Source organism: Methylobacterium sp. D54C, from assembly GCF_053345595.1.
Genome location: NZ_JBKFAK010000014.1, coordinates 1 through 56,335 on the forward strand (window position 1 = coordinate 1; position 56,335 = coordinate 56,335).

Here is a 56,335-nt window from a genome sequence, read left to right on the forward strand (position 1 = left end):
CGTCCCCGGACCCGCACGGTCAGCCACCGGGCGGGCCCCCGAAGGACGGCCCGGGATCGCTCCCGGGCCGCCGCGGACAGGTGCGGTCAGGAAGCACAAAATAGGAACATTGTCAAGGCAAACTGAGGCGCGCGCCGCCCTCGACGACGCCTCACCGTCATCGCGAGCGCAGCGAAGCGACCCAGGGCGGCGCAACATCGGCAGGCGTCGCGCTGCTGGATTGCTTCGCTCCGCTCGCAAGGACGTCGGTGCCGAAGACTCATCGGCCGCGGGCACCGTCACGTGGGCCGAACCCTGCCGGCGTTCCGTCGCGCTTCCGGGTCGGTGCACCACGCACGGCCGTCATCGATGTCACATCGGCCCGGAATGCCGAGCGCCAGCGGACGCAGATCCGCTCGCTAAGTTATTCTCAGAGCTTGAGGGACGCAGGATCGTGACATATGAGCCATCCGAATCGGGATTGCTAGATATTTGCCGACGAAGTCTCTACAGGGATCGGACAAACGATCGACGAATATCAGATATATTGCTTGTCATCGAGAAAATAAATCAATTATTGCGGAATTACTCGATCGAAAATGGGGGCGATGTGATCTATCTGTCGTCGACGTCTTGTCTTCAGGTCACGTTTCGGGGCATCCGGCTCCGCGCAACGGACGGGTCCTCCGGAGGCCGCGCGCCGGCTCCTCTCCGAGCGGCCTGATGCGCCGGGTCTTCTCGACGGCCGGGACACATCCCCGGACGCGCTTCAAGCTCTGGCAGGAGGTCGTCGCCGAACGGATCGGGCCGATCGAGCAGCGGCGGCGCGCCGACGGGCCGTTCGCGGGCGAGATCGAGATCGGCGCCGTCGGCCCGCTGACCTTCAGCCGGATCACCCAGAGCGCCCTCACGACCACGATCACCGCCGATACGGTCCGGCGCCGGCCTGACGGGCTGATCCGCGTGAACTTCCGTCTCGCCGGCGCGTCCACCGTCCAGCAGCACGGCCGCGAGGCGGTGCAGGGGACGGGAGACCTCACCGTCATCGACCATCACCCGGGCGTGCTGGACGCGCGCACGGATGGCCAGACCCTGGTCATGGCCCTGCCGCGGGAGCGCCTCGAGGGCCTGCTCGGACCGGCCCGGCTGTTCGCGGCCCTGACGATGCCCGCCGGATCGGCCACGACCCGCCTGGTGACGACCTTCTTCGGGGATCTGCTCCGGGTGAACCGGCAGCTCTCCCCCGAGGCGGCGGAGCGCATGGCGACCATCGGCGTGGATCTGATCGTGGCCGCGCTCGCGGATCGGATGGCCCGGGAGGTGCCGCATTCCCTGCACGGCAGCGTCGTGGTCCAGCGCGCCAAGGCCCATGTCGAGGCGAATCTCGGCGACCAGACCCTCGATCCGCCCCGGCTCGCCGCCGCGATGGGCGTGTCCCTGCGCCGGCTCCAGGAACTGTTCCACGAGCGCGGCCAGCACATCTCCGACTGGATCTGGGAGCGCCGCCTCGCGGCGGCGGCCAGGCGCCTCTCCGATCCGGTCAGCCTGCACCGCCCGATCGGCGTCGTGGCCTACGAGTGCGGCTTCGCGAGCCAGGCCCATTTCGCCCGGCGCTTCAAGGACCGCCACGGCCTGTCGCCCCGCGCCTACAGGGAAGCGGCCGCCCTGCGGCTGTCCGGCAGCCGGCCGGATCCGTGAGACGTCGCGGCCCCCGCCGCCCTCACCCGGCGCAAGCCGCCTCCGGCCGCACCGCTTCCCCGGCCGCGCGCCCCGCCGCGTCGAAGAGCGCGCGGCAATACGCGATCAGGCGGTCGGTCCGGTCCGCGCCGCTCCGGAAGGCGATGTGCCCGTCCGGGCGCACCAGCACGAGCGCCGGCCGGCCCTCCAGCCCGTAGGCGCCGTGTGCCCGGCCGTCCAGATCCGACAGGACGGGCACCTCCGCCGCCGCGATCAGGGGGCCGGCGAGGACGAGCCGCGGACGCAGCCAGGGCCAGGGCGCCACGGCCCGGACCGCCTCCAGAAGGGCGGGCGCCGCCTCCGGCGACCGTCCGTCGAAGCACAGGAGCGCCCAGCCCGTCGTCCATCCGTCCGGGTTGTAGAGGAACGGGAACAGGCGCGTGCGCACCCCGTCCCGCGTCACCGGCGCGTCCGGCGCGCGCTGGCCCGGCTTCGGCCCCGGCCGCAGCAGGTGCGTTAGGTTCGCGAGGCCCGACAGGTGATCCGCGTTCAGGAGGCTGCCGGGATAGGCGACGCCCATCTGCTGCATGTCGTCCGTCCCCTGCAGCAGGGAGCCCAGGTTCGGCAGCGCCTTCGCGGCCAGCCCCAGCACCGTGTCGGTGACGGGGCCGCGATAGACGGTCCACCGGAACCCGCGCACCTGCTGGGCGCTCAGCCGGGCGTGCTCGCCGCCGCGCTCGCCGTCGTAGGAGTCGAGGATGGCGGGCGCCGCCTCGCCCCGCAGAGTCATGGCCAGCCGCCACGCGATCTCGACCGCGTCGTGGAGGCCGGCATTCATCCCCTGGCCGCCGATCGGCAGGGACAGGTGCCCGGCATCGCCCGCCAGGAACACGCGGCCCCGCCCGTAGCCGGGGGAGACCCCGTAGGCGAAGCGGCTGTGCGTCAGCCATTGCGGGTCGCTCAGGGTGAGGGTCTCGTCGCCGGTGACCTCCCGGGCGAGGGCCTGGATCTCCGCGAGCGTCGGGTCGCGGTCCGGCACGCCGGCGTCGTCGGCCAGGAAGAACAGCCGGTGGTAGCCGCCCCAGACCGGCATGATGCCGGCGAAGCCGCGCGGGTAGTAGAAGAACCAGAGCTGGTCCGGCTCGGACCCGCGGCGCCAGGACAGCCGGGCGTCGACCTGCCGGTTCATGCAGCCCGCGAGCCGCTCGGGCTCGAAATCCAGGCCGAGCCGGGCGCGGACCGTGCTCCGGGCCCCGTCGGCGGCCACGCAGTAGCGGGCGCGCAGCCGCGTCTCCGGCCCGTCCGCGCCCCGCCGGAGGGTCACGGTGACGCCCGCCGCGTCCTGGTCGATGCCGGTCACCGTGCAGCCTCGGTCCAGCCGGCCGCCGCGGGCCTCGAACGCGTCGGTCAGGGTCCGCTCGATCACGTCCTGCCCGCTGTAGAGGACGTCGGGATAGGGGCTGGCGACGTCGGCGATGGGGATCGGCGTCGTCGGCGCGCCGTCGACGAAGAAGTTGATGGTGCGGACCGCGTAGGCGCTCTCCGCCAGGGCGTCGCGCAGGCCGATGCCGGCGAGCAACTCCTGCGGGCGGGCCCAGAGATTGTTGGCCCGCGAGTACGCCCTGACCTCCGCGCGCTGCTCCAGGACCAGGCACGACACGCCGTGATGGCGCAGGGCGCAGCCCGCGGTCAGGCCGACGGGGCCCGCGCCGACGACGATCACGTCGGCGTCGTAGCCCGGGGCGGCGTGGGCGTCGGTCATCGGTCGGTCTCCTGTCGGCTTTCCTGTCGGGTCTCGTGCGGGGTCTCGTGCGGCGTCTCCTGCCGGGCCTCCGCGGCGATGGACGCGATGGCGGCGTGGGAGGCGCCGATCCGCCGCTGCAGGCCCTGCAGCAGCGCGGCGGCGGCCTCGACGGCCTCGGGCGCGAGGCCCTCGGTGAGCCCGTCCGACCAGAGGGCGTTGCGCGCCATCGCCTGCCGATAGGCCTCCGCGCCCCGCTGGGTCATGGCGACGAGGGGTGCGCGGCGGTGGTGGGGGTTGGGCGCGAGCCGGATCAGCCCGTCGGCCCGCATCTCGCCGACGAGGCGCTGCACCGACTGGCGGGCGAGGCCCATGTTGCGGGCGATGTGGGCGACGGGCAGCGGCGCCGGCGCGAGGGCGATGGCCCCCAGCACCTGCCACCGGGCGCTGGTGAGCCCGAGATCCTGCACCAGCGTGTCGCCGGCCGCGAGCAGGTCGCCGTTGAGGCGGAACACCGCGACCACGAGGTCCGACAGGGCGTGCCGGGTCCGGTCGCGGTCGCGGGCTGTCCGAGGCGGGTCGGGCTCCATGGGGCACGTCCTGGCGGCAGGATATTGTCAGAATGACAGTATGCTGTCATCGCGCGGACAACGGCGCCGGCGCCGGACGGTTCCACGCCGGCGGCGGGCCGGATCCGGATGTCGGATACGGGCGACGGGGACGGGTGCCCGCCGGGCCCTAAGCCACCGCCGCGAGATCCCCGAACAGCGACAGCACGACCGGGCGCCGGTCGAGGTTGTAGATCGCCGCCTCCCGGGCGGCGCGGCCGAACCGGTCGGCGACCTCCACCAGGGCGGCGAGGCGGGCGGGGGGCTCGTCCCGGCGCCGGTCGATCTCGGCCGAGACGAAGCGCAGCACCGCGTCCTGGGCGGCCTCGAACCGCGCCTCGGCGTCGCGGCCCGCCAGGGTCTCGGCGAGCTTGAGCACCCGGCCCCAGTCGGGCGTGCGCGCCCGCGCCAGCAGGGTCTCGATCTCGGCCACGAGGCCGGCGGTGACCGGATCGAGCATCGCGAGCGCGCGGGCGACCGAGCCCTCGCACTGGGCCAGTGCCCGGGCCAGGGCGGTCTCGTCGGGCTGCGCGAAGGGCTCGGGCAGGCCGCGCACCACCCGGGCGACGTCCTCGGCCGGGAGGGGGCGCAGCATCAGCGCCCGGCAGCGGGAGCGGATGGTCGGCAGCAGCCGGCCGGGCTGGTGGGACAGGATCAGGAACAGCGCGCGGGGCGGCGGCTCCTCCAGCACCTTCAGCAGCGCGTTGGCGGCGTTGGCGTTCAGGTCCTCGGCGCTGTCGAGGATGCAGACGCGCCAGCCCGAATCCGCGGCCGTCGAGGCGAACAGGTCGAGGGCGCGGCGCACCGCGTCGACCGAGATCTTGGTCGGCAGCGTCTTGGCGCCGGCGCTCCGGTGGCGGCGCAGGACCACGAGGTTCGGGTGCGACAGGCCCGCCACCTTGCCGAGGACGGCGTCGCCCGCCGGCACGGCGAGGCCCGCCGGGCCCCCGCCCCCCGGGTAGGCGAGCAGGCGCCGGGCGACCCGGTAGGCCAGGGTCGCCTTGCCGATGCCGGGGGCGCCGCCGATCAGCCACGCGTGGTGCAGGCGCCCCGCCGCGATGGCGGCCGCGAAGGCGTCGGCCGCGGCCGCGTGGCCGACGAGCCCGAGGGTCTCGCGCGGGCGCGGGATCCCGGCGAGGTCCCCGGGCTCGACGTCGTCGGCGGCGCGGTCGGTGGGCTTCACGGGGCGGGTCTCACGGGGCGGGCTTCACGGGCGGGCTTCATGGAGTGGGTCTCACGGCGCGGGCCGGCGGGCTCCGATCTGGGCGGCGCGCCCGCGCGACTGCTTACACGGCCGCCGGCCAGGATGGGACTGGGACCGGTCGGGCCGGGACCGGCCACGCCCGTACGGCCGCTCACGCGGCGTCGCCGCTCCGGCCCGCCCCCGCCGGCCGGTCGGGCAGGAGCGCCGGCAGCCGGGACGCGACGGCGGTGCGGATCGCCGCCTCGACCGTGTCGGGATCGCGGGACGCGTCGATCACCGCGCAGCGCCCCGGTTCCGCCCGGGCGATCGCCAGGAAGGCCTCCCGCAGCCGGACGTGGAAGTCGAGGGCCTCGGCCTCGAACCGGTCGGCCCCCTGCCCCGTCCGGGCGCCGCGCCCGGCCGCGCGGGCGAGGCCGGACTCGGGGGCGAGGTCGAGGATCAGGGTGAGATCGGGCCGGGTCGGGCCGACGACGACCCGCTCCAGGGCGTCCACGAGCCCGGGATCGAGCCCCCCGGCGGCGCCCTGGTAGGCCCGGGTCGAGTCGATGAACCGGTCGCACAGCACGGTCTCGCCCCGGCGGAGCGCCGGGCGGATCAGCCGGTCGAGATGGTCGATCCGAGCGGCGCTGAACAGCAGGGCCTCCGCGAAGGGGCCGTAGGGCTTGGCGACGCCGTCGAGCAGCGCCGTGCGGATCTCCTCCGCCCGCGGCGAGCCGCCGGGCTCGCGCGTCACGCAGACGGGCCGCCCCGAGCGCGCGCGCAGGGTCGCGGCGAGGCGGGCGATCTGGGTCGACTTGCCGGCCCCCTCCCCGCCCTCGACGGTGATGAAGGTGCCGCCCGCCCCGGCGGGATCCCCGGACAGCGGCCCGGTCACGCGCGCGCCGTCACGACGGGTTGGCCGCCCCGGCAGCACCCTTGTCCCCGCCCTTGTCGGTTCCCTTGTCGGTTCCCTTGCCGGCCCGGTCGAAGGCCTTGCGGACGAGCCCGGTGCCGAATTCCAGCGCCGCGTCCATCGCCCGCTGCGACAGGGTGCCGGGCTCCACCGCGGCGCCGGCGAAGAGCGGCTGGTCGAGGGCGACGGTGTCGCCGCGCTGGACGCGCAGGATCCCGACCCGCTGGCCCTCCTCCACCGGGGCGATGAGCGGCCCGGTATAGATCGCCCTGGCGCTGACCCGGTCGCTGGAGCCCCGCGGCAGCAGCACCCGCACGGGCTTCTTCGCCACCAGCGGCACCGAGCCCGACTGGCCGCCGAACACCGAGGCCTCGGCCACGGTCTCGCCCGGCGCGAAGACCTGCCGGGGCTCGAAGGCGCGGAACCCCCACTCCATCAGCTTGCGCGACTCGGAGGCGCGGTCCCGGGCGGTCTTGAGCCCCGAGACCACCAGCACGAGCCGCTGGCCGTTCTGCACCGCCGAGCCGGTGAGCGCGTAGCCGGATTCCTCCAGGTAGCCGGTCTTGAGCCCGTCCGCGCCGATGTCGAGGGCGAGCAGCGGGTTGCGGTTCTGCTGGCGGATCTTGTTCCAGGTGAACTCCTTCTCGGCGAAGATCTTGTAGTAGTCCGGGTAGGTGTCGATGATGTGCAGCGCGAGCTTCGCCATGTCCCGGGCCGTGACCTTCTGGTCGGGCGCCGAGTAGCCGGTGGCGTTGCGGAAGGTCGAGTTCGTCAGCCCGATCTCCTTGGCGCGCTGGTTCATCAGCCCGGCGAAGGCCTCCTCGGAACCGGCCATGTTCTCCGCGATGGTGATGGCCGCGTCGTTGCCCGACTGCACGATCAGGCCGCGCAGCAGGTCCGACATCTTGATGCGGCTGTTCACCTGCGCGAACATCGACGAGCCGCCGCCCCCGGCCCCGCCGCGCTTCCACGCGTCCTCGGTGACGGTGAACTCCGTGTCCATCGACAGGCGGCCGGATTTCAGCGCCTCGAACACGATGTCGGTGGTCATCAGCTTGGCCATGCTGGCCGGCGAGAACCGCTCGTCGGCGGCCTTCTCGAACAGGACCGAGCCGGAATCGGCGTCGATCAGGATCGCGTGCGGGGCCGCGGTCTGGAAAGTCTGCGCGGCGGCGGCGGCGAGGCCGGCGCCCAGCGCGCAGGCGGCCGCGAGAAGGGTGAGAAGGGGTCTGCGCATCACCGTTCCGTCCCGCGCCTGCCGTCGGGCCGGAAGCGTCCCGCCCGTATCCCAATAACAAGCGTGACCATATTACGGTTTCGGCGCCGGATCGAATGCGAAATGCCGCATTGGCCGCCGCATCGACCGCCACATGGGCCGCCACATGGGCCGCCGGACCCGTCGGGCGGCCGCGGGTCGGCCCGGGCGCCGCCGTCAGTAGATCCCGGCGAGGCGGGCGTGTCCCGCCTTACCGGCGGTCTTGGTGGCCGGCCCCTTGGCGGCGGGGGCCTTGGGGGCGGTCTTGGCAGAGGTGGTCACGGAGCCGTTCGCGGCCGGCGCACCGGCCTTCGTGGCCGACGCTCTGGCCGGCACCGCGGCGAGGCGCGCCATGGCGAGCTTGGCCGAGGCCGGCATCGCGGCGGGCATCGCGGCCGGGGACGCGCCGTGCGGCGCGGAGGACGGGCCCGACGACGCCTTGGCGAGCTTCACGGTCCCGGGCGCCGGGACCGCCCGGCGATGGACCTCGGCGAGGGCCGGGCCGGCCTTCGGGCCGGCCTTCCCGGCGGCATGACCGTGCGCTGGCGGCGCGGCCGGGGCGAGGCCGGGGGTGTGGGCCGGGTTGAGGCCCGCGACCTTCAGGGTCCCGGCCCCGAGGCCGCCCTTGGCGGCGACGGCCGGCACGGGGGCGGGCCGGAACTCGCGCACCCGCGGGGCGGTGGGCTGCACGGCCGCCGGGACCGTCACGGCGGCCGAGGCCAGCACGATCGGCGCGCGCACCGGCGCCGTCCGCTCGGGCCGGGCGGCCGGGGCCTCGGCGGGCGCCTTCTCGGCCGCCGTCCCGGCCTCCGTCCCGCTCTCCTCCGCCTCCTGGGCGGGCCTGAAGGCTAGAGCCGGGGCTGAGCGCGTGTAGCGCTCGGTGTCCTCCGTCGGGCCGAGATCGGCCATCATCACGGTCGAGCGGCCGGCCGGCCGCCCGTCGGTGCGCAGGCTCGCGAGGAGCTTGCGGTCGTCGCTGCCGGCCACCGAGGCCTTGCCGACATACTCGACGCGCACCCGCGCGGTGCCCCTGCGGTGGAAGCCCAGCGCTTCGGCCGCATCCTCCGACACGTCCATGACCCGGCCGGCATGGTAGGGGCCGCGGTCGTTGACGCGCACCAGCATCGAGTAGCCGTTCTCGAGGTTCGTCACCCGGGCGTAGCTCGGCAGCGGCAGGGTCGGGTGGGCGGCGGCGATCGAGTGGCGGTCGAAGACCTCGCCGTTGGCGGTCATGCGGCCGTGGAAGGCCGAGCCGTACCAGGAGGCGAGCCCCTCGCGGACGTAGCCGCTCGGATTCTCCTTCGGCACGTAGGTCTGGCCGGCCACCACGTAGGGCTTGCCGGTGTAGCGGCGCCCGCCGCCCTTCGGGATCACGTCGCCCTCGTTGTAGAGGCGCGGGCTCGCCTTGACCCCGTATTTCGGGTCGATCCCGTTCCCGGCGGCGAGCTTCTGCTGGGGCGAGGTCGCGCAGTTGGCCGTGGCCAGGGCCACGCCCGAGACGGCGATGAGCCGCAGGGCGAGGCGCGCCGGCCGGGGAAGCGTCGTGCGCACCATCGTGGGGTTCACCAAACTCTACGCGTGAGCGGGGCCCGACCGGACCGGAGCCGGCCGCGTGCACGGGGCCGCGATCGGTCCACCCAGATTTGTAGCGGTCGCGTAAAGGAAGCCTGAACGACGGGCTGCGGCCGGGTTCAGGAAGAGGGCCGCGCGGCCGTTCGGTTCTCGAGCATTGCGTGCGGATCGACGGGCAACATCTTGTTCGGGAACGGATTCTTTAAATTCTCACTGGCGCGCCCGTCCGACCGCCCCCGGGCGCGACGCTCCACTTTTCCGTGTGGGAGCGGGGCCAGGATCGCGATGGCTCGGGACCGAGCCGGTGCGGAGGCCGCGGGCCGCTTGATCCGCGCCGGCCCGCCGCTGCGCCGCGGTCCCGGAGGGCCGGAAGGCGCCGCGCGCAGCAGCGGCACGCTCCGGAGCGGCCGCGCCGCCCCGGGTGTAGGCCGAGTCCGCCTTCAGCGGGACTGCGTGTCGGTGAGCTGCCCGATCGACTGGGCGCCGCGCTGCTTGAACAGCAGGTCGAGGCCTTCCAGCATCAGCGCGTGCATCTTGGTCCGCTCGGCGTAGGCGAGGTCGCGCAGCTGGTCGTAGACCGGCGGCTCCAGGTAGACCGACATCTGGCGGGCGCGCTGCTTGAGCGTGGCCGCCTGCTTCGGCGCCGGGGGCGCGAGGGTGAGCGACACGATCTCGGCGCCCTGCGGCCGGGCCGCCTGGGGCCGGGCCGGCGGGCTCGCCGACGCCACGATCGCCGCGAGGCTGAGCTTAGGCGGCTTGGACATGCTGGCCCGTCCTCAGGGACTGCGTGCGGCGCTCGATCCACGACCAGAGGCGGCGGACCTCGCCGGCGGCCTGGCCCTTGGGGTTGAACTCGGTGACGCCCTGGCCGAGGCCGATCGCGTCCTGGTGGTCGGTGCGGGCGACGATGTTCACGTCGGGCAGGATGCCCAGCACCGCGAGCCCGTCCGCGGCGTCGCGGACCCGGTAGGAGCGCGGCGGGGTCTGGTTCAGCACGAAGGCGAACTTCTTCTCCAGCCGGTAGACGGCGGCCAGGGTCGGCTTGAACGCCCGCAGGTCCGCGGGGGTCGGCCGGCACGGGATGATGCACAGATCCGCGGCGCGGATCGCCGAGAGGGTGCCGGTGGAATCGACGCCCGGCGTGTCGATGAACACGTAGTCGTAGGCGGAATCGCGCAGGCGCTCCATCACGGCGTCGATCTGGGTGGCGTCGATCTGCGCCACCTCGGGACCGTCGGCCGTGCGGTGGTCCAGCCAGTCGGAGATCGTGGCCTGCCGGTCCATCTCCAGGATGCAGACCGTGTGGCCCGCCTCCCGGGCGGCCACCGCCAGGGAGATGCACAGCGTGCTCTTGCCGCTGCCGCCCTTCTGCGTGACGAAGGTGATCGCTTTCATCCCGGGCGTCCTCCAGAAGGCCCCATGCATCCGTCCGGGCGCCCGCAACTGCCGGTCGCCGCGCCGTCTGTGCCAACCTCAGGTATGGGATTCGCGGCGTGCCGCGATCCTGTGACCCAAGGATGTCGGGGCACAGGTTGGGGTCGACATGGTTAACGAGCCGTTAAGACAACGGTCCCTCGCGGATATCCCCGCCCAGTGCGGCAGCAGGACAGCAGTCTAAACTTCAAGTTAAGATTCTTGGCATATAGAGGGTTAACAGCCTTTCCAGCGACGCCCGGATACCGTAGCGTGAACGCGGGTGAGACGAGGAGCTTGGTGGGGGTGAAAACCTCAAGTTTAAAGACAAGGATCGCCCCATCGAGGAATGGCATGTCCGAAGCCCCGATCCCGCAATCCATTCTGGAGGCCTCCGGCGTCGTGGGCACCTGGGCCCACGATTACTGGGCGGGGCAGCTGGCGCTCTCGGCCCCGCTCGCGGATCTGCTCGGACTGGACCCCGAGGCGGCCGCCGCCGGCGTGTCCCTGGAGGCCTTCCTCGACCGCACCCATCCCGAGGACCGCGTCCGGATCGAGAGCTATCTCCACGCGGTGGCCGAGACCGGCGGTCCCGTCGAGGCGGAGTTCCGCACGAAGGACACCCGCACCGGGATCCGCACGCTGCTGATGCGCGGCCGGATCGAGCGCGACCCCGCCGGCGGGGCGACCCGCGGGCGCGGCATCGCCATCGACCGCACCGAGGAGCAGGCCGCCAACCTCGTGCAGAGCGAGCGGGTGGTGAACCGGATGGCCGAGCACGTCATCGCCCTGCGCGACCTCGCCCGCGCCCTGCACCGGCCGTCGCTCACCGACCGGATCGAGCACCTGATGATCGAGATCGGCTTCGAGCTCGCCCGCTTCCTGCCCGAGCCCGAGGACGAGCCGCGCCACTGAGCGCGCCACTGAGCGCGCCACTGAGAGCGCGACGGGGCGCGGAAGCCTCGCCGGACCGATTGATCGCGCCCGTTCCGGCAAGCTACTGTCCCGGCAACACTTTGCCGGGAGGACGGGGATGGCCCGCGACACGATCTACGACCGCGACCTCGACCGCGTCCCGGCCAACCACCAGCCGCTGACGCCCCTGCTCTACCTGGACCGGGCCGCGCGGGTGTTTCCCGACCACGTCGCGGTGGTCCACGGCCCCCTGCGGCGGCCCTACCGGGAGGTCTACGCCCGGGCCCGCCGCCTCGCCTCGGCGCTGGCGGCGCGCGGGATCGGCCGCGGCGACACCGTGGCGGCGCTGCTCGCCAACACCCCCGAGATGATCGAGTGCCACTACGGCGTGCCGATGACCGGGGCGGTGCTCAACACCCTCAACACCCGCCTCGACGCCGACGCGATCCGCTTCTGCCTGCAGCACGGCGAGGCCAAGGTGCTGATCACCGACCGCGAGTTCTCCCGGACGGCCGCCGGGGCCCTGGAGGGGCTGGAGCCCAAGCCCTTCGTGATCGACGTCGACGATCCCGAGTACGACGGCCCGGGCGCCCGCCTGGGCGCGACCGACTACGAGGCCTTCCTGGCCGGCGGCGACCCGGAGCACGACTGGCGGCTGCCGGACGACGAGTGGGACGCGATCACCCTGAACTACACGTCGGGCACCACCGGCGACCCGAAGGGCGTGGTCTACCACCATCGCGGGGCGGCGCTGCTGGCCCTCGGCAACGTCATCACGGGCGGGCTCGGCCAGCACCCGGTCTATCTCTGGACCCTGCCGATGTTCCACTGCAACGGCTGGTGCTTCCCCTGGACCCTGTCGATCGTGGCCGGGACCCATGTCTGCCTGCGGCAGGTGCGGGCCGAGACGATGTACCGGCTGATGGCCGAGCACGGGGTCACGCATCTCTGCGGCGCGCCGATCGTCATGCAGATGCTGATCAACGCCCCCGATGCCGAGCGCCGCGACCTGCCCCGGCGCGTCGCCTTCTTCACCGCCGCGGCCCCGCCGCCGGAGGCGGTGCTGGCCGGCATGTCGGAGGCCGGGTTCGACGTGACCCACCTGTACGGCCTGACCGAGAGCTACGGCCCGGCGGTGGTCAACGCCTGGCACGCCGACTGGGACGCGCTGGCGGCCGACCAGCGGGCGGCCCGGAAGGCCCGCCAGGGCGTGCGCTACCCGGTGCTCGAGGCCCTGGACGTGCGCGACCCGGAGACGCTGGAGCCGGTGCCCGCCGACGGGGCGACGATCGGCGAGGTGATGATGCGCGGCAACGTGGTGATGCGCGGCTACCTCAAGAACCCGGCGGCCACGCAGGCCGCCTTCAAGGGCGGCTGGTTCCGCACCGGCGACCTCGGGGTGAAGCACCCGGACGGCTACGTGCAGCTCAAGGACCGCTCGAAGGACATCATCATCTCGGGCGGCGAGAACATCTCGTCGATCGAGGTCGAGGACGCCCTGTTCAAGCACCCGGCGGTCGCCGCGGCCGCGGTGGTGGCCAAGCCCGACGCGAAGTGGGGCGAGACGCCCTGCGCCTTCGTCGAGCTCAAAGCCGGCGCGACCCCCACGGCCGACGAGCTGATCCAGTGGTGCCGGGGGCGGCTGGCCTCCTACAAGCTCCCCCGCCACGTGGTCTTCGGCGAGCTGCCGAAGACCTCCACCGGCAAGGTGCAGAAGTTCATCCTGCGCGAGCGGGCCCGGCAGGACGGGGCCTGATCCGCGCCCGGCCCGGCACCCGTCGATCGGAGCGGCGGGCCGGTCAGGCCTGCGGCGGATCCCGGCGGTCGGCGCGCACCGGCACCGGCACGGGCTTCGGGGCGGACCCGGCGTCGCGGAGGTCGGCCAGGATCTGGGCGACGAACGCCTGGAGCGACACGAGGCTGAACAGGGTGATCGACGCGACCAGGGCGGCGGAGACCAGGGTCTTGGCGGTTTCGGGATCCACGGCGGGAGTCCTTGGCTTCGCCCCGCCGCGGGCGATCCGGGCGGGGGGCGCCGCTGTGGCGCCGGTGCCTCCCCAAGGTGGGCGCGCCGCCCGCGCCGCGCCAGCGCCGCCGCGGTCGCGCCTGGCATGCGCGGAGGGCCGGGCTCGGCCGCGATCCCGGTCGCCGCGACGCTTCGTCCGGCCGGGGATGATCGCGCGGGACCGTGCAGCTTTCCTGGCTGGTGGAACGTTGCGTTTCCCGCAATAAGCGCCGGCGCGGAGCGGCGCGCATCCGGGAGAGACGGCATGGCCGGCAGCGGCATCGCGGGCGGCATCGCGAACGACACCGCGAACGGCACCCGCGCGGCGCTGCGCGCCGCTCAGGGGCTGATCCTGGCCGCCGGACTGGGAACTGTGCTGGGAGCCGGGCCTGTCGCGGGCCCCGCCCGGGCGCAGGGGCCCGTCCCGGCCCAGCCCGCGCCCCTGCCCGCCCCCCAGCCCGCGACGCCTCCGAACGCCCCGCCCCGGAGCGCGGCGCCCGCCCCCGCCGCGCCGGGAGCGGCGGCGGAGCCGGGCCCGGCCGAGCCGGTGACCCGCGCCGGCTACTTCTACATCGGCGGCCGCTACCAGAAGCTCGGCGACAAGACCGTGATGGTCGGCCAGATGTTCGTGCAGTCGCGCACCCCGGCCCGGGTCACGCAGCCCTACCCGGTGGTGATGGTCCACGGCCTCGCCCAGACCGGCGTGAACTACCTCGCCACCGCGGACGGCCGCCCGGGCTGGGTGCAGCGCTTCGTCGAGAAGGGCTACCAGGTCTACGTGGTCGATCAGGTCGGGCGCGGGCGCTCGGGCACCAACCCGGAGGTCTACGGCCCCTACGACCGGCTCGGCACCCGCGGCCTGGAGCGCACCCACACGGCGCCCGAGGTCTACGACCTCTACCCGCAGGCCAAGCTCCACACCCGCTGGCCGGGCGGGGCCGGCGTGCAGGGCAACGCCGCCTTCGACCAGTTCTTCGCCAGCCAGGTCCCGTTCCTCGCCAACAGCCAGCAGACCGAGGAGCTGGTCGACCCGGCCCTGGTGGCGCTGCTGGACAGGATCGGGCCGGCGATCCTGCTCACCCACGGTCAGGCGGCCCTGTTCGGCTGGGCGGCCTCGGACACGCGGCCGGACCTCGTGAAGGCCCATGTCGCCGTCGAGCCGAACGGCCCGCCCTTCTTCGACGTGCAGTTCCGCGGCGGCAAGGAGTTCTGGGAGAAGACCGGCGACGGGCGCGCCCGCGCCTACGGGCTGACCCGCATGCCGCTGACCTTCGACCCGCCGGTCCGGGCGCCCGAGGACCTGACGGTGGCGCAGGCGGCCAAGGGGTCCGAATCCAAGTCCGACAGGGCCGCGGACGGGCGGATCCGTTGCTGGCTGCAGGGCGAGCCCGTCCGGTCCCTGCCGAACCTCGCCAAGGTGCCGGCCGTGGTGGTGACCGCGGAGGCCTCCTTCCACGCGACCTACGACGACTGCACCGTCGCGTTCCTGACCCAGGCCGGCGCCAGGCCGGACGTGGTCCGGCTGGCCGACCGCGGCCTCCACGGCAACGGCCACATGATGATGCTGGAGACGAACAGCGACGCCGTCGCGGACGTCCTGGCCGGCTGGCTCGCGGACCGGGTGAAGTAGCCCCGCGGGACCGCCCCCCGCCGCACCACCGATACGTGTCGCTACGGCAACAGGCGTCGCCTTCCGCGTGAAGGCCGCTTGCGGCCGCGTCCGGCTGCCCGTAGTCCGGATGGAGAAAGATCAAGTTTTACAGTACTTTATCACAATTCTAAACAGCATGGCCGAGACGCCGGGGTGGCCCCCGGCGCGCGCGGTCGGCTGCCCGCAGCGTCGCATCCGGCAAGAGACCATGAGAGCCGTCCACCCCCTCCCCGGCATCACCCTGCGCGCCCTGCTCGCCGGGGCCTCGCTCGCCGTGCTGGCGCAGGCCGCGCCGAGCCTCGCCCAGGACGCGCCGCGCCGCGGCGGCGCCGGCCCGACCGCCGGCGGCCGCGTGCAGCTCGAGGAGCTGAGCGTCACCGGCCAGGGCGGCGGCCCGGCCTCCGGGGCCCCGGCCGGCGCACCCGTGCGCGGCGCGGAGAGCCCGACCGGCCCGATCGACGGCTACGTGGCCCGGCGCTCGGCGACCGCGACCAAGACCAACACCCCGCTGATCGAGACGCCGCAATCGATCAGCGTCGTGGGCCGCAAGCAGCTCGACACCCAGAACGCCCAGACCCTCACCCAGGCGACCCAGTACGTCGCCGGCACCTACGCGGGCACCTTCGGCGCCGACACGCGCCTCGACTTCTTCCAGCTCCGCGGCTTCGTGGTCAGCGATTACGGCCTCTACCTCAACGGCCTGCAGCTCCTGAACTACGGCTTCGCCTACAGCCGCGTGAACACGTTCGGGCTGGAGCGCATCGAGGTGCTGCGCGGCCCCTCCGCGGTGCTGTTCGGCGCCGGCAATCCCGGCGGCCTGATCAACCAGATCAGCAAGCGCCCGACCGAGACCCCGTTCGGGCTCGTCGAGGTCGGCGGCGGCTCCTTCGACCAGCGCTACGCCGCCTTCGACGTCGGCGGCCCGGCCGACGCCGAGGGTCACTGGTTCGGCCGCCTGACCGGCTACGCCCGCAACGGCGGCACGCAGGTCCAGGGCGCGCCGGACGACAGCTACTACATCGCCCCGGCCTTCACCTATAAGCCGGACGGGTCGACCAAGTTCACGATCCTGTCGAGCTTCCAGCACGACAACACGGCCGTGACGGCGAACTTCCTGCCCTATTACGGCACGGCCCGGCCGACCGTGCTCGGCCTGCGCATCCCGCGCTCGCTCAACGTGGGCGATGCCGGCTTCAACACCTTCCGGCGCGACCAGGCCTTCATCGGCTACGAGTTCGAGCACGTCTTCGACGACACCTGGGCGGTGCGCCAGAACGCCCGCTACGGCTACACGCAGAGCTTCCAGAACTCCTATATCGGCCAGCTCGGCTACACCGACCCGCTCCAGACCCAGCTCGGCCGCTACCTGTTCCGGGATTCCGCCAAGATCGCGCAGCTCGACGTCGACACGCAGGCCGAGGCCAAGTTCTTCGACGGCTTCTTCCGCCACGACTTCCTGATGGGCGTGGAGTACCGGAACTTCCAGATCCACGACAACCAGGCCTCGGGCTTCCCCGGCCCCGACCTCAACATCCTCGCACCCTCTTACGGCCCGCAGGCGGTCTCGGCCTCGCCCTACCTGATCAACGCCAACTCGTTCCAGCAGGTCGGCCTCTACTTCCAGGACCAGATCAAGCTCACGCCGGAGCTGACCCTGATCCTCGGCGGCCGCCAGGACTTCGTCCAGAACACCGTCTACGACCGCCTGACGCCCGCCAACACCAACGGCCGCAACGACAGCGCCTTCACCTACCGGGCGGCGGCGATCTACAACTTCGACTTCGGCCTCGCGCCCTACATCATGTACGCGACCTCGTTCCAGCCCCAGATCGGCGTGGACATCAACAACCGCACCTTCAGGCCCGATACCGGCGATCAGGTCGAGGGCGGCGTCAAGTTCGAGCCGCCCGGCCAGGGCTACTTCCTGACGCTGGCGGGCTTCGACATCCACCGCAACAACGTGCTCACCCCCAACCCGGTGAACACGATCTTCCAGACGCAGGTCGGTGCGGTGCGCTCCACCGGCTTCGAGGCGCAGCTCGTCGCCAACGTCGCCGACGGCCTCAACCTCGTGGCGTCCTTCACCAAGTTCGACTTCACCACCGAGCGGGATGCCGATCCGGTGCGGGTCGGCAAGACGCCGGTCAACATCCCCCAGACCCTGGCCTCGCTGTTCGCCGACTACACCATCCCGCTCGGGCCGTGGCGCGGCTTCGGCTTCGGCGGCGGCGTGCGCTACGTCGGCAGCTCCTTCGCGGACGTGGCCAACACCCTGCGGGTGCCCGACTACGTGCTGTTCGACGCGCAGGTGCACTACGATGTCGAGAACTGGCGCTTCCAGGTGAACGCCTCGAACCTCGCCGACCGGCGCTACGTCGCCTCCTGCCAGTCGAACGTGTCCTGCTTCTACGGCGACGCCCGGCGGGTGCTGGCGAAGGTCAGCTACAAGTGGTGAGGTGGCCCGGGCGGTTCTTGTTTGCGGCCGCCCGCAGCATGGTGACCAGCCCCGTCATCGCGAGCGCAGCGAGGCGATCCAGGGCAGCGCGACATCGGCGGGTGTGGCGCTGCTGGATTGCTTCGCTCCGCTCGCAACGACGGCGGCGCTCCGATCAGCCGTCCGCAGCCTCCGCCCCGGTGATCGGCTGCGGCCCGGAGAGCCGGGTCGGCAGGGTGTCGATCCGCAGGGACCGGCGGAGCGCCCGCGAGAACGTGTCGACCGCCATCGTCACCAGCGCGGTGGCGGCGATCAGCACCAGGGCCACGTCGAGGCGCAATTCCGAGATCGCGGCGTCGACATAGAAGCCCAAGGTCGTGACCCCCAGGATGCCGAAGATCGCGCTCTCCCGCAGGATCAGCTCCCAGCGGTAGAGCAGGTAGGCCAGGAACTGCCCGTAGAGCCGCGGCACGGTCTCGTAGGCGTAGAGGTCGAGGCCCCGGGGGGCGTCCGCCCGGTAGGGGATCGCGTCGGCGTGCCGGCCCATCAGGTAGGCGACGATGCCGGCATTGTGCAGCGCCAGCGCCAGGATCGCCGGCAGCATCGAGGGGCCGAGCAGCTGCAGGGCGACGTAGGCCAGCATGTATTCCGGCGTGGAGCGCACCACCACGAGGAGCGCCCGCCCCAGGGGCCGCCCGATCGGCCCGGCGAAGCGCCGCGCGGTCAGCGGGAACAGGACGAGGGCCCCGAGGGCGGTGGCGGCCAGGGCGATCTGTGCCAGGATCAGCGTCTGGGCCGTGCCGGGCAGGACCTGCTCGGTCAGGATCGGGCGCAGCCACGACCAGAACCGCGCCCAGGTCTCGGGCTCGGTGAGCGGCGCGCCCCGGAGCGGGGCCGGCACGACGTCGTGGCCGAGGAAGCGGGCGAGGCTCGGGCCGATCGCCGCGCTGCCGACGGTCGGCGGCAGCGCCAGCACGGCGCCGACGAGGAGGAACGGCAGGGTCCGGGCGCGCACCCAGAGCCGGCGCGTGCCGATCAGCGCGTAGAAGATCAGGAGCAGCGCCCCGGCCTCGGCGTAGCGGCCCTGGCGGAAGGCGGATTCGAAGGCGAAGCCCATGGTCGGCAGGCCGATGAAGCCCAGCACGAGGCTGGAGCGCAGGCCGCATTCGAGGCGATAGAGGGTGTAGTCGCGCATCCGTCCGGCCACTTCGGGCAGGCGCGCGTACAGGAAGGCCGAGACCGTGCCGGTGCCCGCGGGCAGGACGCGGAGCGCCGCGAGGTCGGCCTCCTCGATCAGCTCGGCGTAGACCTTGGCGCAGATGCCCGCGTAGGGCAGCGCGATGGCGAGGACGCCGGTGGTCGCCGACAGGCCGAAGACCTGCATCAGCAGCAGCGCCCAGAACAGCTCGTGGACGGCGCGCAGGCCCGCGCAGGCGAGCCGGACGGCGCGCGAGCGGGCGAAGGGGACGGCGAGCAGCAGCCCCGTCCCGGCCCCGAGCCCGACGCCGAGCATCGCGAAGGCCACGGTGTAGAGGACGCTCCAGCCCTCGACCGCGAGAAAATCGGGCCGGATCAGGCCGCCCAGCAGCCGGGCGAGGTCGGCGAAGGGGTGGAGGGTCGTGACCTGCAGGTCGGCGACCAGCAGGCCGGCGAGCGCCGCCGCCAGGAACCAGCGGCTCACCGCCGCGTAGCCCGGCCGTGGCAGGAACGCGGCCTTGCCGGCGAGAGCGCCCATCAGGCGGCCTCGTAGAACGGGCTGAGCCGCGCCGGGTCGAGGCCGGCCGAGGGCGCGTCGAGGACGATCCGGCCGGCCTCCAGCACCACGACCCGGTCGGTGTGGGCGAGGGCCAGGGCCACGTCGTGGAGCGCCAGGATCAGGGTCTCGTGCCCGCGGGCCAGCTCGGTGAGGATCCGGCCGCCCTGCTGGCGGTCCAGCGCCGAGACCGGCTCGTCCGCCACCAGGATCGGCCGTCCGTTGTAGAGGGCGCGGGCCACCGAGACGCGCTGCTGCTGGCCGCCGGAGAGCTCCCCGGCCCGGTCCCAGAGCCGGTCCGCGAGCCCGACCCGGTCGAGGACCGCCGCCACGGCGGCGACGTCGGCCCGCGCCGGCCGGACCAGGGTGCGCAGGTTGTGCAGGGTCGAGCGCCGGTCGAGGCGGCCCATGTAGACGTTGTGGAACACCGAGAGCGGCCGCACCAGGGCGGCCGCCTGCGGCACCAGGGCCACCCGCCCGGGGGCCTGCCCGTGGATCAGGCCGATCAGGGTCGACTTGCCGGCCCCCGAGCGCCCCATGAGCGCGACCCGCTCGCCCGCCCGCACGGTCAGGTCGAGGCCCGACAGAACCGGGCGCCCGTCATAGGCCGCGGAGGCGTTCGCCAGGACGATGGCCGCGCCGGACCCCGCGCCCGCCTCCTTGCCCGACTCCTCGCCGGCTGCCGCGCCGCGCGACACGCGCGTCAGTCCAGGAGGCCGGTGGAGCGTCCGACCTCGACGAGGGGCTCGTAGGCCGCGTTGGTCACGGGGATGAACTTCGAGCGCCCGAACGGCTCCAGGATCGTCGGGTCGGCGATGCCGGTCAGCGCGGCCCGCAGCCTGTCGGTGAAGCCGGCGCCGTAGGTCTGCTCCACGTCGCCCCGCACGGTCCACTGGTAATCGGGGAAGGTCGGGCTCTCCCAGATCACCGAGACGGCCTTCGGGTCGACCTTGCCGGCCTTCGAGTCGAGGTCCCAGACCGAGTAGTCGACGGCGCCGACCGCGAAGGCGCCGGACTGGACCAGCTGGATCGTCCGGGTGTGGTCGCCCGAGAAGCCGACCCGGGCGAAGACCTGCTCCGGGGTCTTCCCCGGGAAGGCCTGCCGGACGAAGTACTCGGGCATCAGCCGGCCGGAGGTCGAGGCGCGGGCGCCGAACGTGAAGGTCCTGCCCGCGACGGCCTTCGGGAAATCCTTCTCCGGCTTCAGCCCCGCGGCGGCGTTGGCGATGACATAGGTCTTGAACGCCGCGTCCTCGGCGCCCTGCGCGATCGCCTGGGAACCCGGCACGGCCTTGCGCGCCTGGACGCCGGTGAAGCCGCCGAACCACGCGAGCTGCACCTGCCCGTTGGTGAAGGCGGTGACCGCCGCCGGGTAGCTCTTCACCGGGATGTAGCGCACCGGCACGCCGAGCTCGGCCTCCAGATAGGCGGCGACCTTGCCGAAGCGCTCGACCAGCCGGCTCTCGTCCTGGTCGGGGATGCCGGTGAAGACGAGGGGCGGGAGCGCCTTCGCGGCCGGCTTCTCCTGCGCCCGCGCCGTCCCGGCGGCGGCCAGGGCCGCCAGGACGCCCAGGGCGAGCCGCCCCAGCCAGCCCGGTCCCGGCTTCGATCCCGGCTTCGATCCCGGCTTCGATCCCGACCTCGATCCCGACCTCGATCCCGACCTCGATCCCGACTTGGAGCCCGGCTTCGATCCCAGCGTCGATCCCTGCATCGCGTCCTCGTGGCACCACGCCCACGCACGGTGGGCTCGCAACACGGCGGGCGTAGCAGAAGACGCCGCGCGCGCCAGCCTCGATCCTCGCGATCCCGGCGCCCTGCGGCCCCGGGAGACCGCCGAGACGCCGCCGGGATTCCCCCGGGAATCCGTCTCAGGCGCCGGGCGCCACCGCGATCGCCGACAGGGTGAGGTGCTCCGGCAGGGCGGCGTCCGGCACCGGCACGGCCCGGATCCCGGCCGGGAGCACGCCGCCGAGCAGGTCCAGGAAGTCTCCCGACGCGGCGATCTCGATCTCGGCCGCCTTGGCCTGGGTCTCGATCCGCGCCAGGGCGTTCATCGCCGGACCCAGCACCGTGTACTCGGCCCGCACGCCGTCGTCGAAGACCCCGACCAGCAGGTCGCCCGCGTGCAGGGCGACCACGACCCGCAGGGGGAACAGATTCTCCCGGGCGCGGGCCGCGTTGAGCGCGGCGATCCGGTCGCGGATCGACAGGGCGCAGGCGAGCGCCGCGCGCGCCTGGACGTCGGGATGGCCGACGACGAACTGCACCAGCACCGCGTCGCCGATATACTTGTCGACGAGGCCGCCCTGCTCCGCCACCGCCGCCTGGGCCGCCGCCCGGACCCCCAGCAGGGCCGTCACCATGGCCTCGGGCGGGTGCTCGCGGGAGAGCCGCGAGAAGCCGCGGATGTCGAGGATCATCAGGCAGGCGTGGCGCCGGTGAATGCCGAGGCCGGAATCGCCGTCGTCGGCGGCGAGGTCGAGGGCGACCGTGTCGGGCACGAAGCGGGCGAGCTGGGTCCGCTCGTGCTCCATGCGCAGGGCCCGCACCACCGCGGCGCGCAGGCGGACCATGCCGTCGACCACCAGGAGGCCCGCCGCCATGAAGGTGGCGAGCCCGGTGAGCTGCGCGGTCGGGAAGGTGTCGGCGTTCGGGAACAGGTCCGGATGGATCAGGCCGACCAGGAAGGCCGCGCTCCAGCAGACGGTGACGAGCCCGCAGAACAGCAGGGTCTGCGCCACCCGCATGCTCAGGCCGGTCTGGAGCAGGAGCAGGAAGGCGGGCAGGCGGCTCACCGCGTCGGCGCCGAGCCCCGCCCCGCCCCCGGCTAGCATGTGCTCGATGATCACGTAGACGGCGAGCCCGGCATTGAGGCCGGTGCCGGCCCAGCTGTAGACGGTGGCCGCGGGGCCGCCGCCCCGCTCCCGCAGCCCGAACCAGATCGTGCCGAGGCCGTACAGGCCGAGGATGAACCAGTGGCTCAGGGCGTGCAGCGACCCGTCATAGGCCTGGGCCGCCATCAGCAGCACCAGCACGATCACCACCCGCAGGCCGAGCAGGCGCAGGCCGCCGCCGGCCTGCATGGTCCGCAAAACCGCCTCGTCGTCCGATCCGGGATCCGCCCGGCCCTCGGCAGGAGCCCGCGCGGGCCGCAGCGCGGAGAGCGTCGGGTTGCCGGCGCTGCCCGAGGCCATCAACCGCCCCGGCCGAGGCGCCGGGCCGCCGCGAAGCGGTTGAGGAAGCGCGGCTCCTTCTCGGGGGCGATCCGGATCGCGAGATGCAGGGTGCCGTCGGCCTCCGACCGGCGGTCGAGGATCTCGGCGTTCTCGTAGAGCCAGTTCAGCGCCGCCCCGTCCTCCGGCGGCAGCGCCACCGCGAAGCTCGCGCGGTTGCGCCCGATCCGCGCCTCGATCCGGGCCGACAGCGCGGCGAGCCCCTCCCCGGTCACCGCCGAGACCAGGACCGGCGCGGCACTGTCGCGGTCGTTGCGGGCCCTGGCCTGGCCGCTGAGGTTCAGGAGCCGCGCGCGCTCGTCGTCGTCGAGCAGGTCGGCCTTGTTCCAGACCTCGATGATCCGGTCGGTGCTGGTCTCGATGCCGAGCTCGCGCAGGACCTCGCCGACATCCTCGGCCTGGGCCTCGGAATCGACGTGGGCGACGTCCCGCACGTGGAGCAGCACGTCGGCCTCGATGGCGTCCTCGAGCGTCGCCCGGAAGGCCGCGATCAGGGGCGTCGGCAGGTCGGAGATGAAGCCCACCGTGTCCGACAGGATCACGGTCTCGCCGTGGGGCAGCTTGGTCGCCCGCGCGGTGGGGTCGAGGGTCGCGAACAGCATGTCCTTGGCGGTGACCTCGGCCCGGGTCAGGGCGTTGAACAGGCTCGACTTCCCGGCGTTCGTGTAGCCGACGAGCGCGACGATCGGGTACGGCACCCGGGCCCGGCTCTGCCGGTGCAGGCCGCGGGTGCGCACCACCGCGTCGAGGTCGCGCTCGATCCGGGTCATGCGCTCCTGGATCATGCGCCGGTCGGCCTCGATCTGGGTCTCGCCGGGGCCGCCCAGGAAGCCGAAGCCGCCGCGCTGGCGCTCCAAGTGGGTCCAGGAGCGTACGAGGCGGGACTTCTGGTAGGCGAGGTGGGCGTGCTCGACCTGCAGCGTGCCCTCGCGCGTGGAGGCGCGGCGCCCGAAGATCTCCAGGATCAGGCCGGTGCGGTCGATGACCTTGGCGCCCCAGGCCTTCTCGAGGTTGCGCTGCTGCACCGGCGACAGGGCGCAGTCCATCACGACGAGGCCGATCTCGCGGGCGCGGATCAGGCCGGCGATCTCCTCGACCCGGCCCTTGCCGAGATAGGTGGAGGGCCGGATCCGCGGCAGGCTGACGGCGAGGCTCTCGACCACGTCGAGCTCGATCGCGGCGGCGAGCCCGGTCGCCTCGTCGAGGCGGGCCTCCACGGAGCGCGACGGCGCGGCCGGTCCGGGGCCGGCCCCCGCCGCGCCGCGGGCGAGGTAGGGGCCGATCACCAGGGTGTGGGTCGCCGCGGCGATCTCGCCCTCGGGGGCGGCCTGCGCCTGGAGGCGGGCTTCGCCGGACGTCAGCGTTTCGGTCATACGGCCTTCGGCGCCGCCGCCCCGGGCGACGGCTTCGTTGGAGAGGTCGGAGTGTCAGAATGGGGATGCGGGCGGGCCGGGCCAAGATGCCGGCCGCGAACGGGCACAGATATCCGTCGGCGGGCGGGGTCTCCGCCCTCCCCCGCCGCGGCCGCGCCGGTCGCGCGGCGTCGCCCGCGCGGCGCATTGGGCCTCCGACCCGCCCGATCCCCGGCTTCCGGCCCGCTAGGCGCCGGGGCCGCCGGCCCTCACGCCTTCTCGGCGGTCTCGTCCGGCTCGAACAGCTGCACCGGGTGGCCCGGCATGATCGTGGAGATCGCGTGCTTGTAGACCAGCTGCGAGTGCCCGTCCCGGCGCAGCAGCACGCAGAAATTGTCGAACCACGTCACCACGCCCTGCAGCTTGACGCCGTTGACGAGGAAGATGGTCAGCGGAATCTTGTTCTTGCGGACATGGTTGAGAAAGGTGTCCTGAAGGTTCTGTGCGCGTTCGCCCGCCATCTTCTTGGCCTTCTTGTTGTCCCGGCTCGCTCGGTCCGGGAGGAGTATGCCGCGGGCCGGATCGTCCGATCATCCGGTCCAGGGCCGTGTATACCAACACCATGACGACGTGAAAGCGTGGGTGCAAGCAACCCCCGTTCCAGCCGATCCGTGACGGATCGGCCCCGCCATCAACGCGCGCCCCGGCGCCGCGGCCTCACGGGCCGATGCCGAGGGACTTCAACTTGCGGTGCAAGGCCGAGCGCTCCATGCCGATGAACTCGGCGGTGCGCGAGATGTTGCCCGAGAACCGCGCGATCTGCGCCACGAGGTACTCGCGCTCGAAGATCTCGCGGGCCTCCCGGAGCGCGAGGCTCATCAGCTTCTCGCCGCCCGCGCCGCCCGGTGTCGTCGGCACCAGGGCGCCGATCTCGGAGGGCAGCATCTCCGAGGTGACCTCCTGCTCCGGGTCGGCCTGGGTCAGGATCATCAGCCGCTCGACGTTGTTCTTGAGCTGGCGCACGTTCCCCGGCCAGTTGTGCGACTGCAGCACCGCCATGGCGTCCTCGGCGATCCGGCGCTTGGGCAGGCCGGTCTGGGACGAGATGTTGTCCATGAAGAACTGGATCAGCTCGGGCACGTCCTCCCGGCGCTCCGACAGGGCCGGGACCCGGATCGGCACCACCGACAGGCGGTGGAACAGGTCCTCGCGGAAGCGGCCGGCGGCGATCTCCTCCTGAAGGTCCCGGGAGGACGAGGAGATGATGCGGACATCGACGTGGACCCGCGTCGTGCCGCCGACCCGCTGGAAGTTCTGGTCGACGAGGACGCGCAGGATCCGGTTCTGGGTCTCCCGCGGCATGTCGGCGACCTCGTCGAGGTAGAGGGTGCCGCCGTGGGCCTCCTCCAGGGCGCCGACCCGCCGGCCGCTCTCGCCCTCGACCCCGAACAGCTCGGCCTCCATGGTCTCGGGCAGGATCGCCGCCGCGTTGAGGAGCACGAACGGGCCGTTCGAGCGGGCCGAGGCCTTGTGCAGGCTGCGCGCCGCGAGCTCCTTGCCGGCGCCCAGCGCCCCGGTGATCATCACCCGGGCGTTCGTCGGCGCCACCCGGTCGAGGGTCTGGCGCAGCTGGTTGATGGCGAGCGACGTGCCGACGATGCGGTTGGTGGCGCCGGAGCGCGCCGTCAGGTCGCGGACCTCGCGCCGGAGCCGGGAGGCCTCCAGCGCCCGCTCGGCCACCAGGATCAGCCGGTCGGCCTTGAACGGCTTCTCGATGAAGTCGTAGGCGCCCGCCTTGATGGCCGAGACCGCGGTCTCGATGTTGCCGTGGCCCGAGATCATCACCACCGGCAGGTCGGGATTGGCCGCCTTGATCAGGTCGAGCACCTGCAGGCCGTCGAGCCGGGAGCCCTGCAGCCAGATGTCGAGGAAGACGAGGTGCGGCCGGCGCGCCTCGATGGCGGCGAGCGCCTCGTCCGAGCCGCCGGCCGTGCGGCAGCGGTGGCCCTCGTCGTCCAGGATCCCGGCGACGAGGTCGCGGATGTCGGCCTCGTCGTCGACGATCAGGATATCGGCGCTCATGCGTGCATCTCCGCAATCCGGGGGGCCGTCGGCGCGGCGCCCTTCTCCTCTGTCGTGACGGGACTGGTCTCAGGGGCCGCCGCCGCCGGCTCGGGCCCGTGCTCGCGCGGGACCCGCATCCGGACCTGGCCGCCGCGGCCGGCGGGATTGTCGTTCAGCTCGATCCCGCCGCCGTGCTCCTCGAGCACCTTGCTGACGATAGCAAGCCCCAGCCCGGTTCCACCCTCGCGGGTGGTCATGTAGGGCTCGAGCAGGCGCTGGCGCCCCTCGGCCGGGAATCCCTTGCCGTTGTCGGTGACGGCGATCACCGCGAACCCGTCCTCGACGGCGAGGTTCAGGCTGATCTTGCCCTTGCCGAGCTCGGCCTCCGGCACCTCGGCCACCGCCTCGACGGCGTTCTTGAGGATGTTGGTGATCACCTGGCTGAGCAGCCTGATGTCGAAGGCCGCCACGATCTTCTCCGCACTGCCCGCGCCGCCCTGGGCCGAGAACGCGAAGTCGATGTCCGGGTGCGCGACCCGCATCATGAACAGGTTCTGCTTGGCGATCTCGGTGAGGTCGTTCGGCGCGATGGCGGGCTTCGGCATCCGCGCGAAGGCCGAGAACTCGTCGACCATGCGCTTGATCTCGTCCACCTGGCGCACGATCGTGGCGGTGCACTGGTCGAACACCTCCTTGTCGGCGGTGATGACCTTCCCGTACTTGCGCCGGATCCGCTCGGCGGAGAGCTGGATCGGGGTCAGCGGGTTCTTGATCTCGTGGGCGATGCGGCGCGCCACGTCGCCCCAGGCGGAGCTGCGCTGCGCCTGGACGAGGTCGGTGATGTCGTCGAGCGTCACCACCGAGCCGCGGGACGCCCCCTGCGCCTGCTCGCTCGTGACCCGCACCGTGATGGTGCGCTCGCCCCGGGACCGGGTGAGCTGGACCTGCTGCTGCTGCAGGCTGCGCGGGCGCGCCTCGCTCTCGGCCAGCACCGGCGCGAGCTCCGGCACCGCGCGGGCCAGCGGCTCGCCGACCAGGGCGTCGCTCGCGAGGTCGAGCATCCGCTCGGCGGCGGGGTTGGCGATGGTGACGAAGCCCGCCGCGTCGAGGCCGATCACCCCGGGCGAGACCCCCGACAGCACGGCCTCGGTGAAGCGGCGGCGGGTGTCGATCAGGTCGCTCGCGGCGATCAGGCCGGCGTGCTGGCGGCGCAGCTCCTGGGTCATCTTGTTGAAGCTCTCGCCCAGGTGGGCGAGGTCGCCGCTGGTCTTCTTGGTCGGCACCTGGGCGTAGAAATTGCCCGACGCCACCTGGTCGGCGGCGTTGATCAGCCGCCGGATCGGCGCCACGAACCGGTTGGCGAAGTTCATGCCGAACCAGACGGCCGAGAGCAGCGCGATCAGCGCGATCAGCAGGAACACTGACGCGAAGGTGATCTGGATCGAGCGGCGCAGCGAATCGTAGGTGAGGTACTCGGCCGCCGCCGCCCGGGACACGCCCGGGAACTCGATGGCGAGCTGGCTCACCTCCCGCTGCACCATCAGCACTGCGTCGTCGTAGGCCGGCATGCGCAGCAGCGCGGCGAAGACCCGGCCCTCGGTGGGCAGGAGGCAGATCGGATCGGCGGAGTTCGCCGCGTCCTCGAAGGCGGCCGCCGAGGGCAGGCGGTTCGTCTTCAGGACGTCGATCTTGGCCCGGGCCACCACCTCGGTGGGGCCGCGCATGATCTGCGCCACCGGCAGGCCGAGATTGGTCGCCCGGGTGGTCAGGAAGGTCTGGAACCAGTCCCGGTTCACGTCGAAGTTCGGCCGGGCCCGGGTGAGGTCGTCGGCGAGGATGCGGATCTCGCGGGCGAGGCTCTGGCACTGGTTCTCCTGGTAGGCGTCGGCCACCTCCACGGATTTCAGCACCACGTCCCGGACCCGGTCGGTGAAGCCGAGCGACAGGCCCCGGTCGATCGTCACCGAGGCGACCACGGCGAGCAGGATCGTCGGCAGGATCGCGATCAGCGAGAACAGGCCGACGATGCGGGTGTGCAGGCGCGCCACCGCGGCGTTGGCCTTGCGGGCGTGCAGGAAGACCCGCGCCTCCCAGGCGATGATGACCGCGAGGCCGAGCACCAGGGCGGCGTTGATGGCCAGCAGCGTCACGCCGTAGGCCGGCGTCGGCGTCACCCGGATCACCCCGGCCAGGATCAGGAAAGTCGCGAGCGCCGAGACCAGGGCGGTGATCACCATGGCGGCGCCGATCCAGCCGGGACCGCGCGGGCCCGGCCGCAGCGATTCCGCCAGGGGCGTGCCGGACGGCTGGGACGCCTCGGGGCCCGCGGGCGTGCCCGCGTCCCGCTGATCCGCGGCCGGCTGGACAGCGTCCGGCTGGCCCGCGTCCTGCTGGCCCGCGTCCTGCTGGCCCGCGTCCTGCTGGCCCGCGTCCTGCTGGACCGCGTCCTGGCCCGCCCCGTCGGCACCCCTCTCGGGGACCGACGCGGGGCCTTCCTCTGTCCGTGAGCGTCTCAGGAACGGCATGACTGGTGCAGGGCCACAACAGTGTGGCGGAATTAATACGAATCCGGGCGTCCGGGCGGCGGATCGGCGGCGCGATCCGCCGCACGCGGGCGGCCTTGACCGCGCCCCGCCCCGCCCGTACCCCCGGTCGCGGAGGCGAACGGGGTCTGGTGGCCCTCCTGGTCTTCAAAACCAGTGGTACGCCAACAGCGTACGGTGGGTTCGATTCCCATCCGCTTCCGCCACGCTTCAGACAATCGAAACCGATGAACCAGTGTTCGCCGATATTCAGGCGACACGTACGATTAAATTCGCGATACTGCTTCATCGGAACTGTGGGGGTGCCGGCTCGTTTCCCGCGATCGATCCCGCACGGGTGCCCGCGTGAAGAACCGATCCGCCGCCACCGTCCCGTTCCCGCCGGCCGCGGCCGGCCGCGCGCGCTGAGGCCGGCCATGCTGGACAGACTCGTCACGCTCCTCCCGCCCGGCGCCCGCGAGGCGCTGCGAACCCTCGCGGCGCGCCGGCCCGTGCGACTTCCCGTGGGACTTCCCCCGCGTCGGCCGGGCGCCGAGGCCACGATCCTGCCGGGGCTCGACGCGCGGCCCGCCCCGATGGCGCCGCTGCACCCGCCCGCCGCCATCAACGACAATCCCCTCCAGGCCCTCCACGACGCCGTCGAGCGGGACCTGCGCGCCAGCGGCCACCTGCGCTGAGCGCGGGCCGCGCGGCCGACCGTCAGCGCTTGGCCGGTGCGGGGCCTTCGGGAATCGTCCCGGGCGCGATCCAGTGGCAGGCCGTGGTGCCGCGCACGGCGGCGCAGTCGTAGCTCGCGCCGCCCAGCGTCACCTTGTCGACGATGCCGGCGAGGTCCGTGCGCGCCAGTGCCGCGCAGCCGAGATGGTCCGCCTTGGGGTCGGCCAAGTGCGCCGCGGCCGCCGCCGCACCGTCGCGCATCAGCATGCGGTAATTGGCCAGCGACGGGCAGCCGATCACCGGCGGCCCGGCCCGCCGGTCCGGGACGCTCCTGTCGGGGCGGGGCGCGCGGGGCGCCTGCTGGGCCTGGACCGGCGCCGCGCCGAGGCCGAGGGCCAGCGCGACGAGGACGGCGTCGGGGAGGAGGCGGCGTGTCATGGGCCGCTCGTAGCACGGCGCGTCCGGTGTTGCGCATCCACCGCGCCGCTACGCTCAGCCCCCCGGCCGGCCCCCTCGCCCGGCCCCCTCGCCCCGCCCTTCGCCCGGCCGCCGCAGATCTGCGGCGGATTCGGGGCTCGCCTGCGGATGTTCAGGCTTGACCGCGGGCCCGCCATTTGCGAGCGCCGCGCAGGAACGGAGGACGGGCCATGACGACGGAAATCGACAGCGACCAGAGACTGCACTTGGTCTTCGGCGGTGAATTGCAGGATCTCGACGGGGTCCGGTTCCGGGACATCAAGAACCTCGACATCGTCGGCATCTTCCCGGACTACGCCACCGCCCAGGCCGCGTGGCGGGCCAAGGCCCAGGCCACCGTCGACAGCGCGCAGACGCGCTACTTCGTGGTGCACCTGCACCGGCTGCTGGAGCCGCCGGCCCCCTGAGGGGACCGGGCGCGCGGGGATCCGAATCCGGATCCGGGGCCGGGTCCGCCGCGCGCGTCCGCGGTGAGAGCGGGGTAAGAGCGCGGTGAGGGCGCGGCCGTGAAGGCATTGTGACACTTCCGGCCCGCTGCTAAGAGCCTCGCCCGTCATCGGATCGTTCCGGCTCCTCGGGAGACCGGTCTGAACAAGAGCGGCGGGAGGTCCGGCCGCGAGCGAGCGGCCGCCCATGAAATCCTCGATCAAGATCATCGCCGGGAATGCCAGCCGGCCCCTGGCCGAGGCGATCGCGGCCTATCTCGAATTGCCGCTCGCCAAGTGCATGGTCCGGCGCTTCGCCGACATGGAGATCTTCGTCGAGCTCCAGGAGAACGTGCGCGGCGAGGACGTGTTCATCGTCCAGTCGACCTCGTTCCCGGCGAACGACCACCTGATGGAGCTGCTGATCATGATCGACGCCGCGCGCCGGTCCTCGGCCCGGCGCATCACGGCGGTGATCCCGTATTTCGGCTACGCGCGGCAGGACCGGCGCACCTCCGGCCGCACCCCGATCTCGGCCAAGCTGGTGGCGAACCTGATCACGGAGGCCGGCGCCGACCGCGTCCTGACCCTCGACCTCCACGCCGGCCAGATCCAGGGCTTCTTCGACATCCCCACCGACAACCTGTTCGCCGCCCCCGTGATGGTGCGCGACATCAAGGAGCGGCTGCCGAGCGCCGACCGGATGGTGGTCTCGCCGGACGTCGGCGGCGTGGTCCGGGCGCGCGCCATCGCCAAGCGGATCGACTGCCCGCTCGCCATCGTCGACAAGCGCCGCGAGCGCCCCGGCGAGTCCGAGGTGATGAACATCATCGGCGAGGTCGAGGGCCGCTCCTGCATCCTCGTGGACGACATCGTCGATTCGGGCGGCACCCTGGTCAACGCCGCCGAGGCCCTGCTCAACGCCGGCGCCAAGGACGTCTCGGCCTACATCACGCACGGCGTGCTGTCGGGCGGCGCGGTCTCGCGCATCGCCGCCTCGCGGATGAAGGAGCTGGTGATCACCGACTCGATCCAGCCGACGCAGGCCGTCAAGCTCGCCCGCAACATCCGGGTGGCGACGATCGCGCCGCTGCTCGGCGAGGCGATCGGCCGGACCGCGACCGAATCCAGCGTCTCCAGCCTGTTCGACTGACGGCGCCGTCCGGCCGATTCCGGCCGGTCCTGAGGCGCCCCGCCCCTACCGGCCCGGCACCCAGCCGCCCCGGTTGCCGGTCTCGGTGCCCGGCGCGGTGAGCACCAGGACCGTGCGGCCCGGCAGCGGCACGGCGGTCCCGGCCGCGATCGCCGGCGCGCCGGGGGTGCGGGCGCCCGCGGGCTCGCCCGTGTCGAAGGCCGGCGTCCACGGGCCGCCGATCACCGGGGCGAGGCGGAAGCTGACGGCCTCCGCCCCGGCATTGAACAGCATCAGCAGGCGCTCGCCCGGGTCGCCGTCGTTGCCGATCTGCATGCCGAACACCTGGAGCCCGTCGTCGGACCAGTGCCGGACCTCCATCTCGATGCCCTCGGGGGAGAGCCAGTGCACGTCGCGCAGGGGCTCGTCGGGGTCGATCAGCGCGCCCGTGAAGAAGCGCCGCCGCCGCAGGGCCGGTTGCGCCCGGCGCAGGGCCAGCAGGTTGGCCACGAAGTCCGTGAGGGCCGGATCCGGATCGACGCTCCAGTCCATCCAGCTCGTCGGGTTGTCCTGGGCGTAGGCGTTGTTGTTGCCGCCCTGGCTGCGGGAGCGCTCGTCGCCCATGAGCAGCATCGGGACGCCCTGGGCCAGCATCACCGTCGCCAGCATGTTGCGCTTCTGGCGGGCGCGGAGCGCCAGGATCGCCGCGTCGTCGGTGTCGCCCTCGACGCCGTAGTTGCGGCTGACGTTGTGGTTATGGCCGTCGCGGTTGTCCTCGCCGTTGGCCTCGTTGTGCTTCTCCTCGTACGACACCGTGTCGGCGAGCGTGTAGCCGTCGTGGCTGGCGATGAAGTTGACGCTGGCCAGCGGCGAGCGCCCGGACGGGGCGAACACCTCGCGCGAGCCGGTCAGCCCCTGCGTGACCTTGGCGAGCGTGGCGGAATCGCCCTTCCAGAAGCCCCGGGCGGCGTCGCGGAACTTGTCGTTCCACTCGCTCCAGCCGCGCGGATAGCCGCCGAGCTGGTAGCCGCCCTCCCCGACATCCCACGGCTCGGCCACCATCTTGACCCGCGCCAGCACCGGGTCCTGCGCCACGGCCTGGAAGAACGCCGCCTGCGGGGTGAAGGCGAAGGGCGCCCGCCCGAGGCTCGAGGCGAGGTCGAAGCGGAAGCCCGCGATGCCGTAGGCGGTGACCCAGTGGCGCAGGGAATCGAGCACGAGCTGCATCACCCGCGGGTGGCTCGCGTCGAAGGTGTTGCCGCAGCCGGTGCAGTCGCGGTTGCGGCGCGGGTCGGCGGGGTCGAGCTTGTAGTAGCTGGCGTTGTCGATGCCGCGGAACGACAGGGTCGGGCCGGTGTGGTCGCCCTCGGCGGTGTGGTTGTAGACCACGTCGAGCCAGGTCTCGATCCCGGCGGCGTTCAGCTCCCGGATCGCCGCCTTCAGGCCGCCGAGGCCGCCCTCCCCCAGGTAGCGCGGCTCCGGGGCGAAGTAGCCCAGGGGCTGATAGCCCCAGAAATTGACGAGCCCCTTCTCCACCAGGAAGCGGTCGTCCGCGAAGGCCTGGATCGGCAGCAGCTCCAGGGCGGTGACGCCGAGCTTGACGAGGTGCTCGATGATCGCCGGGTGGGCGAGCGCCCCGTAGGTGCCGCGCTCCGCCTCGGGGATGTCGGGATGGGTGCGGGTCAGCGCCTTGACGTGCGCCTCGTACACCACCGTCTCGGCGAGCGGCCGGCGGACCGGGTTGAGGGCGAGGTCGGGCACCTCCGGCGCGGTGACCACGCAGCGCGGCATGTAGACCGCGCTGTCGCGCCGGTCGATCCGGTCCTCGCGCCCGCCGCCCCGGCGGTGGCCGTAGAGCGCGTCGTGCCAGCGGATCCGGCCGCGGATCTCCCGCGCGTAGGGGTCGAGGACGAGCTTCGAGGCGTTGAACCGGTGGCCCGCCGCCGGGTCCCAGGGGCCGTGCACCCGGTAGCCGTAGAGCTGGCCCGGCAGCACGCCGCGCAGGTAGCCGTGCCAGACGTCGTCGGTCCGGCAGGGCAGCCGCACCGTGCGGGTCTCGTGCCGCTCCCCCGGCTCGAACAGGCAGATGTCGACCGCGGTGGCGTGCCCGGAGAACAGGGCGAAGTTGACGCCGCGCCCGTCGAAATGGGCGCCGAGCGGTGCCGGCACCCCGTCGTCGACGGCGATCATGCGGGGCGTCCGGTCACACGGATGGCGGCGGGCGGGAGCAGCGGGAGGCGCCGGCTATTCGGCGGCCGCGGCGGCGGTGGGCGGCTCGCGCTCGACCGTGCGGAAGTTCTCGAGTTCCGCCAGGAAGTTGCGCGCCCACCAGTCGACGTCCTCGCGGGTCATGCGCTCGACCATCGGCTTCCAGCGCGCCAGCCGCTCGGCCTTCGGCATGTAGAGGGCCGCGCGGATCGCCTCGGCGACCTCGAACCGGTCGTAGGGGTTGATCAGCAGCGCCTCGGGCAGCTGCCGGGCGGCGCCGGCGAATTTCGACAGGACCAGCACCCCCGGATCGTCCTCGCTCTGGGCGACGACGTACTCCTTGGCGACGAGGTTCATGCCGTCGCGCATCGGCGTGACGAGCCCGACCCGGGCGGCCCGGTAGAGGCCGGCCAGCACGGGCCGCGGATAGGCCTTGGTGATGTACTGGATCGGCGTCCAGGCCGGGTCGCCGAGCGAGCCGTTGATCTCGCCGACCTTCTCGTTCACCTCGCGGGCGAGCTGCTCGTATTCCGGCACCTCGCTGCGGGATTTCGGCGTGATCTGGATGTAGGTGACGTTGCCGCGCTGGTCGGGATTCGAGGCGAAGAAGCTCTCCACCGCCTCCATCCGCTCGGGCACGCCCTTGGAATAGTCGAGCCGGTCGACGCCGATCAGCAGCTTGCGGGTGCGCAGGCCCGCGATGGTCTCGCGCACGACCTTGTTGGAATTGGCCTTCTCGGCGGCCTCCTTGAAGCCCGCGACGTCGATGCCGATCGGGAAGGCACGGATCCGGGTCCGGCGGCCGTCGACCATCAGCGAGCCGCCGCCGAGCGGGATCGCCCGCTGGGTATCGACGAGGTTGCGCTGCAGGTTCTGGACGTCCGCCTCGGTCTGCAGGCCGATCAGGTCGTAGTCGACGATGGCGCGCAGGAGCTCGCCGCTCGCCGGCAGCGAGTTGAACACGTCGGCGGCGGGCCAGGGGATGTGGTGGAAGTAGCCGATCGGGTTGTCGAGCCCGAGTCCGCGCAGCTCGGCGGCGAGCGGCAGCAGGTGGTAATCGTGGACCCAGATGATGTCGTCGGGCTCGACCAGCTTGGCCAGCGCCCGCGCGAAGGTCCGGTTCACGCGGCTGTAGCCGGCATAGTCCGAGCGCGAGAAGGCGCCGAGCCCGAGCCGGTAATGCATGATCGGCCACAGGGCGCGATTCGCGAAGCCGGCGTAGTATTCCAGGTGATCCTGCGGCGAGAGGTCGACGACGGCGTACTGGACCCGGCCCCGGTCGATCAGCGTCGGCTCCTCGGACGGCTCGTCCGTGATGGTGCCGCTCCAGCCGAACCACAGACCTTCGTAGGCCGTGAAGGCCTCCTTGACCGCGACGGCGAGGCCGCCCGCCGCCACCGCCTTGCCGCCCTCCTCCGGGACGGCGACGCGGTTCGATACGATCACAAGGCGTGCCACGCGGGTCGGCTCCGGATCAGGGGCGCGGGTCGGGTCGAGGATCTCGCCGCGCCTGCATCGGGACGTCACTACTATGTCAGAACGCGCGGAGGCCCTGCGCGATCCTTTGTCGGTCGTCCCGCAACCCAAGCGTGAAGCCGGGCGCGGGTCAAGTCGAGGCCCTGCCGTTCCGGGACAGGGCGGCCGCTCCGTCCCGGTTGGGCGCCCCGGTCGGGCGCCCCGTGCGAGCGTTGTACAAGCGTGGCGGTTCTGGCAGATCTTGCCTGAACGGCGCGTGAGCGGTGCCGCCCGTCGCGCCGGACCCCGCGCACGCATCGGAAGGGCGCACAGGGACCGGAACCCGCGACAGCCGAGTCGGTTACTCAGCCATCGCGGGGCCCGCGGTCGCCGCGAGCGGCACCGTCCCCGCGCCGCGAGGAGTGTTTTCGAGATGGCCGGCAACGAGTTACCGCAAGGCACCCCCGCGGATCCGATCGCGGATCCGCACCGCGAGGGGTCGCACGCCGCGCCGCACGACGCGCCCCACACCGCCGCGGAGGAGCGCGCGCAGTGGCGGGCCCTCCAGGGCGACGTCGAGGGGCTCGCCGACGTGGCGGCCGAACGCGGGCGCGGCCTGCTCGATGCGGCCCGGCTGCAGGCGCAGAGCTACGTCGAGCAGCGCAAGAGCGACGCCGCGCAGTCGGTCCAGGACCTGGCGCAGACGATCCGCAATTCCGGCCGCGATCTCGGCGACAAGCCGAACGTCCGCGCCTTCTTCGACAGCGCCGCCGACGGGCTGGAGCAGCTCGGCTCCTCGATCGAGCGCCGCAGCCTCGGCGAGTTCTACAGCGAGGCCGAGTCCTTCGCCCGGCGCGCGCCGGTGGCGGTGGCCGTGGGGACCTTCGTGGCCGGCCTGATCGCCGCCCGCTTCATCAAGTCGTCCAGCCTGCCGCCGGAGGCGCCGGACGGCGACGCCCGCGACAGCTTCCGGGCCTGACGCCATGACCTACGGCTCCGACCCGCGCCAGGCGGGCCCCTCCACGGGTTCCTCCACGGGCCCAGCCACGGGCCCCTCCAGCATCCAGAGCCTGATCGGCGACGCCCTGCGGGAGACCAACGAGCTCGCCCGCAAGGAGATCGCGCTGTTCCGGGCCGAGATGGCCGGCAACGTCCGCCAGCTCATCGTCGGCCTCGCCTGCATGGTCGGCTCGGCGGTGTTCGCCGTGGTCGCCCTGCTGGTCCTGATCGGCGCCTTCGTGAAGTGGCTCGCCACCATCGTGGGCTCCGAGTGGCTCTCGGCCCTGATCGTCGGCGGCGTTCTGCTGCTCCTCGCCCTCGGGATGGCCCTGTGGGCGCGCAGCGTCCTCTCCCTCTCGACCCTGGCCCCGAAGCGCACGACGCGCCAGGTCCGCCAGGATGCCCAGGCCCTCTCGGAGCGCGTGTCCGGATGAGTACGATGAACGACCTCGAGAAGGAGATCGAGGAGAGCCGCGCCCGGCTCGACGACACGATCGACCGCATCCAGGGCCGGCTCTCGGTGCCGAATCTCGTGGACGAGATGCTGGGCAATGCCCGGCGGGTGCCGGCGCTGAACACGACCTACGATTCGGCCCTGGAGGCGGTGCGCCGCAATCCCGTGCCGGTGCTGCTGATCGCGGCGGGCGTCGGCCTGCTGTTCAACCGGATGGCCCGCGACGCTCAGCGCCGCCGCACCGAGGTCTCGGCCGAGCGCGTGCCCACCCTGAACACCGGCGCGGCCCGCGGCTACGACCCCGACCGCCCGACGGTCCGCCCGGCCCGCGATCCGCTGGACACGACCGAGATCTGAGGACCGGATCCGGCCGGGTCCGGGACGAGACACCGTGCCGCCTGGCCGGACGACTGGGCAGACCGGCGCCGAAGGCGGGCCGGCGAGACCGACATCTGAGGACAGCGCCATGACCGACAAGCCGGGTATCCCCTCCAGCACCCCCGAGCAGCTCGCCGCCGCGGCGGGGATGCCGCACGGCGCCGACGACAAGAGCCTGCGGCCGGATCCGGCCGGCCTCGGCGACCCGGGCGCGCCCGGCACCGCCGCGGGCGACTTCACCCTCCGGCCGGATCCGCGCGGCCTGCACGACCCGCTCCGGCCCGGCGCGGCGACGGGCTCGCACGACGCGGCCGCGCACGACGCTGCCCAGGACGCCGCTTCGGCCGCGAAGGACGGCATCCGGGCGGCGGGCGACCGGGCCACCGAGTTCGCCGGGCAGGCGCGCCGCACCGTCTCGGGCCTCGCCGACGATATCAACGACCGCCTCGGCGGGGCGGCCGATCAGGCGCGCGACCGCGCCACTGCGGCTTACGACGAGGCCCGGGAGCGGGCCGGCGCCCTCCATCGCCGCAACATGCGGGCGCTGGACGACCTGACCAGCCAGGGGATCGAGGGGATCAACCGCGGGCGCACCGCCGTCGAGCGCTTCGTGGACGACAACCCGCTCCTCGTCGGCGTCGTCGGCGTGGCCGCGGGCCTGCTCCTCGGCGCGCTGCTGCCGCGCACCCGTCAGGAGGACCGGAGCATCGGTCCCTGGGCCGACGAGGTCCGCGACCAGGGCCTGCGCTACGCCCGCGAGGTGACCAATATCGGCCGCGAGTTCGTCCAGACCGCCCTCGATCCGGACAACCTCAACGCCGCAGCGCGCAAGGTGGTCGATCCGGAGAGCCACACGCCGCCCGCGGGCGAGCGGACGCAGCACAATCTCTGATCCGGTGGCCGGGGCCCCTCCGTGGGGGCCTCGGCGCCGTCATCCCAGGCGAGGCGACGTGCCCCGGAGTTGCGCGACGTCGAGCAGCGTGGCGCCGCCTGGATTGCTCCGCTCCGCTCGCAGCGACGCGGTGGCCGGATCCTCGCTCCGTCGACCCTTCTGACGGGACGGCGCGTCAGTCCCGATACAGCCCCGCATGCGCCTCGCGGAGCAGGTTCTTCTGGACCTTGCCCATCGTGTTGCGCGGCAGCTCGTCCACGAACAGGACGCGCTTGGGGCACTTGAACCGGGCGAGGCGCCCCTCCAGGGCGGCCTGCACGCCGGCCTCGTCCGGGCAGCCGGCGCCGCCCACCACCACGGCGGTGACGGCCTCGCCGAAATCCGGGTGCGCCAGGCCGATCACGGCGGATTCGACCACGCCCGGCAGGGCGTCGATCTCGGTCTCGACCTCCTTCGGGTAGACGTTGAAGCCCCCCGAGATGATCAGGTCCTTGCCGCGCCCGACGATGTGGACGTAGCCCCGGCCGTCGACCTTGCCGAGGTCGCCGGTGATGAAGAACCCGTCGGCCCGGAACTCGGCGGCGGTCTTCTCGGGCATGCGCCAGTAGCCCTGGAACACGTTCGGGCCCTTCACCTCGATCATGCCGACCGCGTCGGGCCCGAGGGCCGCGCCGGTCTCGGGATCGACCACCCGCAGGGACACGCCCGGCAGGGGGAAGCCCACCGTGCCGGCGACCCGGTCCCCCGCGTAGGGGTTCGAGGTGCTCATGTTGGTCTCGGTCATGCCGTAGCGCTCGAGGATGGCGTGGCCGGTGCGGGCCTGCCATTCCCGGTGCGTCTCGGCGAGCAGCGGCGCCGAGCCCGACACGAACAGGCGCATGCCCCGGGCCGCCTCCGGCGTCAGGCCCGGCTCCTTGAGGAGCCGGGTGTAGAAGGTCGGGACGCCCATCAGGGCGGTCGCCCGCGGCATCAGGCTCAGGATCAGCTTCGGGTCGAGCCGGGGCAGGAACAGCATGGAGCCGCCGCTCGCCAGCACCGTGTTGGTCGCCACGAACAGGCCGTGGGTGTGGAACACCGGCAGGGCGTGGATCAGCACGTCGTCGGCGGTGAAGCGCCAGTACGCGACCAGCGTCCGGGCATTCGACGCGAGGTTGTCGTGGGTCAGCATGGCGCCCTTGGAGCGCCCGGTCGTGCCCGAGGTGTAGAGGATCGCCGCGAGATCCTCCGGACCCCGGGGCACGTCCGCGAAGGCGGCGCCCGCATCGGCGGCCCGGTCAGCGGCCTCCGCGGCGCTGCCGCCCCCTGCGGCGTCGAGGGTCCAGACCTGCCGGACGCCGGCGGCGGCCTCGGCGAGCGCGTCGCGCCGGCCCGGGTCGCAGACGAACACGGTCGGCTCGGCGTCGCCCAGGAAGTAGCCGATCTCCGCCGGGGTGTAGGCGGTGTTGAGCGGCAGGAACACGGCGCCGGCCCGGACCGCGCCGAGATACAGGAAGATCACCTCGGGGCTCTTCTCGACCTGCACGGCCACCCGGTCGCCGGGCGCGACGCCCGCCGCCCGCAGGGCCGCTGCGTAGGCGCCGGAGCGGGCGATCAGGTCCGCGTACGCGTAGCGGCGCCCGTCCGGCGTCTCGATCACGGTCTTGGCGGGATCGGCGGCGCCGTCCCGCACCAGGGAGAAGAGGTGGTTCGTCATCGTGAGGCTGGGCTATCACGGGCTATGGGTCGCGCGCACCCATAGCCGCCCGGAGGCCCCCTCGGCGAGCCCTTTCCGGCGGCGCGTCGTCCGCGCGGGCCGGTGAGTCGCGACGCCTACGCCTCGGCGAGCACCACGGCCCGGGGCGGCGGCAGCTTGGCGCGCAGCTCCCGGGTCACCGCCGGAGCCGCCACCACGGTGCCGAGATTGGCGTAGGTCTCGTGGTTCCGCTCGATGGCGGCGAGGTCGTAGAGGTAGTTGACCATCAGCCCGTGGGATTGCGCCAGCCCCTTCTTGGAGGTGTCGCCCAGGAAGTTGATCCGGTCGAGGCGCGCGCCGTTGCCGAGATGGAACCGGGCCACCGGGTCGAGGGGGCGCCCGCGCTCGTTCTTGGCGCGCAGGAAATAGGCGGCCGCGGCCGGGATCAGCGCCCGGCGCACCGTCTCGGCCCGGGCCTTGTCGGCCGGCCAGGCCGGGTCGTCCAGCGCCCGCAGGGTCTCGACATCCTCGGGCAGCAGGCCCTGCGGGCTGTCGGCCCGGCGCTCCCGCGCCAGCCACGCCGCGAAGCCCGGCACCGGCGAGAGCGTCACGAAGGTCTTGAGCGTGGGGACCTCGCGGGTCAGGTCCTCGACCACCTGCTTGATCAGGAAGTTGCCGAAGGTGACGCCGGCGAGGCCCTTCTGGCAGTTCGAGATCGAGTAGAACACCGCCGTGGTGGCCGCCTGCGGCTGCAGCGGCTTGCGCTCCTGCGACAGGATCGGGGCGATCGCCGGGGCGATCTGGTCGGTGAGCGCCACCTCGACGAAGATCAGCGGCTCGTCGGCGAGCGCCGGGTGGAAGAACGCGAAGCAGCGCCGGTCCGGCGGCTCGATGCGGGCGCGCAGGTCGTCCCAGCCGGAGATGGCGTGGACCGCCTCGTAGCGGATGATCTTCTCCAGGATGTGCGCCGGCGTCGTCCAGTCGATGTGGCGCAGCACGAGGAAGCCGCGGTTGAACCACGACGCGAACAGGTGCTCGAAGTCGCAGTCGAGGCTGTCGACGGCGTCCATCAGGGCGGGGTCGGCCTCGTCGCCGGCGCGCAGGGCCCGGCGCAGGTCGAACAGGTCCTCGCGCATCCGCACGAGGCTCAGCGTGCCGCCGCGGGCGAGGTTGAGGCGGCGAATCAGCTCCTGGCTGCGCGGCTCGGCGGCCTCGTGCAGGCTGCCCAGGCGGGCGCGGGAGGGGGCGGCGCGGTAGGCGGCGATGGCCTCGTCGACGGCGGCGTGGTCCGCGTCGAAGTCGAGGGCGATGGCCCGCAGGAAGGTGTGGCACTCCGCCTTGCCGAAGCTCGCGTAGCGGTCGAGGATCAGGCGGGCCAGCGCCACCCCGGAGGCCTCGCCGCGCCGGGAGATCAGGTCCTCGCAGAGCTTGACGAGGTCGCCGGCGCTCGCCCGGGGCCCGATGTCGCCGCGCCCGATCCCGATCAGGTCGCGGCCGCGCTCGCTGATGGTCTGAAGCAGGTCGCCGAAGAAGGAGATCGCCGCCATGACCTTCGCACTGACCCCCGATGACCCGGATTCGAGACGTGTCCGGTCCCGCGACGCCGGCTCGTCGGTCGGGCGCGGACGGAACGGGATCCGGACGCCGGCGGGCGTCCCGATCCGCCCGCCATTCTACGGCGCCGCGGCCGCCGCGACCAGAGCTTGACCGGTCGCCGACGCGGGGCTCCCCGTGTGCGGGCGCGGCACGACCATCGTGTGACGGGGGTGGTGCGACGGATCCGGACGATCGTCAGAGCCGCTCGGCCACGGTGGCGAGGTCCGCCCGCTCGCGCCAGTCGCCGACGCCGTGCTGGCGGGCGAAGCGCAGCTCCGCGGCGCGGCGTGCGCGCTCGGGATCGCGGGCCCGCGCGATCGCGACCGAGCCGATCGTGAACGGCACCCCGAGGATCTCCTTGGCGAAGTCGACGCGGTAGTTCGGCATCCCGTACTCCCTGCTGCGGCGGCCCGGCGCCGTTCGCACGGAACGAAACCGCCCTCTCGTTCGTAGTCCGGTCCGTAAACCTCGCGAGGCTCGGCGCCCGGCGCATCGGTCGCGGCGCCCGCCCGCATGCGGGCGGCGCCGGCTGCGTCTGTTGCATATGGTGCGCCGCCGGCTCCGGTGAAGGGGCCCGGGGCGTCCCGGCAGGGATGCATCGCCGCAGCTTGCCCGGCGGCGCGCTCCGCCCGTATCGCTCGCCGCTCCGATCGCCCTCCCCACACGGACCCGACCATGGCTCTCCCGCGGCGGCCCACCCGCCTGCCCCCGACCCGGCCGTGACCGCACCCCTCGACGCGAAGGCCCGGCTCGGCCTGACGCTGATCGCCGGCGGGGCCGTGGCCAACATCTACTACAACCAGCCGCTGCTCGGCCTGATCGTGGCCGAATTCGGCGACCGCGCCGCCCTGTGGGTGCCGACCACGGCCCTGGTCGGCTACGGGCTCGGCATCGTCGGGCTCGTGCCGCTCGGCGACGCCCTGCCGCGCCGCGCCCTGATCGTGGGGCAGTGCCTCGGCCTCGCCCTGGCCCTGCTCGCCGTGGGCCTCGCGCCGAACCTCGCCTGCCTCGCGCTCGCCCATCTGGTGGTCGGCGTGCTGTCCTGCGCGGCCCAGCAGGCGGTCCCGTTCGCGGCCGAGCTCGCCCCGGACGCGAGCCGCGGGCGGATCGTCGGCCAGGTCATGACCGGGCTCCTCACCGGCATCCTGCTCGCCCGCACGGCGAGCGGCTTCCTCGGGGCGCATCTCGGCTGGCGGCCTGTCTTCCTCGTCGCGTCCGTGGTGGCGCTCGCCATGGCGGGCATCGCGCGGGCCACCCTCCCCCACACGGTGCAGACGCACCCGCTGCGCTACCGCGCCCTGATGCTGTCGATCCTCCACCTCGCCCGCACGCAGCCGGTGCTGCGCACGGCGAGCCTGTCGCAGGCGCTGCTGTTCGCGGGCTTCAACGCCTTCTGGGCGACCCTGGCCCTGCTGGTCGAGGGGCCGCCCTTCGGCCTCACCGCCGCCGGGGCCGGGCTGTTCGGCGTAATCGGCGTCTGCGGGGCCTTCGTGGCGCCGATCTCGGGCCGCTTCACCGACCGGCGGGGGGCGAAGCCCGTCGTCCTCGGCGGCAGCCTGCTGGTCGCCCTGTCCTTCGTGGTGCTCTGGGCGGGGGGCACGTGGTCGCTCGCCGCGGTGGCGCTCGGCGTGCTGCTCATCGACATCGGCATGAACGGCGCGCTCATCGCCAACCAGACCCGCGCCTACGCGCTGGTCCCGGGCGCGCGGGGTCGCATCAACACCGTGCTGTTCACGACCCTGTTCGTGTTCGGGGCGCTCGGCGCCTATGCCGGCTCGCAGGCCTTCCTGCTCGTGGGCTGGCCGGGCGTCTGCGCGGTCGGCCTCGCCTTCTCGGCGCTGGCCGTGATCGTGGCGGCCCGCGACCCGCACCCGCCGGGGGCCCGGGCTACCTGAGCACCCGCGACAGCCGGCACCAGCCCGCCCTGTCGGGCGGCAGCCCGAAGCGCAGGCGCTCCGGCCGCCCGGCGAAGCGACGCACCGCGATCCCGGACGCCGCGAGCCGCCGGTAGAGGTCCGGCCCGTCGGGGAAATCGGCGGTCCGGAACAGGCAGGTGCCGCCGACGACCCGGCCGCCGGCCCGGGCGATCATCCGGTCGAGGCGGCCCGCATCCGCGGCCCGGGCGCGGGCGGCCTCAGCGCGCCAGCCCGCGTCCGACAGGGCCGCGCGCCCGATCGCCAGGGCCGGGCCCGACACCGCCCAGGGTCCGAGCGCCGCGGCGATCCGGGCCGCTGTGCCGGGCTCGGCGACCGCGAAGCCGAGGCGCAGGCCGGCGAGCCCGTAGGTCTTGCCGAAGGAGCGCAGCACCACGGTGCCCGGCGCCGAGTCCGGTGTGGCGACGTGCGGGCACAGGCTCTCCACCGGCTCGAGGTCGGCGAAGGCCTCGTCGGCGACCAGCAGGCCGCCGCGGGCACGCAGTGCCTCGGCCAGCGCCCGGCGCTCGTCCAGGGGATGGGTCCGCCCGTCCGGGTTGTTGGGATCGACGATCACCGCCACCCGGGCCTCGCCGAGGGCGTCGACGCCCGCGACCTCCGCCACCGCGTGCCCGGCCCGCGCCCAGGCGGCGGCGTGCTCGGCGTAGGTCGGCCCGAGAACCGCGACCCGGGTCGGGGCCATGAGCCGGGGCAGGGTCTCGATCAGGACCTGCGTGCCGGGCGCGGGCACGACGTGGTCGGCGTCCGGCGCGCCGTAGGCCGCGGCGGCGGCCTTCCGGAGCGCGCGGACCTCGGCGGCCTCGGGCAGGCGCGCCCAGGCGCTGGCCTCCAGCGCGGGCACGGGATAGGGGACCGGGTTGATCCCCGTCGAGAGGTCGAGCCAGGGCTCCGGCGCGTCGGGAAAGGCTTGTCGGAGCCCGCCGAGATCGCCGCCATGCGCGATCGGGGCGGCCTCACGCGCGGGAACGCTCCACACCGAATGGTCCATCTGCCCGGTACGTTCGCCGACACGCTCGCCGTCCTCGCCGTCGCCCTCGGGATCGAGGCGGCGGCCGGCTATCCCGACGCGCTCTACAGGGCAGCCGGTCACCCTGTCACCTGGATCGGCCGGCTGATTGCCGCCCTGGAGCGCGGCCTCAACCGCGGCTCGGCGCGCCGGCGGCGGGTCGCCGGCTGCCTCGCGCTGGCGCTGCTCCTCGCCGCGGTCGGCTCGGCCGCCCTCGCCGTCACGGCGCTGGCGGGGCTCGCCGGCCCCCTGCCCGCTCTGCTCCTCCTCGGCCTGCTCGGCGCGAGCCTGCCGGCGCAGCGCAGCCTGCACCAGCACGTCGCCGCCGTGGAGACGGCCCTGCGCGCGGGCGGCCTGGAGGCCGGGCGCAGGGCCGTGGCGATGATCGTGGGGCGCGACCCCGACCGCCTCGACGAGGCGGCTGTCTGCCGGGCCGCGATCGAGAGCCTGGCGGAGAACTTCTCCGACGGGATCGTGGCGCCGGCCTTCTGGATCGGCTGCCTCGGCCTGCCGGGGGGTGCCCTCTACAAGGCGGTCAACACCGCCGACAGCATGATCGGCCACCGCAGCCCGCGCTATGAGGCCTTCGGCTGGGCGGCGGCCCGGCTCGACGACGGCGTGAACCTGCCGGCCTCCCGGCTCGCGGGCCTGCTGATCGCCGGGGCGGCGGCCCTGCGCGGCGCCGACGCGCGCTGGGCGCTCCGGGCCATGGCCCGGGACGCGCGCCGGCACCGCTCGCCCAATGCCGGCTGGCCCGAATCCGCCATGGCGGGGGCGCTCGGCCTGCGGCTCGCGGGGCCGCGGGTCTACGACGGCGCCCTCGTCCCGGACGCCCATATGGGCGACGGCCGGGACGCCGCCACGGCCGACGACATCGCCCGGGCGCTGGCCCTCTACCGCACCGCCTGCTGGCTGCAGGGCGGGCTCGTGCTGGCGCTCCTCGCGCTCTGCCTGTCGCTCACCGGCTGAGCCGTCCTCGCGGAGGGAGCGAAGCGCGCCAGGGCCGCGCGACCTCTGAGATCGTGGCGCCGACGGGATCGCTTCGCTCCGCTCGCAGAGACGGCGGCAATTCCCGATCGGGCCTTGGCACGGCCCGCGCACCGGACGCATCGTGGCCGGACGGGGCTGGATGAGGGAGACGCCGATGCGTGCCGTGTTCGTGGATGCCAGCGAGACCCTGGCGGCGGTGGCCCGGCGGCTGCTGCAGCCGGACGATCCGCCCTTCGCGATCCACGCGGATCCCGGAATCGCGCCGCAGGACCTGCCCGCGATCCTCGACGGCGCCGAGACCGCGGTGATCGACCACACCGCCCTCCCCCTCGACGTGGCCCGGGCCTGCGCGGGCCTGAAGCACGTCGTGTTCCTCGGCACCGGCGCCCGCAGCTACATGGACCCGGAGGCGCTCCGGGACGCCCTCGGCGTCACCGTCCACACCATCAAGGGCTACGGCGACACGGCGGTCGCCGAGTGCGCCTTCGCGCTGATGTGGGCCGCCGCCCGCGGCCTGCCCGAGATGGACCGGGCGATGCGCGCCGGATCCTGGCTGCGCACCGAGGGGATCCAGCTCACCGGCAAGACCGTCGGCCTCGTCGGGTTCGGCGGGATCGCGGCCGAGATGGCGCGCCTCTGCCGGGGCGCGGGCATGCGGGTGCTCGCCTGGAACCGGACCCCGAAGACCCATCCCGGCGTCGACTTCGTCCCGCTCGACCGCCTGCTCGCCGAGAGCGACGTGGTCTCGCTCCACCTGCTCCTGACCGACGCGACGCGCGGCTTCCTGTCGGCCGCGCGGATCGCCGCGATGAAGCCCGGCGCGATGCTGATCAACACCGCCCGCGGGGCGGTGCTCGACGAGGACGCCCTGGTCGCGGCCCTGCGCACCGGCCACGTGGCGCGGGCCGGGCTCGACGTGTTCACCGTCGAGCCCCTGCCGCCGGATCACCCGCTGGCGCACCTGCCCAGCGTCACCCTGTCGGCGCACTCGGCGTTCCGCACGCCCGAGGCGAGCGACAACTTGATCGGCGCTGCCCTCGACCATTGCCGGCGGATCGCCGCCGGCTGACAGCTGCGCCGCGGGAGCGGCCGCCCCGGTGCTCGGCTCTCCTAGTGCTCGGTGCCCTGCATGTTCGGGCGCGGCTCGCCGCCGTGGTGGTGGATCACGCTGGAGCGCTCCGGGCTCCCCTTCGCGTCGGCGACCTGCTTCCTAGCCGCGGCGGCCAGGAACCAGATGCCGCCGAGCGTCCCGAAGGCGAGGATCATGAGCGGAAATCCCTGACTCATCGCGGTGCCCTCCTCGACGATGGCCCGCGGGCTTGCGGGTCTGCATCATCCTGCCGGTCACGCCGGCCTGAGGAAGGATAACGCACGAATCCGGACCGTGTTCAGGCCGGTCTCGCGGCCGTCGGCACCGCCCGCCGCGCCGCGTCGCGGCGCAGGGCGGAGAGCACCACGAACATGAGGCCCGCCCCCACGGCGAGGCAGGCGGCCAGGAACAGCATCGGCACGAGGTCGCTCTGGGTCTGGTCGCGGATGAACGGCACGGCGTTCTGGGCGACGAAGCCGCCGAGATTGCCGACCGAATTGATCGCCGCGATCCCGGCGGCCGCCGAGGCACCGCGCAGGAACGTCCCGGGTATCGACCAGAAGACCGGCTGGGCGGCGAAGGTCCCGGCCGCGGCCACGCACAGGCAGGCGAACTTCACGGCGTTGCCCGGCAGGACGACGGAGAGCGCGAGGCCCGCCGCCCCGACCAGCGCCGGCCCGACCACGTGCCAGGTCAGGGCGTTGCCCTGCGCCCCCGTGCGGGCGGCGTGGCGCGGCACCCACCACAGGGCGAAGGCCGTGGCGAGCCACGGGATGATGTTGAGGAAGCCGTTGGTGAGGTTCGAGACGCCGAAGCCCTTGACCACGGTGGGGAGCCAGTAGCCCAGGCCGTAGGCGGCGAGCGGCAGGGAGACGTAGACCCCGGCGAGCATCAGCACCCGCCGGTCGAGGAGCGCCGCGAACGGGTTGCCGTGGTCGACGTGGCCGCCGTCCTCGCGCTCGGCCCGGAGCGTGCGGGCGAGCCAGTCGCGCTGGGCCTGCGACAGCCAGGGGGCGGTCTCGGGGCCGTCCGGCAGGACGAACAGCACCACCGCGGCCATGAGGATCGCCGGCGCGCCGGTGGCCAGGAACACCCACTGCCAGCCCTGGAGGCCGAGGAGCCCGTCGAGGCCCAGCAGCGCGCCGCCGATCGCCGCACCGACCGCGTTGGCGATGGCGCTGGCGATCATGAACCAGCCGATCATCCGCGCCCGGTGCGCTTGCGGGAACCACAGGGTCAGGGCGAACAGCACGCCGGGGAAGAAGCCGGCCTCCGCGGCGCCGAGCAGGAAGCGCAGCACGTAGAACATCGCCGTGCCCTGGGTGAAGCCCAGCAGGACGGTGACGATCCCCCAGGTGATCATGATCCGGGCGAACCAGATCCGCGCGCCGACCCGCTCCAGGAAGACGTTGGCCGGCACCTCGAACAGGAAGTAGCCGAGGAAGAACAGCGAGGCCCCGAGCCCGTAGGCGGTCTCGGAGAGGCCGAGGCTGCCGACCATCTCCAGCTTGGCGTAGGAGACGTTCTGCCGGTCGATATAGGCGATCAGGTAGAGCAGGCCGAGGAGCGGCATCAGCCGCAGGGTCACGGTCCGGACGGTGCTCGCGGCGAGATCCTCCCCGGCGGGGGACGGCGTGGGCGGCATGGGGCGTTCCTCCGGGGGCGTGCGGCCCTTCGTGGCGGGGCCGGCATAACACAGAGTAATCCCTGGCCCGCGCCCCGCCTACCGGGCAAGCGCCAGGAGGCGGTCGCAGTCGACATGGGCCGCGATGTGTCGCGCGAGGCCGTCCAGCGCCGCCTCGACCCCGGCCTCGTAGCCGGCGCCCGCCGAGGCGGTGCCCAGGCGCGCGAGCCACGCCGCCCGCTGGGCGTCGTCGGCGAAGAGGCCGTGCACGTAGGTCCCGGCCACGCGCCCGTCCGCCGAGACCGCCCCGTCCGGGCGCCCGTCGGCGAGGCGCAGCAGCGGCCGGTCCGCGTCGGGGCCCGCGGTCGCGCCGATATGCATCTCGTAGCCGGCGAACGGCACGCCGTCGGGCAGGCTCGTGCCGGTGACGGCGGCGAGGCGCTTCTCCGGCGTCATGACGGTGTCGACGGCGAGGAGCCCGAGGCCCTCCACGGTGCGCGGCGCCCCCTCGATCCCGTGCGGATCGGCGAGGCTGTTGCCCAGCATCTGGTAGCCGCCGCACAGGCCGAGCACCCGGCCGCCCCGGCGGACATGGGCGCGCAGGTCGACGTCCCAGCCCTCCCGGCGGAAAGCCTCCAGGTCGTCGATCGTGGTCTTCGACCCCGGCAGCAGCACGAGGGCGGCCCCGGCGGGGATCGGCGTTCCGGGCCGGACCAGCACCACCGACACGTTCGGCTCCGCCCGCAGCGGGTCGAGATCGTCGAAATTGGCGATGCGCGGCAGCACCGGCACCGCCACCGTGACGGAGCCGGGCCCGCGCGGGTCCGAGCCGGCGAGGCCCAGCACGTCCTCGGCCGGCAGGCGCGCGGCGTCGGGGAAGTGCGGCACGAGGCCGAGCGCCGGCCAGCCGGTGCGCTCGGCGATCAGCCGCATCCCGTCGGCGAACAGGCTCGGATCGCCGCGGAACCGGTTGACGAGGAAGCCGGCGACCATCGCGGCGTCCTCCGGGTCGATCACGGCCTTCGTGCCGACGAGGCTCGCGATCACGCCGCCCCGGTCGATGTCGCCGACCAGCACCACCGGCGTGTCGGTGGCCCGGGCGAAGCCCATATTGGCGATGTCGCCCGCGCGCAGGTTTATTTCCGACGCCGAGCCCGCGCCTTCGACCAGAACCAAGTCAGCCTCGTCCGCGAGCTGGGAGAAGCTGTCGAGGACGGCGGACATCAGCCGGGGCTTCCAGGCCTGGTAGTCGCGCGCCTTCACGGTGGCGACCATCCGGCCCTGCACCACCACCTGGGAGCCGACCTCGCTCTGCGGCTTCAGCAGCACGGGGTTCATGTGCACGGAGGGCGCCACCCGGGCGGCGCGGGCCTGGAGCGCCTGCGCCCGGCCGATCTCGCCGTCGTCGGCGGTGACGGCGGCGTTGTTCGACATGTTCTGCGGCTTGAACGGCCGGACCCTCAGGCCCCGCTCCGTGAAGGCGCGCGCCAGCCCCGCCACGATCAGGGACTTGCCGACATCGGAGCCGGTGCCCTGGATCATCAGGGCCTTCCTGGGCGCCGTCGCGCGCGGCGGGCTCAGAACTCGATCCCTTCCTGCGCCTTCACGCCGGCGGCGAAGTGGTGCTTGACGCTGCCCATCTCGGTGACGAGGTCGGCGGCCTCGATCAGGGCGGGCTTGGCGTTGCGGCCGGTGACGACGACGTGCAGGTCCGGCCGGCGCGCGCGCAGGGCGGCCAGCACCGCGTCGAGGTCGAGATAGTCGTAGCGCAGCGCGATGTTGAGCTCGTCGAGGACGAGCAGGCGGATCGCGGGATCGGCCATCAGGCCCTCGGCGACCGCCCAGGCGTGGCGGCAGGCGGCGATGTCGCGCGCCTTGTCCTGGGTCTCCCAGGTGAATCCCTCCCCGAGGGTGTGCCACACGACCCTCTCGCCGAAGGCCGCCACGGCGTGGCGCTCGCCGGTGTCCCAGCCGCCCTTGATGAACTGCACCATGCCGACCCGCCAGCCGCGGCCGAGCGCCCGCAGCATCAGCCCCAGGGCCGCCGTGCTCTTGCCCTTGCCGGGGCCGGTATGGACGAGGAGCAGGCCCTTCTCGAGGGTTTTCCCCGCGACCTCGGCGTCCTGGACGGCCTTGCGCTTCTCCATCTTCTCGCGGTGGCGCGCGGCGTCGTCGCTCATGCGGAGGCTCCTGTCTCAGAGGTTCGCGGCTTCACGACCAGCGGCAGGCCGGCCACGGTCAGGACGACCCGGTCGGCCCGCGCGGCGAGCTGCTGGTGGAGGCGGCCGGCGGCGTCGCGGAATCGCCGGGCGAGGGCGTTGTCGGGGACGATCCCGAGCCCGACCTCGTTGCCGACCAGCACGAGCGGGCCCGGGACGTCGGCGCAGGCGGCGAGGAGCCGCGCCGACGCCTCCGCCACGTCCGCCTCCGCCAGGATCAGGTTGGTGAGCCAGAGCGTGAGGCAGTCGACCAGGACCGGTCCCTCGGCCTCGGCGACCGCCTCCGGCAGCGCGAGCGGCACGTCGCGGGTGCGCCAAGTGCCGCCGCGCCGCGCGCGGTGCTGGGCGATGCGGTCGACCATCTCGTCGTCGAAGGCCTGGGCGGTGGCGAGATAGAGCCACGGGCCGGGGCAGGCTTCGATCAGCCCCTCCGCGTAGGCGCTCTTGCCGGACCGCGCCCCGCCGAGGACGAGGGTCATGCGAGGGGTGGGCTGGGGCATGGCTCTCCATCGCCCCAACCCGGTGCGCGGTCAAACCCAGGACCGACAGAGTCAGGGTCTGTGACCTCAGGACCTGCAAACTCGGGACCTGTGGCACCTGTGCCGCGCCTGGACGGTTGCCGGGCGTCTCCGGTCCGACTATAGAACCCCGGCCCAGCCAGAGCGCCCTTCGTCTAGCGGTCCAGGACGTCGCCCTTTCACGGCGAAAACACGGGTTCGATTCCCGTAGGGCGCGCCACTTGCGTACAGAACTGCGAACACCGGGCACGGCTGTGCCGTCTGCGCCGGTGAGGGCGGTTTCCAGGCTCTCCTTGTCGCCGATGATGCGGATCATATCCGCGCCGACCTCGATCCGGTCGACGATCGCCTGAAGCCACGCCTTCCGGAACGGGACCTCGCCCGACGACACCTTCTCGCGCATCAGCCGCCCGAAGCGCTCGATCAGCTCAGGTCCGATCTCGGATGGGCTCGGACCGGCCTCGCGCATCCGCGCAAGGGCGGCCTTCGCCAGATCTCGCTTGGCCCGCAACGCCAAGAGCCGCTCTTTCAGCAGATCGTCCGGCTCGTCCTCGCCGTCCTCGACAAGCCGGTAGAGCCGCCGCAGCTTCTCTTCCGCTGCCGCGAGTTCGCCGCGTAGCGCAGTTCCCCGAACATCGACCTCCGCTGCCCGCTCGGCCCTCAGCGCCCAGAGCGATGCCAGCGTCGCCCGCAGGCGGTCGGGCTGCAGCAGTTCAGTCACAAGGTGGTCCGTGACGAGCGTGTCGAGCGTTGCCATCCGGATCGACCGGCCCGAGCAGCCCGTCGCACCCTGACGTCCCTTGGTCGAGCAGCTGTAGTAGCTGTGCACCTTCTTCGATTTCGAGGTGCCGGTCCGAAGCGTCATCGCGCCACCGCAGGTCGTGCAGGTCGCAAGTCCAGTGAGCAGGATCGGGCCCGACACCACACGCGCCGGCGTGACGCGCGGATTGTGCGCCTTGAGCGTCGCCTGCACGGCCTCGAACACATCCAGCGCGATGATCGGCGGCACCGCAACGGCGATGTGCTCTGCCTTCGGCTTCTCCTGCCCCGTCTTCGAGCAGCGCTTGTTGAAGCCCCATTCACCCACATAGATTCGATTCGTCAGGATCCGGTGGATCGTTGCCACGCCGAAGCGGGCGCCGGCCCGCGTACGGTAGCCCCGTTCGTTCAAGTGGCAGCAAATCGCCTTCACTCCGAGAGGGCCGGATTGCCCATCGCCGTGCCGGTAGAGCCGGAAGATCAGCCGAACCGTCTCCGCCTCGACCGGATCGACGATCGTCCGCTTCTTCATCCGGCTGCCGCGCCGCTCCACCTCCTCGAGTGTGTAGCCGAGGGGCAGATTGGATCCGTTGTAGAAGCCCTGACGCGCATTCTCGTTCATCGCGCGCTGGACGTGCTTGCTATTCTCGAGGCTGCTGTACTCGTCGAAGAGCGCGAACATCTGGCGCATCATCTCGGCAGCGGGATCATCGCCGAGTTCCTGGGTGATCGAGACGAGCCGCACCCCGACCTTGGCAAGGCGACGCACATACATCTCCAGCCCGAGCGCGTCGCGGAAGAAGCGGGAGAGCGAGTGCACCACGATGACGTCATAGGGGCGGTCGCCGTCCTCGGCCCGGGTGATCATGGCCTGGAAGGCGGGGCGGTTATCGTCGAGGGCGGAGGCTCCGGGTTCGACATGCTCGGCGATGACGGGCCAGCTATGGGCGGCGCAGTAGGCCTGCACGGACTTGCGCTGATCGGGGATGGAGAGGTCGCTCTCGGCCTGCCGGCCAGTGGAGACGCGCAGGTACAGGCAGGCGCGCAGCTGGCCGTCGCGGGCAGGCAGCGAGCCGTTCGAGCGCTTGATCAGTTTCATGGTTTGAGCCTCGCAGACGGTCGCGGCAGGGTGAGTCTGTGATGGTAAGAGGCAAAGCCGGGATGCGTCGCGATCCACAGGCCTGTCGTCGCGCTGTGTGCGGGCGAGACTTCGGCCGGCAGGGTCTGGGGGGGGGGGCGCGCACCTCATCGCAACAGATCGCGCAAGAGGGCGTCGATCTCGGCGCCGAGGAAGGTCTCAAGCACATCGAGCTCGGCCCGTGAGACGGGCAGCGGGCGCAGGAGATCGTCCACGACCTGAGGCGGATCAGGCTCGCGTCGGGGCATGCGTCCGCGTTTACGCTGCGGGGACAGCGGCGCAGGCACATCGGTGCTGGAGTAGGCTCCCCGACCTTTGACAGGTGCTCCGGCGGCCGGGGACTTCAGCGATGTCTTGGCGCCGGCTGCCGCGCCCGATGTCATCCGTGCCGGCGTCGATGCACCTGGGGTGCACGCCACCGGCGGAGCGGAGGGTCGATACACCACGAAGCACGTGAGGTCCCACGCCGACCGGCAGCCTACGCGTCCGAGGCTGGCCGCCGGCCAGCGTGGGGCAGTTTCTTCACCTTCCCCGGCGCGACACGACGCGTTCGCTCGAGCGCGAACCGCTGTGTACGGCTAAGATTCCTGGAAACGCGGGCGAGCGCAAGCCGTCTGTTGAGCTTGAAGAGAGCCGCAGCGGCTGAGCCGGCTCAAGCCGGGCCGGCTTTGCTATTGCCGGGTCGCCCAGCGCAGAGGGCCAGCGCTCTGCGGATCCGCCAGTCCGCGGGTGAGTAGCCAGGATTCTCAGCCAAAACCGAAAGGGTACGACATCAAGGGGTTACACCCTCGATCACCTGTCTTGATCGGCATCGGACCTGGGGAATGGACCATCAGAGTGGACCCTGGTCAACACTCCGCTTGAAATGCTCCACAGCCTAGAGAAATGGCGTCGGACTTGTCAGTCGCCAGAGGCGCAAGCTGGCGGTCTACCTGGAAACGGACGTTCCGCTTTCGACCCGACTCAGTCACTCGTCGCTGCTGCTGTGCGCCAGGAGCAGACATCCGCTCATCGCCCGACAACACACGTTCCGTTTACCCTAGATCGGCCCTCGGTAAGATCGCGACATTCGGCCGACATCCCCGGTGCTGATACCGCGGTGAGATCGCCGATCACCATAGCACCCCGGCATCGGCGCATCTCGCATGTCAGGTTTTTTAGAACCTTTGTTGACAATGTCAGAATACGCCCACATACTCCTAGATGCGGAGGCGCCCATGACTGATGGTCCGTTCAAGAATCTGAAGCTTGGGAACTGCTGGAAGCGGCTCGCTGAAGCAGTGCAGAACGACGCCGCGTCTTTAGTGGAATGCGGCCCGGTTGCATGTGATGCGCTTACCCGCCACCTCGTCACCAAGGAACACGTCAAAGCGCTACAAGCAATCGACGCGTATATCGGTCAGGTCCAGCTCGAACTCGATCCGCTTGGGTCCGTCGAAGCCATATTTGATCGGTGCGAGCGGACACCCTTCCTGAACGCGCTTCAGAAGGAATTCTTGTATCGGGCCGCCAATGATATGCCGCTCGCCAATGCGCACGTGTTCGCGGTCGCCGCCGCCATTAAAACGCAGATCGGCGAAACTCGGAATCGCTTTCACGAAGAGTGTATCCGGGCGCAAGAAGACGGCGAGATGAGCCGAGAGGCGGGAGACCGGGCGCGACAAAAAATAGATGCCGCCTTCGACGCGGTGGATGGCGACAAGGTATGTCACGCACTGCTGGAGGGCAAGAATAACGCCTTCGAGAAGGACTTGGGAAGAAGCGATGACGTCGACGAAGGGATGGTCCGGTTGTGAATACGCGTGTGACCAGCCCTGAGCATTACGGCTTGGCTCTACGGGTTGTCGAGCGAGGTCGAAGGCATGATCGACGTTATCCGGATTCAACGGCAATCGCTGAAATCGGTCAGGATATCACGTTCGTCCCGGACGCGCTGGACACCTACAACTACGAGGGCTGGAAGCCGATCCACCACGATCTGCTGGTCATTAGCGCTGCGGTTGAATACGCCGACCGCAGCACCGCCCGGCGGATCAGCCGGTGGGCGCGCGATTTCGAAATCACCGTGCCGGTCGTCGAGGTGACGACGTGGCAGCGGCAGGCAGTCCAAGACGGTCTTCGGGCGGCGTTGCGGCACCTCACGGGCGACGAGTGGCAATTCACCTTCGTTCCGTGGCAGGGCAGCAGTGATCTCGGGGCACGGCAGCGGTCGCTTCCGTTCGGCACGAAGCGTCGCTTTGTCATCGCCTATAGTGACGGACTGGATTCCCGCTGCGTTGCACAGCTTCTCGGGAATGGGAGCGACGCCGTATGCGTGCGGGTGACCAAAAACCACCATACCACGAAATCGGGCGACGAACCTTTTGATCAAATCCCGTTTCGGGTCGACGTGTTGTCACCGCGGGAAAGCAGCGTGCGCTCTCGCGGCTTCAAGTTCGCGGCCGTGACGGCCATCGCCGCGCACCTAAGTGGGCTGAATAGAATTGTGGTCCCCGAAAGCGGCCAAGGTGCGCTCGGCCCGGTGCTCCTGCCCCTGCACAACGTGTATGCCGACTACCGCAACCACCCGACGTACTTCCGGAAGATGGAACGATTTATAAAGGCGCTACTCGAACATGAGGTCCGTTATGAGCAACCGCGCCTCTGGAACACCAAGGGAGAAACTATTTCGGCGTTCCGGCTTGCGACCAACAAAGCGGTCGATGAGCTTTTCGAGACCCGCTCTTGCTGGCAGCAGCGGTGGAATGCGAAGATGGACGGACAGCTGCGGCAATGCGGGCTGTGCGCCGCCTGTCTCCTTCGTCGGATGAGCATGCATGCTGCCGGTATAGCCGAGCCGAGCCACACCTACGTCGTCGCCGATCTAAAAGTGTCCTCATTTCGAGATGCACTTCCTGGAGAGAACAAAGTCCGCCTGAGCCGATCTATGTCCGAATACGGCAGCGTTGGCGCTCGGCACCTCCAGCAGCTCGCCGACATGGCGGAGCTGCCCGATGCGGATTTGATGGTTCATGCCTTCGAAATCGAGCGCGCGACGGGAGAGCCACGGGAATTGGTTTCTCAACAACTCAGGAACATGTTGCTGACCCACGCGAAAGAATGGCGCGCCTTCATGGCAGTGCAGGGAGAAAAAAGTTTCCTCAGAGGCTGGACGAACGGAGGGCGTCATGGCCGATGTGAATGAACTGAGCGCACAAGAGATCGGTCGGCGTCTGCGCTTGGCCCGAGAAAACGCGTGCATTCGTCAGGATCAGGCGGCCGAGGTCATCGGAATGTCGCGCCCGACTCTCGTGTCCCTAGAGAAGGGCACGCGGCGGGTGCGGATCCAAGAGTTGCAGCTTCTCGCTCGGCACTACGGCGTTTCCGTCAATGCTCTTCTACGTCGAGAGGCGGTGCACACTGACCTAGTGCCCCGATTCCGTAAGTTGCGGGAAGCGGAGGACGATCATACGCGGGAAGCCGTCGAGCTTCTCAATGGTTTGGTGAAGGCTGAGGTGGAGCTCGAAAACGTCCTCGGCATCGAGCGGCGGCGGCAGTACCCGCCGGAGAAAGGCATCAGCCAGGGCGACGTGGGCGAGCTGGCTGAAAAGCACGCGCAAGAGTTGCGCGACTGGCTCGGGCTGGGCGGAGGTTCAATCGCCGACATCTTCTCGGTCGTTGAGCTCGATCTTGGCATCCGGCTCTACCAGCGACGACTATCCACTAAGTCAAAAATTGCGGGGGTGTTCGCCTACGACGACACCGTCGGCGCCTGCATTCTCCTGAACGCTAATCATCCCTTGGAGCGGCGCATTCAGTCCGCCGCGCATGAAATCGGGCATTTCGTCGGGACGCGCCGCGTTCCCGAGGTTCTGGAACAAGATGAGCAGTTTCTGTCGCGTGACGAGCGCTATGCGAATGCCTTCGGTCGCGCCTTCCTGACGCCACGCAGGAGCTTCTCGGAGAGCTTCAAGCAGCTCACGGCCGGCGCGGACATGCTCACCCGTCGGCACATTATCTTGCTGGCCCACCAGTATAATTTATCCCGCGAGGCATGCGTGCGCCGCCTTGAGGAGCTGGAGCTCCTGAAAAAAGGAACGTGGGAATGGCTAAATACAAAGGGCGGGATCAAAAATTACCACGCGCGTGAGGTGCTGGGAGACGCCGCAGAGCGGCTTGATACGGCCAAGCCCGACGCTAATCGGCCCGTCCCGCATAGGCTGAGCCTCATGGCGCACGCGGCGTGGAAACGAGGGATAATGTCGGAAGCGCAGCTGGCCGAGCTGCTTATGATGCGCCGCTTGGAGGTGCGCGAGTTAATTGACCAGATTGAGCTTGAGGAAAACGTGACGGATGACCTTCTCAAGCTCCCTAGCTAAAGATCGGAGACCGCTGGTCCTCGACACGAGTGTCCTAATAAATCTGCACGCCTCCAACTA

The 56,335-nt window shown here is 72.1% G+C and carries 48 protein-coding genes, 2 tRNA genes and 1 pseudogene (1 of these 51 cut by a window edge); 21 read left to right on the forward strand and 30 right to left on the reverse strand.

Annotation, left to right across the window (positions count from 1 at the left end; translation table 11 throughout):
* Positions 1–702: 702 nt before the first annotated feature.
* On the forward strand, positions 703–1,677 hold the full coding sequence (locus tag ACLBYB_RS22180; protein WP_447700070.1) for a helix-turn-helix domain-containing protein: 975 nt from the start codon (positions 703–705) through the stop codon (positions 1,675–1,677).
* Between the two features lie 22 nt (positions 1,678–1,699).
* Here ACLBYB_RS22180 and ACLBYB_RS22185 read toward each other — a convergent pair whose 3' ends face one another.
* The 8 genes from ACLBYB_RS22185 to ACLBYB_RS22220 form a co-directional block, all read right to left on the reverse strand.
* Entirely contained in the window at positions 1,700–3,418 is a 1,719-nt protein-coding gene (locus ACLBYB_RS22185; RefSeq protein ID WP_447700071.1) for an FAD-dependent monooxygenase, read from the reverse strand.
* Entirely contained in the window at positions 3,415–3,987 is a 573-nt protein-coding gene (locus ACLBYB_RS22190) for a MarR family winged helix-turn-helix transcriptional regulator (RefSeq protein ID WP_447700072.1), read from the reverse strand. The genes ACLBYB_RS22185 and ACLBYB_RS22190 overlap by 4 nt, the downstream gene beginning before the upstream one ends.
* A gap of 148 nt (positions 3,988–4,135) precedes the next feature.
* A complete protein-coding gene (locus ACLBYB_RS22195) occupies positions 4,136–5,188 on the reverse strand; it encodes a DNA polymerase III subunit delta' (RefSeq protein WP_020095556.1) in 1,053 nt (350 codons plus the stop codon).
* Between the two features lie 172 nt (positions 5,189–5,360).
* A complete protein-coding gene (gene tmk, locus ACLBYB_RS22200) occupies positions 5,361–6,083 on the reverse strand; it encodes a dTMP kinase (protein WP_447700073.1) in 723 nt (240 codons plus the stop codon).
* A gap of 10 nt (positions 6,084–6,093) precedes the next feature.
* Positions 6,094–7,338 (reverse strand): D-alanyl-D-alanine carboxypeptidase family protein, encoded by a 1,245-nt coding sequence (locus tag ACLBYB_RS22205; RefSeq protein ID WP_091977610.1) that lies wholly within the window; start codon positions 7,336–7,338, stop codon positions 6,094–6,096.
* Between the two features lie 195 nt (positions 7,339–7,533).
* Entirely contained in the window at positions 7,534–8,910 is a 1,377-nt protein-coding gene (locus ACLBYB_RS22210; protein ID WP_447700074.1) for a septal ring lytic transglycosylase RlpA family protein, read from the reverse strand.
* Between the two features lie 458 nt (positions 8,911–9,368).
* Positions 9,369–9,692, reverse strand: a complete 324-nt coding sequence (locus ACLBYB_RS22215) for a ribbon-helix-helix domain-containing protein (protein WP_020095560.1) — start codon at positions 9,690–9,692, stop codon at positions 9,369–9,371.
* Positions 9,676–10,323 carry a ParA family protein gene (locus tag ACLBYB_RS22220; protein ID WP_012318487.1) on the reverse strand — a complete coding sequence of 216 codons (648 nt, stop codon included), beginning with the start codon at positions 10,321–10,323 and terminating at the stop codon, positions 9,676–9,678. Before ACLBYB_RS22220 ends, ACLBYB_RS22215 begins: the two co-directional genes overlap by 17 nt.
* Before the next feature lie 372 nt (positions 10,324–10,695).
* On the opposite strand from ACLBYB_RS22220, the gene ACLBYB_RS22225 reads away from it, so the two are divergent.
* A complete protein-coding gene (locus tag ACLBYB_RS22225) occupies positions 10,696–11,256 on the forward strand; it encodes a PAS domain-containing protein (protein WP_020095561.1) in 561 nt (186 codons plus the stop codon).
* 118 nt (positions 11,257–11,374) lie between these two features.
* The gene (locus tag ACLBYB_RS22230) at positions 11,375–13,012 is read left to right on the forward strand and encodes an acyl-CoA synthetase (RefSeq protein ID WP_056524616.1); all 1,638 of its coding nucleotides are present in this window, start codon (positions 11,375–11,377) and stop codon (positions 13,010–13,012) included.
* 43 nt (positions 13,013–13,055) lie between these two features.
* On the opposite strand, the gene ACLBYB_RS22235 is transcribed toward ACLBYB_RS22230, so the two are convergent.
* On the reverse strand, positions 13,056–13,241 hold the full coding sequence (locus tag ACLBYB_RS22235; protein WP_091977606.1) for a hypothetical protein: 186 nt from the start codon (positions 13,239–13,241) through the stop codon (positions 13,056–13,058).
* Between the two features lie 285 nt (positions 13,242–13,526).
* On the opposite strand from ACLBYB_RS22235, the gene ACLBYB_RS22240 reads away from it, so the two are divergent.
* Entirely contained in the window at positions 13,527–14,891 is a 1,365-nt protein-coding gene (locus tag ACLBYB_RS22240; protein ID WP_447700075.1) for an alpha/beta hydrolase, read from the forward strand.
* A gap of 229 nt (positions 14,892–15,120) precedes the next feature.
* Entirely contained in the window at positions 15,121–17,367 is a 2,247-nt protein-coding gene (locus ACLBYB_RS22245; protein ID WP_447700076.1) for a TonB-dependent siderophore receptor, read from the forward strand.
* Positions 17,368–17,521: 154 nt separating this feature from the next.
* Here the strand turns inward: ACLBYB_RS22245 and ACLBYB_RS22250 are convergent, their stop codons facing one another.
* The 8 genes from ACLBYB_RS22250 to ACLBYB_RS22285 form a co-directional block, all read right to left on the reverse strand.
* Positions 17,522–19,081: a PhnE/PtxC family ABC transporter permease gene (locus tag ACLBYB_RS22250; RefSeq protein ID WP_447700077.1), complete on the reverse strand. Its 1,560-nt coding sequence runs from the start codon at positions 19,079–19,081 to the stop codon at positions 17,522–17,524.
* Positions 19,081–19,797, reverse strand: coding sequence for an ATP-binding cassette domain-containing protein (locus tag ACLBYB_RS22255; protein ID WP_447700078.1), 717 nt, complete (start codon positions 19,795–19,797; stop codon positions 19,081–19,083). Before ACLBYB_RS22255 ends, ACLBYB_RS22250 begins: the two co-directional genes overlap by 1 nt.
* A 5-nt stretch (positions 19,798–19,802) precedes the next feature.
* The gene (locus ACLBYB_RS22260; protein WP_447700079.1) at positions 19,803–20,813 is read right to left on the reverse strand and encodes a putative selenate ABC transporter substrate-binding protein; all 1,011 of its coding nucleotides are present in this window, start codon (positions 20,811–20,813) and stop codon (positions 19,803–19,805) included.
* A gap of 157 nt (positions 20,814–20,970) precedes the next feature.
* Positions 20,971–22,296, reverse strand: coding sequence for an adenylate/guanylate cyclase domain-containing protein (locus ACLBYB_RS22265; protein WP_020095569.1), 1,326 nt, complete (start codon positions 22,294–22,296; stop codon positions 20,971–20,973).
* On the reverse strand, positions 22,296–23,708 hold the full coding sequence (gene hflX, locus ACLBYB_RS22270) for a GTPase HflX (RefSeq protein ID WP_020095570.1): 1,413 nt from the start codon (positions 23,706–23,708) through the stop codon (positions 22,296–22,298). Before hflX ends, ACLBYB_RS22265 begins: the two co-directional genes overlap by 1 nt.
* A 248-nt stretch (positions 23,709–23,956) precedes the next feature.
* Positions 23,957–24,208: an RNA chaperone Hfq gene (gene hfq / locus ACLBYB_RS22275; protein WP_007563033.1), complete on the reverse strand. Its 252-nt coding sequence runs from the start codon at positions 24,206–24,208 to the stop codon at positions 23,957–23,959.
* 196 nt (positions 24,209–24,404) lie between these two features.
* Positions 24,405–25,769 (reverse strand): nitrogen assimilation response regulator NtrX, encoded by a 1,365-nt coding sequence (gene ntrX, locus ACLBYB_RS22280; RefSeq protein ID WP_020095571.1) that lies wholly within the window; start codon positions 25,767–25,769, stop codon positions 24,405–24,407.
* Positions 25,766–28,276, reverse strand: a complete 2,511-nt coding sequence (locus ACLBYB_RS22285) for an ATP-binding protein (protein ID WP_447700080.1) — start codon at positions 28,274–28,276, stop codon at positions 25,766–25,768. The genes ntrX and ACLBYB_RS22285 overlap by 4 nt, the downstream gene beginning before the upstream one ends.
* 131 nt (positions 28,277–28,407) lie before the next feature.
* On the opposite strand from ACLBYB_RS22285, the gene ACLBYB_RS22290 reads away from it, so the two are divergent.
* Positions 28,408–28,500 (forward strand) — tRNA-Sec (locus tag ACLBYB_RS22290).
* A 210-nt stretch (positions 28,501–28,710) separates the two neighbouring features.
* Entirely contained in the window at positions 28,711–28,971 is a 261-nt protein-coding gene (locus ACLBYB_RS22295; RefSeq protein WP_091683143.1) for a hypothetical protein, read from the forward strand.
* A gap of 22 nt (positions 28,972–28,993) precedes the next feature.
* Here the strand turns inward: ACLBYB_RS22295 and ACLBYB_RS22300 are convergent, their stop codons facing one another.
* Complete coding sequence (locus tag ACLBYB_RS22300; protein WP_056524642.1) at positions 28,994–29,389, reverse strand: hypothetical protein; 396 nt, start codon at positions 29,387–29,389, stop codon at positions 28,994–28,996.
* A 209-nt stretch (positions 29,390–29,598) separates the two neighbouring features.
* On the opposite strand from ACLBYB_RS22300, the gene ACLBYB_RS22305 reads away from it, so the two are divergent.
* Both ACLBYB_RS22305 and ACLBYB_RS22310 read left to right on the forward strand, forming a co-directional pair.
* Entirely contained in the window at positions 29,599–29,835 is a 237-nt protein-coding gene (locus tag ACLBYB_RS22305; protein ID WP_020095575.1) for a DUF4170 domain-containing protein, read from the forward strand.
* Between the two features lie 226 nt (positions 29,836–30,061).
* Complete coding sequence (locus ACLBYB_RS22310) at positions 30,062–31,006, forward strand: ribose-phosphate pyrophosphokinase (RefSeq protein WP_012318471.1); 945 nt, start codon at positions 30,062–30,064, stop codon at positions 31,004–31,006.
* 45 nt (positions 31,007–31,051) lie between these two features.
* Here ACLBYB_RS22310 and glgX read toward each other — a convergent pair whose 3' ends face one another.
* A complete protein-coding gene (glgX, locus tag ACLBYB_RS22315; RefSeq protein WP_447700081.1) occupies positions 31,052–33,175 on the reverse strand; it encodes a glycogen debranching protein GlgX in 2,124 nt (707 codons plus the stop codon).
* 54 nt (positions 33,176–33,229) lie between these two features.
* Positions 33,230–34,651 (reverse strand): alpha,alpha-trehalose-phosphate synthase (UDP-forming), encoded by a 1,422-nt coding sequence (locus ACLBYB_RS22320; RefSeq protein WP_042672419.1) that lies wholly within the window; start codon positions 34,649–34,651, stop codon positions 33,230–33,232.
* Positions 34,652–35,081: 430 nt separating this feature from the next.
* Between ACLBYB_RS22320 and ACLBYB_RS22325 the strand changes: the two genes are divergently transcribed.
* From ACLBYB_RS22325 to ACLBYB_RS22340, 4 genes are all read left to right on the forward strand, one after another.
* Positions 35,082–35,627, forward strand: coding sequence for a hypothetical protein (locus tag ACLBYB_RS22325; RefSeq protein ID WP_447700082.1), 546 nt, complete (start codon positions 35,082–35,084; stop codon positions 35,625–35,627).
* A 4-nt stretch (positions 35,628–35,631) separates the two neighbouring features.
* Entirely contained in the window at positions 35,632–36,081 is a 450-nt protein-coding gene (locus ACLBYB_RS22330; RefSeq protein ID WP_170855257.1) for a phage holin family protein, read from the forward strand.
* 5 nt (positions 36,082–36,086) lie between these two features.
* Positions 36,087–36,458 (forward strand): DUF3618 domain-containing protein, encoded by a 372-nt coding sequence (locus tag ACLBYB_RS22335; protein WP_020095580.1) that lies wholly within the window; start codon positions 36,087–36,089, stop codon positions 36,456–36,458.
* A gap of 109 nt (positions 36,459–36,567) precedes the next feature.
* A complete protein-coding gene (locus tag ACLBYB_RS22340; protein ID WP_447700083.1) occupies positions 36,568–37,371 on the forward strand; it encodes a hypothetical protein in 804 nt (267 codons plus the stop codon).
* A 175-nt stretch (positions 37,372–37,546) separates the two neighbouring features.
* Here ACLBYB_RS22340 and ACLBYB_RS22345 read toward each other — a convergent pair whose 3' ends face one another.
* The 3 genes from ACLBYB_RS22345 to ACLBYB_RS22355 form a co-directional block, all read right to left on the reverse strand.
* The gene (locus ACLBYB_RS22345) at positions 37,547–39,064 is read right to left on the reverse strand and encodes a malonate--CoA ligase (protein WP_020095582.1); all 1,518 of its coding nucleotides are present in this window, start codon (positions 39,062–39,064) and stop codon (positions 37,547–37,549) included.
* A 116-nt stretch (positions 39,065–39,180) separates the two neighbouring features.
* Positions 39,181–40,590, reverse strand: coding sequence for a malonyl-CoA decarboxylase (locus tag ACLBYB_RS22350; RefSeq protein WP_447700084.1), 1,410 nt, complete (start codon positions 40,588–40,590; stop codon positions 39,181–39,183).
* A gap of 244 nt (positions 40,591–40,834) precedes the next feature.
* On the reverse strand, positions 40,835–41,026 hold the full coding sequence (locus ACLBYB_RS22355) for a hypothetical protein (RefSeq protein ID WP_012318462.1): 192 nt from the start codon (positions 41,024–41,026) through the stop codon (positions 40,835–40,837).
* Between the two features lie 332 nt (positions 41,027–41,358).
* On the opposite strand from ACLBYB_RS22355, the gene ACLBYB_RS22360 reads away from it, so the two are divergent.
* Positions 41,359–42,534 (forward strand): MFS transporter, encoded by a 1,176-nt coding sequence (locus ACLBYB_RS22360; protein WP_447700085.1) that lies wholly within the window; start codon positions 41,359–41,361, stop codon positions 42,532–42,534.
* Here the strand turns inward: ACLBYB_RS22360 and cobD are convergent.
* Positions 42,527–43,561, reverse strand: a complete 1,035-nt coding sequence (gene cobD, locus ACLBYB_RS22365) for a threonine-phosphate decarboxylase CobD (RefSeq protein WP_447700086.1) — start codon at positions 43,559–43,561, stop codon at positions 42,527–42,529. The genes ACLBYB_RS22360 and cobD overlap by 8 nt on opposite strands.
* Between cobD and cbiB the strand changes: the two genes are divergently transcribed.
* Together cbiB and ACLBYB_RS22375 are read left to right on the forward strand one after the other, a co-directional pair.
* Entirely contained in the window at positions 43,553–44,548 is a 996-nt protein-coding gene (gene cbiB / locus ACLBYB_RS22370; RefSeq protein WP_447700087.1) for an adenosylcobinamide-phosphate synthase CbiB, read from the forward strand. The two genes, cobD and cbiB, sit on opposite strands and share 9 nt — an antisense overlap.
* Before the next feature lie 175 nt (positions 44,549–44,723).
* A complete protein-coding gene (locus tag ACLBYB_RS22375) occupies positions 44,724–45,638 on the forward strand; it encodes an NAD(P)-dependent oxidoreductase (protein ID WP_447700088.1) in 915 nt (304 codons plus the stop codon).
* A gap of 41 nt (positions 45,639–45,679) precedes the next feature.
* Here the strand turns inward: ACLBYB_RS22375 and ACLBYB_RS22380 are convergent, their stop codons facing one another.
* The 5 genes from ACLBYB_RS22380 to cobU form a co-directional block, all read right to left on the reverse strand.
* Positions 45,680–45,856: a hypothetical protein gene (locus ACLBYB_RS22380; RefSeq protein ID WP_010687019.1), complete on the reverse strand. Its 177-nt coding sequence runs from the start codon at positions 45,854–45,856 to the stop codon at positions 45,680–45,682.
* Between the two features lie 101 nt (positions 45,857–45,957).
* Positions 45,958–47,304, reverse strand: a complete 1,347-nt coding sequence (locus tag ACLBYB_RS22385) for an MFS transporter (protein WP_447700089.1) — start codon at positions 47,302–47,304, stop codon at positions 45,958–45,960.
* Between the two features lie 78 nt (positions 47,305–47,382).
* On the reverse strand, positions 47,383–48,825 hold the full coding sequence (locus ACLBYB_RS22390) for a cobyric acid synthase (RefSeq protein ID WP_447700090.1): 1,443 nt from the start codon (positions 48,823–48,825) through the stop codon (positions 47,383–47,385).
* Between the two features lie 35 nt (positions 48,826–48,860).
* On the reverse strand, positions 48,861–49,463 hold the full coding sequence (gene cobO / locus ACLBYB_RS22395) for a cob(I)yrinic acid a,c-diamide adenosyltransferase (RefSeq protein WP_447700091.1): 603 nt from the start codon (positions 49,461–49,463) through the stop codon (positions 48,861–48,863).
* Positions 49,460–50,002, reverse strand: a complete 543-nt coding sequence (gene cobU, locus ACLBYB_RS22400) for a bifunctional adenosylcobinamide kinase/adenosylcobinamide-phosphate guanylyltransferase (RefSeq protein WP_447700092.1) — start codon at positions 50,000–50,002, stop codon at positions 49,460–49,462. Before cobU ends, cobO begins: the two co-directional genes overlap by 4 nt.
* 162 nt (positions 50,003–50,164) lie before the next feature.
* Between cobU and ACLBYB_RS22405 the strand changes: the two genes are divergently transcribed.
* A tRNA-Glu gene (locus tag ACLBYB_RS22405) sits at positions 50,165–50,240 on the forward strand.
* A 513-nt stretch (positions 50,241–50,753) separates the two neighbouring features.
* On the opposite strand, the pseudogene ACLBYB_RS22410 reads toward ACLBYB_RS22405, so the two are convergent.
* Positions 50,754–52,028: pseudogene (locus ACLBYB_RS22410) on the reverse strand (recombinase family protein); the annotation flags it as partial.
* 1,106 nt (positions 52,029–53,134) lie between these two features.
* Here ACLBYB_RS22410 and ACLBYB_RS22415 point away from each other — a divergent pair.
* The 4 genes in view from ACLBYB_RS22415 to ACLBYB_RS22430 are tightly spaced (at most 8 nt apart) and all read left to right on the forward strand, a layout consistent with a single transcriptional unit that may run on beyond the window.
* Positions 53,135–53,713: a hypothetical protein gene (locus ACLBYB_RS22415; protein WP_447700093.1), complete on the forward strand. Its 579-nt coding sequence runs from the start codon at positions 53,135–53,137 to the stop codon at positions 53,711–53,713.
* Positions 53,714–53,721: 8 nt separating this feature from the next.
* The gene (locus ACLBYB_RS22420; protein WP_447700094.1) at positions 53,722–55,101 is read left to right on the forward strand and encodes a 7-cyano-7-deazaguanine synthase; all 1,380 of its coding nucleotides are present in this window, start codon (positions 53,722–53,724) and stop codon (positions 55,099–55,101) included.
* On the forward strand, positions 55,085–56,275 hold the full coding sequence (locus ACLBYB_RS22425; protein ID WP_447700095.1) for a helix-turn-helix domain-containing protein: 1,191 nt from the start codon (positions 55,085–55,087) through the stop codon (positions 56,273–56,275). The genes ACLBYB_RS22420 and ACLBYB_RS22425 overlap by 17 nt, the downstream gene beginning before the upstream one ends.
* Positions 56,250–56,335, forward strand: the start of a protein-coding gene (locus tag ACLBYB_RS22430) for a DNA-binding protein (RefSeq protein ID WP_447700096.1). Its footprint extends 565 nt past the window's final position; 86 of the gene's 651 nt are visible here — the first part of the coding sequence; it begins with the start codon at positions 56,250–56,252; its stop codon lies off the right edge, out of view. Before ACLBYB_RS22425 ends, ACLBYB_RS22430 begins: the two co-directional genes overlap by 26 nt.

Coding starts and splice junctions, on each gene's coding strand:
- ACLBYB_RS22180 (WP_447700070.1), top strand. CDS start 703: ATGCGCCGGGTCTTCTCGACGGCCGGGACACATCCCCGGACGCGCTTC.
- ACLBYB_RS22185 (WP_447700071.1), bottom strand. CDS start 3,418: ATGACCGACGCCCACGCCGCCCCGGGCTACGACGCCGACGTGATCGTC.
- ACLBYB_RS22190 (WP_447700072.1), bottom strand. CDS start 3,987: ATGGAGCCCGACCCGCCTCGGACAGCCCGCGACCGCGACCGGACCCGG.
- ACLBYB_RS22205 (WP_091977610.1), bottom strand. CDS start 7,338: ATGCGCAGACCCCTTCTCACCCTTCTCGCGGCCGCCTGCGCGCTGGGC.
- ACLBYB_RS22210 (WP_447700074.1), bottom strand. CDS start 8,910: ATGGTGCGCACGACGCTTCCCCGGCCGGCGCGCCTCGCCCTGCGGCTC.
- ACLBYB_RS22215 (WP_020095560.1), bottom strand. CDS start 9,692: ATGTCCAAGCCGCCTAAGCTCAGCCTCGCGGCGATCGTGGCGTCGGCG.
- ACLBYB_RS22220 (WP_012318487.1), bottom strand. CDS start 10,323: ATGAAAGCGATCACCTTCGTCACGCAGAAGGGCGGCAGCGGCAAGAGC.
- ACLBYB_RS22225 (WP_020095561.1), top strand. CDS start 10,696: ATGTCCGAAGCCCCGATCCCGCAATCCATTCTGGAGGCCTCCGGCGTC.
- ACLBYB_RS22230 (WP_056524616.1), top strand. CDS start 11,375: ATGGCCCGCGACACGATCTACGACCGCGACCTCGACCGCGTCCCGGCC.
- ACLBYB_RS22240 (WP_447700075.1), top strand. CDS start 13,527: ATGGCCGGCAGCGGCATCGCGGGCGGCATCGCGAACGACACCGCGAAC.
- ACLBYB_RS22245 (WP_447700076.1), top strand. CDS start 15,121: ATGAGAGCCGTCCACCCCCTCCCCGGCATCACCCTGCGCGCCCTGCTC.
- ACLBYB_RS22250 (WP_447700077.1), bottom strand. CDS start 19,081: ATGGGCGCTCTCGCCGGCAAGGCCGCGTTCCTGCCACGGCCGGGCTAC.
- ACLBYB_RS22260 (WP_447700079.1), bottom strand. CDS start 20,813: ATGCAGGGATCGACGCTGGGATCGAAGCCGGGCTCCAAGTCGGGATCG.
- ACLBYB_RS22265 (WP_020095569.1), bottom strand. CDS start 22,296: ATGGCCTCGGGCAGCGCCGGCAACCCGACGCTCTCCGCGCTGCGGCCC.
- hflX (WP_020095570.1), bottom strand. CDS start 23,708: ATGACCGAAACGCTGACGTCCGGCGAAGCCCGCCTCCAGGCGCAGGCC.
- hfq (WP_007563033.1), bottom strand. CDS start 24,208: ATGGCGGGCGAACGCGCACAGAACCTTCAGGACACCTTTCTCAACCAT.
- ntrX (WP_020095571.1), bottom strand. CDS start 25,769: ATGAGCGCCGATATCCTGATCGTCGACGACGAGGCCGACATCCGCGAC.
- ACLBYB_RS22285 (WP_447700080.1), bottom strand. CDS start 28,276: ATGCCGTTCCTGAGACGCTCACGGACAGAGGAAGGCCCCGCGTCGGTC.
- ACLBYB_RS22295 (WP_091683143.1), top strand. CDS start 28,711: ATGCTGGACAGACTCGTCACGCTCCTCCCGCCCGGCGCCCGCGAGGCG.
- ACLBYB_RS22300 (WP_056524642.1), bottom strand. CDS start 29,389: ATGACACGCCGCCTCCTCCCCGACGCCGTCCTCGTCGCGCTGGCCCTC.
- ACLBYB_RS22305 (WP_020095575.1), top strand. CDS start 29,599: ATGACGACGGAAATCGACAGCGACCAGAGACTGCACTTGGTCTTCGGC.
- ACLBYB_RS22310 (WP_012318471.1), top strand. CDS start 30,062: ATGAAATCCTCGATCAAGATCATCGCCGGGAATGCCAGCCGGCCCCTG.
- glgX (WP_447700081.1), bottom strand. CDS start 33,175: ATGATCGCCGTCGACGACGGGGTGCCGGCACCGCTCGGCGCCCATTTC.
- ACLBYB_RS22325 (WP_447700082.1), top strand. CDS start 35,082: ATGGCCGGCAACGAGTTACCGCAAGGCACCCCCGCGGATCCGATCGCG.
- ACLBYB_RS22330 (WP_170855257.1), top strand. CDS start 35,632: ATGACCTACGGCTCCGACCCGCGCCAGGCGGGCCCCTCCACGGGTTCC.
- ACLBYB_RS22335 (WP_020095580.1), top strand. CDS start 36,087: ATGAACGACCTCGAGAAGGAGATCGAGGAGAGCCGCGCCCGGCTCGAC.
- ACLBYB_RS22340 (WP_447700083.1), top strand. CDS start 36,568: ATGACCGACAAGCCGGGTATCCCCTCCAGCACCCCCGAGCAGCTCGCC.
- ACLBYB_RS22345 (WP_020095582.1), bottom strand. CDS start 39,064: ATGACGAACCACCTCTTCTCCCTGGTGCGGGACGGCGCCGCCGATCCC.
- ACLBYB_RS22350 (WP_447700084.1), bottom strand. CDS start 40,590: ATGGCGGCGATCTCCTTCTTCGGCGACCTGCTTCAGACCATCAGCGAG.
- ACLBYB_RS22355 (WP_012318462.1), bottom strand. CDS start 41,026: ATGCCGAACTACCGCGTCGACTTCGCCAAGGAGATCCTCGGGGTGCCG.
- cbiB (WP_447700087.1), top strand. CDS start 43,553: ATGGTCCATCTGCCCGGTACGTTCGCCGACACGCTCGCCGTCCTCGCC.
- cobD (WP_447700086.1), bottom strand. CDS start 43,561: ATGGACCATTCGGTGTGGAGCGTTCCCGCGCGTGAGGCCGCCCCGATC.
- ACLBYB_RS22375 (WP_447700088.1), top strand. CDS start 44,724: ATGCGTGCCGTGTTCGTGGATGCCAGCGAGACCCTGGCGGCGGTGGCC.
- ACLBYB_RS22380 (WP_010687019.1), bottom strand. CDS start 45,856: ATGAGTCAGGGATTTCCGCTCATGATCCTCGCCTTCGGGACGCTCGGC.
- ACLBYB_RS22385 (WP_447700089.1), bottom strand. CDS start 47,304: ATGCCGCCCACGCCGTCCCCCGCCGGGGAGGATCTCGCCGCGAGCACC.
- ACLBYB_RS22390 (WP_447700090.1), bottom strand. CDS start 48,825: ATGATCCAGGGCACCGGCTCCGATGTCGGCAAGTCCCTGATCGTGGCG.
- cobO (WP_447700091.1), bottom strand. CDS start 49,463: ATGAGCGACGACGCCGCGCGCCACCGCGAGAAGATGGAGAAGCGCAAG.
- cobU (WP_447700092.1), bottom strand. CDS start 50,002: ATGCCCCAGCCCACCCCTCGCATGACCCTCGTCCTCGGCGGGGCGCGG.
- ACLBYB_RS22415 (WP_447700093.1), top strand. CDS start 53,135: ATGACTGATGGTCCGTTCAAGAATCTGAAGCTTGGGAACTGCTGGAAG.
- ACLBYB_RS22425 (WP_447700095.1), top strand. CDS start 55,085: ATGGCCGATGTGAATGAACTGAGCGCACAAGAGATCGGTCGGCGTCTG.